Origin of the sequence: Nocardioides sp. InS609-2, assembly GCF_023208195.1 — a bacterium.
GTDB lineage: Bacteria > Actinomycetota > Actinomycetes > Propionibacteriales > Nocardioidaceae > Nocardioides.
The window spans coordinates 1,122,454-1,180,124 of record NZ_CP060034.1 but is presented as its reverse complement, the minus strand read 5'-3'; the positions used below and the strand labels follow the sequence as shown (position 1 = coordinate 1,180,124).

The 57,671-nt window shown below is 69.6% G+C and carries 50 protein-coding genes and 1 pseudogene (2 of these 51 only partly in view); 35 read left to right on the top strand and 16 right to left on the bottom strand.

Translation table 11 applies throughout. From position 1 onward, the window contains the following. From H4Q84_RS06140 to H4Q84_RS06120, 5 genes are all read left to right on the top strand, one after another. Positions 1-263 carry the end of an ATP-dependent Clp protease proteolytic subunit gene (locus H4Q84_RS06140; protein ID WP_248583620.1) on the top strand. It extends 355 nt beyond the left edge of the window, so only the last 263 of its 618 coding nucleotides appear in the window; the start codon falls outside the window, past its left edge; it ends in the stop codon at positions 261-263. Position 264: 1 nt separating this feature from the next. Further along, positions 265-873 carry an ATP-dependent Clp protease proteolytic subunit gene (locus H4Q84_RS06135; RefSeq protein WP_248582518.1) on the top strand — a complete coding sequence of 203 codons (609 nt, stop codon included), beginning with the start codon at positions 265-267 and terminating at the stop codon, positions 871-873. A 131-nt stretch (positions 874-1,004) separates the two neighbouring features. After that, positions 1,005-2,288 (top strand): ATP-dependent Clp protease ATP-binding subunit ClpX, encoded by a 1,284-nt coding sequence (clpX, locus tag H4Q84_RS06130; protein ID WP_248582517.1) that lies wholly within the window; start codon positions 1,005-1,007, stop codon positions 2,286-2,288. A gap of 409 nt (positions 2,289-2,697) precedes the next feature. Further along, positions 2,698-2,853 (top strand): hypothetical protein, encoded by a 156-nt coding sequence (locus H4Q84_RS06125; protein ID WP_248582516.1) that lies wholly within the window; start codon positions 2,698-2,700, stop codon positions 2,851-2,853. Positions 2,854-2,942: 89 nt separating this feature from the next. After that, positions 2,943-3,614 carry a hypothetical protein gene (locus H4Q84_RS06120; protein WP_248582515.1) on the top strand — a complete coding sequence of 224 codons (672 nt, stop codon included), beginning with the start codon at positions 2,943-2,945 and terminating at the stop codon, positions 3,612-3,614. A gap of 14 nt (positions 3,615-3,628) precedes the next feature. On the opposite strand, the gene valS is transcribed toward H4Q84_RS06120, so the two are convergent. Further along, positions 3,629-6,250, bottom strand: coding sequence for a valine--tRNA ligase (valS, locus tag H4Q84_RS06115; protein ID WP_248582514.1), 2,622 nt, complete (start codon positions 6,248-6,250; stop codon positions 3,629-3,631). Between the two features lie 83 nt (positions 6,251-6,333). On the opposite strand from valS, the gene H4Q84_RS06110 reads away from it, so the two are divergent. From H4Q84_RS06110 to H4Q84_RS06085, 6 genes are read left to right on the top strand one after another with little or no spacing between them, the layout of a single operon-like run. Then, a complete protein-coding gene (locus H4Q84_RS06110; RefSeq protein ID WP_248582513.1) occupies positions 6,334-7,233 on the top strand; it encodes a GNAT family N-acetyltransferase in 900 nt (299 codons plus the stop codon). A gap of 17 nt (positions 7,234-7,250) precedes the next feature. Beyond that, a complete protein-coding gene (locus tag H4Q84_RS06105; protein WP_248582512.1) occupies positions 7,251-7,619 on the top strand; it encodes a carboxymuconolactone decarboxylase family protein in 369 nt (122 codons plus the stop codon). Between the two features lie 12 nt (positions 7,620-7,631). Further along, positions 7,632-9,005, top strand: a complete 1,374-nt coding sequence (locus H4Q84_RS06100) for a folylpolyglutamate synthase/dihydrofolate synthase family protein (RefSeq protein ID WP_248582511.1) — start codon at positions 7,632-7,634, stop codon at positions 9,003-9,005. Next, complete coding sequence (locus tag H4Q84_RS06095; RefSeq protein ID WP_248582510.1) at positions 9,002-9,394, top strand: DUF4233 domain-containing protein; 393 nt, start codon at positions 9,002-9,004, stop codon at positions 9,392-9,394. The genes H4Q84_RS06100 and H4Q84_RS06095 overlap by 4 nt, the downstream gene beginning before the upstream one ends. Before the next feature lie 23 nt (positions 9,395-9,417). Next, positions 9,418-9,828: a nucleoside-diphosphate kinase gene (gene ndk / locus H4Q84_RS06090; protein ID WP_248582509.1), complete on the top strand. Its 411-nt coding sequence runs from the start codon at positions 9,418-9,420 to the stop codon at positions 9,826-9,828. Then, a complete protein-coding gene (locus tag H4Q84_RS06085; protein ID WP_248582508.1) occupies positions 9,807-10,802 on the top strand; it encodes a hypothetical protein in 996 nt (331 codons plus the stop codon). Before ndk ends, H4Q84_RS06085 begins: the two co-directional genes overlap by 22 nt. Here H4Q84_RS06085 and H4Q84_RS06080 read toward each other — a convergent pair. Then, a complete protein-coding gene (locus H4Q84_RS06080) occupies positions 10,799-11,353 on the bottom strand; it encodes a DUF937 domain-containing protein (protein WP_248582507.1) in 555 nt (184 codons plus the stop codon). The genes H4Q84_RS06085 and H4Q84_RS06080 overlap by 4 nt on opposite strands. 322 nt (positions 11,354-11,675) lie before the next feature. Here H4Q84_RS06080 and H4Q84_RS06075 point away from each other — a divergent pair, with 322 nt between their 5' ends. From H4Q84_RS06075 to rodA, 5 genes are read left to right on the top strand one after another with little or no spacing between them, the layout of a single operon-like run. After that, positions 11,676-12,704, top strand: a complete 1,029-nt coding sequence (locus tag H4Q84_RS06075) for a rod shape-determining protein (protein WP_248582506.1) — start codon at positions 11,676-11,678, stop codon at positions 12,702-12,704. Continuing rightward, positions 12,704-13,651, top strand: a complete 948-nt coding sequence (mreC, locus tag H4Q84_RS06070) for a rod shape-determining protein MreC (protein ID WP_248582505.1) — start codon at positions 12,704-12,706, stop codon at positions 13,649-13,651. Before H4Q84_RS06075 ends, mreC begins: the two co-directional genes overlap by 1 nt. After that, positions 13,648-14,160: a rod shape-determining protein MreD gene (gene mreD / locus H4Q84_RS06065; RefSeq protein ID WP_248582504.1), complete on the top strand. Its 513-nt coding sequence runs from the start codon at positions 13,648-13,650 to the stop codon at positions 14,158-14,160. The genes mreC and mreD overlap by 4 nt, the downstream gene beginning before the upstream one ends. Continuing rightward, entirely contained in the window at positions 14,160-16,292 is a 2,133-nt protein-coding gene (gene mrdA, locus H4Q84_RS06060) for a penicillin-binding protein 2 (RefSeq protein WP_248582503.1), read from the top strand. Before mreD ends, mrdA begins: the two co-directional genes overlap by 1 nt. Continuing rightward, a complete protein-coding gene (gene rodA, locus H4Q84_RS06055; protein WP_248582502.1) occupies positions 16,289-17,473 on the top strand; it encodes a rod shape-determining protein RodA in 1,185 nt (394 codons plus the stop codon). Before mrdA ends, rodA begins: the two co-directional genes overlap by 4 nt. A 22-nt stretch (positions 17,474-17,495) precedes the next feature. Here rodA and H4Q84_RS06050 read toward each other — a convergent pair whose 3' ends face one another. Further along, positions 17,496-18,614: an ionic transporter y4hA gene (locus tag H4Q84_RS06050; RefSeq protein WP_248582501.1), complete on the bottom strand. Its 1,119-nt coding sequence runs from the start codon at positions 18,612-18,614 to the stop codon at positions 17,496-17,498. Positions 18,615-18,990: 376 nt separating this feature from the next. Further along, on the bottom strand, positions 18,991-20,088 hold the full coding sequence (locus tag H4Q84_RS06045) for an IS630 family transposase (protein ID WP_248580407.1): 1,098 nt from the start codon (positions 20,086-20,088) through the stop codon (positions 18,991-18,993). 121 nt (positions 20,089-20,209) lie between these two features. Between H4Q84_RS06045 and H4Q84_RS06040 the strand changes: the two genes are divergently transcribed. Both H4Q84_RS06040 and H4Q84_RS06035 read left to right on the top strand, forming a co-directional pair. Continuing rightward, the gene (locus tag H4Q84_RS06040) at positions 20,210-20,776 is read left to right on the top strand and encodes a hypothetical protein (RefSeq protein ID WP_248582500.1); all 567 of its coding nucleotides are present in this window, start codon (positions 20,210-20,212) and stop codon (positions 20,774-20,776) included. 920 nt (positions 20,777-21,696) lie between these two features. After that, positions 21,697-21,840, top strand: a pseudogene (locus tag H4Q84_RS06035) (transposase); the annotation flags it as partial. Positions 21,841-22,008: 168 nt separating this feature from the next. On the opposite strand, the gene H4Q84_RS06030 reads toward H4Q84_RS06035, so the two are convergent. Then, the gene (locus H4Q84_RS06030) at positions 22,009-24,096 is read right to left on the bottom strand and encodes a PAS domain-containing sensor histidine kinase (protein ID WP_248582499.1); all 2,088 of its coding nucleotides are present in this window, start codon (positions 24,094-24,096) and stop codon (positions 22,009-22,011) included. 159 nt (positions 24,097-24,255) lie between these two features. Here H4Q84_RS06030 and H4Q84_RS06025 point away from each other — a divergent pair, with 159 nt between their 5' ends. Continuing rightward, positions 24,256-26,244 (top strand): TIGR03960 family B12-binding radical SAM protein, encoded by a 1,989-nt coding sequence (locus tag H4Q84_RS06025; protein ID WP_248582498.1) that lies wholly within the window; start codon positions 24,256-24,258, stop codon positions 26,242-26,244. 53 nt (positions 26,245-26,297) lie between these two features. On the opposite strand, the gene H4Q84_RS06020 is transcribed toward H4Q84_RS06025, so the two are convergent. Further along, on the bottom strand, positions 26,298-28,265 hold the full coding sequence (locus H4Q84_RS06020; RefSeq protein WP_248582497.1) for a PAS domain-containing sensor histidine kinase: 1,968 nt from the start codon (positions 28,263-28,265) through the stop codon (positions 26,298-26,300). A 108-nt stretch (positions 28,266-28,373) separates the two neighbouring features. On the opposite strand from H4Q84_RS06020, the gene H4Q84_RS06015 reads away from it, so the two are divergent. Beyond that, a complete protein-coding gene (locus H4Q84_RS06015; RefSeq protein WP_248582496.1) occupies positions 28,374-29,561 on the top strand; it encodes a winged helix DNA-binding domain-containing protein in 1,188 nt (395 codons plus the stop codon). Positions 29,562-29,565: 4 nt separating this feature from the next. Here H4Q84_RS06015 and H4Q84_RS06010 read toward each other — a convergent pair whose 3' ends face one another. Together H4Q84_RS06010 and H4Q84_RS06005 are read right to left on the bottom strand one after the other, a co-directional pair. Further along, complete coding sequence (locus H4Q84_RS06010) at positions 29,566-30,252, bottom strand: VOC family protein (RefSeq protein WP_248582495.1); 687 nt, start codon at positions 30,250-30,252, stop codon at positions 29,566-29,568. Positions 30,253-30,308: 56 nt separating this feature from the next. Further along, positions 30,309-31,598, bottom strand: a complete 1,290-nt coding sequence (locus H4Q84_RS06005; RefSeq protein ID WP_248582494.1) for a hypothetical protein — start codon at positions 31,596-31,598, stop codon at positions 30,309-30,311. A 278-nt stretch (positions 31,599-31,876) separates the two neighbouring features. Between H4Q84_RS06005 and H4Q84_RS06000 the strand changes: the two genes are divergently transcribed. The 14 genes from H4Q84_RS06000 (at position 31,877) to H4Q84_RS05935 (ending at position 47,621) form a co-directional block, all read left to right on the top strand. Next, positions 31,877-32,596, top strand: a complete 720-nt coding sequence (locus H4Q84_RS06000) for a TIGR03936 family radical SAM-associated protein (protein ID WP_248582493.1) — start codon at positions 31,877-31,879, stop codon at positions 32,594-32,596. Positions 32,597-32,978: 382 nt separating this feature from the next. Next, positions 32,979-36,149 (top strand): Rne/Rng family ribonuclease, encoded by a 3,171-nt coding sequence (locus H4Q84_RS05995; RefSeq protein WP_248582492.1) that lies wholly within the window; start codon positions 32,979-32,981, stop codon positions 36,147-36,149. Between the two features lie 210 nt (positions 36,150-36,359). Further along, a complete protein-coding gene (rplU, locus tag H4Q84_RS05990; RefSeq protein ID WP_248582491.1) occupies positions 36,360-36,662 on the top strand; it encodes a 50S ribosomal protein L21 in 303 nt (100 codons plus the stop codon). 44 nt (positions 36,663-36,706) lie between these two features. Continuing rightward, positions 36,707-36,961, top strand: coding sequence for a 50S ribosomal protein L27 (gene rpmA, locus H4Q84_RS05985; protein ID WP_248582490.1), 255 nt, complete (start codon positions 36,707-36,709; stop codon positions 36,959-36,961). 111 nt (positions 36,962-37,072) lie between these two features. Next, the gene (gene obgE, locus H4Q84_RS05980; protein WP_248582489.1) at positions 37,073-38,605 is read left to right on the top strand and encodes a GTPase ObgE; all 1,533 of its coding nucleotides are present in this window, start codon (positions 37,073-37,075) and stop codon (positions 38,603-38,605) included. Further along, positions 38,602-39,729, top strand: a complete 1,128-nt coding sequence (gene proB / locus H4Q84_RS05975; RefSeq protein ID WP_248582488.1) for a glutamate 5-kinase — start codon at positions 38,602-38,604, stop codon at positions 39,727-39,729. Before obgE ends, proB begins: the two co-directional genes overlap by 4 nt. A gap of 100 nt (positions 39,730-39,829) precedes the next feature. Beyond that, positions 39,830-40,831, top strand: a complete 1,002-nt coding sequence (locus H4Q84_RS05970; RefSeq protein WP_248582487.1) for a matrixin family metalloprotease — start codon at positions 39,830-39,832, stop codon at positions 40,829-40,831. Between the two features lie 27 nt (positions 40,832-40,858). After that, the gene (locus H4Q84_RS05965; RefSeq protein WP_248582486.1) at positions 40,859-41,836 is read left to right on the top strand and encodes an endonuclease/exonuclease/phosphatase family protein; all 978 of its coding nucleotides are present in this window, start codon (positions 40,859-40,861) and stop codon (positions 41,834-41,836) included. Continuing rightward, positions 41,833-42,459, top strand: coding sequence for a hypothetical protein (locus H4Q84_RS05960; RefSeq protein WP_248582485.1), 627 nt, complete (start codon positions 41,833-41,835; stop codon positions 42,457-42,459). Before H4Q84_RS05965 ends, H4Q84_RS05960 begins: the two co-directional genes overlap by 4 nt. 35 nt (positions 42,460-42,494) lie before the next feature. Beyond that, complete coding sequence (locus tag H4Q84_RS05955) at positions 42,495-43,667, top strand: cysteine desulfurase family protein (protein WP_248582484.1); 1,173 nt, start codon at positions 42,495-42,497, stop codon at positions 43,665-43,667. Next, positions 43,664-44,806, top strand: a complete 1,143-nt coding sequence (gene mnmA / locus H4Q84_RS05950; RefSeq protein WP_248582483.1) for a tRNA 2-thiouridine(34) synthase MnmA — start codon at positions 43,664-43,666, stop codon at positions 44,804-44,806. Before H4Q84_RS05955 ends, mnmA begins: the two co-directional genes overlap by 4 nt. After that, entirely contained in the window at positions 44,803-45,795 is a 993-nt protein-coding gene (locus H4Q84_RS05945; RefSeq protein WP_248582482.1) for a methionine synthase, read from the top strand. Before mnmA ends, H4Q84_RS05945 begins: the two co-directional genes overlap by 4 nt. A 69-nt stretch (positions 45,796-45,864) precedes the next feature. Next, complete coding sequence (locus H4Q84_RS05940; protein WP_248582481.1) at positions 45,865-46,410, top strand: SigE family RNA polymerase sigma factor; 546 nt, start codon at positions 45,865-45,867, stop codon at positions 46,408-46,410. Beyond that, positions 46,410-47,621: a hypothetical protein gene (locus tag H4Q84_RS05935; RefSeq protein ID WP_248582480.1), complete on the top strand. Its 1,212-nt coding sequence runs from the start codon at positions 46,410-46,412 to the stop codon at positions 47,619-47,621. Before H4Q84_RS05940 ends, H4Q84_RS05935 begins: the two co-directional genes overlap by 1 nt. Here the strand turns inward: H4Q84_RS05935 and H4Q84_RS05930 are convergent. From H4Q84_RS05930 to H4Q84_RS05910, 5 genes are all read right to left on the bottom strand, one after another. Beyond that, positions 47,618-48,034 carry a DUF6855 family protein gene (locus H4Q84_RS05930; protein WP_248582479.1) on the bottom strand — a complete coding sequence of 139 codons (417 nt, stop codon included), beginning with the start codon at positions 48,032-48,034 and terminating at the stop codon, positions 47,618-47,620. The two genes, H4Q84_RS05935 and H4Q84_RS05930, sit on opposite strands and share 4 nt — an antisense overlap. An 11-nt stretch (positions 48,035-48,045) precedes the next feature. Continuing rightward, entirely contained in the window at positions 48,046-49,107 is a 1,062-nt protein-coding gene (locus tag H4Q84_RS05925; RefSeq protein ID WP_248582478.1) for a M57 family metalloprotease, read from the bottom strand. A gap of 303 nt (positions 49,108-49,410) precedes the next feature. Beyond that, positions 49,411-51,069: an MFS transporter gene (locus H4Q84_RS05920; protein ID WP_248582477.1), complete on the bottom strand. Its 1,659-nt coding sequence runs from the start codon at positions 51,067-51,069 to the stop codon at positions 49,411-49,413. Further along, the gene (locus H4Q84_RS05915) at positions 51,066-51,719 is read right to left on the bottom strand and encodes a TetR/AcrR family transcriptional regulator (RefSeq protein WP_248582476.1); all 654 of its coding nucleotides are present in this window, start codon (positions 51,717-51,719) and stop codon (positions 51,066-51,068) included. The genes H4Q84_RS05920 and H4Q84_RS05915 overlap by 4 nt, the downstream gene beginning before the upstream one ends. Before the next feature lie 103 nt (positions 51,720-51,822). Continuing rightward, entirely contained in the window at positions 51,823-52,437 is a 615-nt protein-coding gene (locus tag H4Q84_RS05910; protein WP_248582475.1) for an alpha/beta fold hydrolase, read from the bottom strand. A 99-nt stretch (positions 52,438-52,536) separates the two neighbouring features. On the opposite strand from H4Q84_RS05910, the gene ligA reads away from it, so the two are divergent. Further along, on the top strand, positions 52,537-54,639 hold the full coding sequence (gene ligA / locus H4Q84_RS05905) for an NAD-dependent DNA ligase LigA (protein ID WP_248582474.1): 2,103 nt from the start codon (positions 52,537-52,539) through the stop codon (positions 54,637-54,639). Here the strand turns inward: ligA and H4Q84_RS05900 are convergent. From H4Q84_RS05900 to H4Q84_RS05890, 3 genes are all read right to left on the bottom strand, one after another. Then, the gene (locus tag H4Q84_RS05900; RefSeq protein ID WP_248582473.1) at positions 54,628-55,836 is read right to left on the bottom strand and encodes an MFS transporter; all 1,209 of its coding nucleotides are present in this window, start codon (positions 55,834-55,836) and stop codon (positions 54,628-54,630) included. The genes ligA and H4Q84_RS05900 overlap by 12 nt on opposite strands. A 328-nt stretch (positions 55,837-56,164) precedes the next feature. Beyond that, positions 56,165-56,812, bottom strand: coding sequence for a response regulator transcription factor (locus tag H4Q84_RS05895; protein ID WP_248582472.1), 648 nt, complete (start codon positions 56,810-56,812; stop codon positions 56,165-56,167). Next, a protein-coding gene (locus H4Q84_RS05890) for a histidine kinase (RefSeq protein WP_248582471.1) crosses the window boundary here: on the bottom strand, positions 56,809-57,671 show its 3' portion. Its footprint extends 424 nt past the window's final position; 863 of the gene's 1,287 nt are visible here — the last part of the coding sequence; the start codon falls outside the window, past its right edge; it ends in the stop codon at positions 56,809-56,811. Before H4Q84_RS05890 ends, H4Q84_RS05895 begins: the two co-directional genes overlap by 4 nt.

Below are 57,671 nucleotides of genomic sequence, written 5' to 3'. Positions count from 1 at the left end.
CGTCGTCCGGCATGGGTGGCTCCGCCTCCGACATCAAGATCCAGGCACAGCAGTCGCTGCACATCAAGAAGGTGCTGCTCGAGCTGATCTCCAAGCACACCGGCCAGGAGCTCGAGCAGGTCATCGCCGACGCCGACCGCGACCGGTGGTTCACCGCCGACCAGGCCCTCGAGTACGGCCTCGTCGACAAGGTGATCACCAGTGCCCGCGAGGCAGCCGACCAGGGCCGTCCGGCCCGCACCTCTGACGCTGACAAGGACTGACATGAACTACTACATCCCCCAGTGGGAGGAGCGGACGTCCTACGGCTTCCGCCGCATCGACCCCTACGCCAAGCTGTTCGAGGAGCGCATCATCTTCCTCGGCTCGCCGATCTCCGACGACGTGGCCAACGCCGTCATGGCCCAGCTGCTGTGCCTCGAGACGATGAACCCCGACCAGGACATCAGCATCTACATCAACAGCCCCGGCGGCTCGTTCACCGCGCTGACGGCGATCTACGACACGATGCGCTTCATCAAGCCCGACGTGCAGACCGTGTGCCTGGGCCAGGCTGCCTCGGCAGCGGCGATCCTGCTCGCCGCCGGCACGCCCGGTAAGCGGCTGGCGCTGCCCAACAGCCGGATCCTGATCCACCAGCCCTACACCGAGGGCACGTTCGGCCAGACCTCCGACATCGAGATCCAGGCCAACGAGATCCTGCGCATGCGCGAGCTGCTGGAGAAGATGATCTCCGACCACAGCGGCAAGGACATCGAGCAGGTCAGCCGCGACATCGAGCGCGACAAGATCCTGACGGCCGAGCAGGCCGTCGAGTACGGCCTGATCGACGCCGTCCTCGAACCGCGTTCCGGGGTCGCCTCGCTCACCTGAGCGAAGCGCCACCCATGGATTGGACGTGGCTTCGTGTCCGGCCCCGCTCCGGGGCCGGCACGGGGTACCGTCTAGGAGTTTGCAGCACGACTGCCGGGGTTGTCCCGGCCGGACCGGAGGAATGATCGCCCGTGGCTCGAATCGGTGATGGCGGCGACCTGCTGAAGTGCAATTTCTGTGGGAAGAGCCAGAAGCAGGTCAAGAAGCTCATCGCGGGCCCGAATGTCTACATCTGCGACGAGTGCATCGAGCTGTGCAACGAGATCATCGAGGAGGAGCTCGCCGAGGGCACCGAGCTCGGCCTCGACGAGCTCCCCAAGCCGCGCGAGATCTTCGAGTTCCTAAACGCCTACGTCATCGGCCAGGAGCACGCCAAGAAGACGCTCGCCGTGGCGGTCTACAACCACTACAAGCGAGTCCAGGCCGGGCTCACCCTGGCCAGCGGCAAGCACACCAAGGACGACGCGGTCGAGGTCTCCAAGTCCAACATCTTGGTGATCGGCCCCACCGGCTGTGGCAAGACCTACCTCGCGCAGACCCTGGCCCGGATGCTCAACGTGCCGTTCGCGATCGCCGACGCCACCGCGCTCACCGAGGCGGGCTACGTCGGTGAGGACGTCGAGAACATCCTGCTCAAGCTGATCCAGGCCGCTGACTACGACGTCAAGAAGGCCGAGACCGGCATCATCTACATCGACGAGATCGACAAGGTCGCGCGCAAGGCCGAGAACCCTTCCATCACCCGTGACGTCTCCGGTGAGGGTGTCCAGCAGGCGCTGCTGAAGATGCTCGAGGGCACCACCGCCTCGGTGCCGCCACAGGGCGGGCGCAAGCACCCGCACCAGGAGTTCATCCAGATCGACACCACCAACATCTTGTTCATCGTGGGCGGTGCGTTCGCCGGCCTCGAGCACATCGTCGAGCAGCGGGTCGGCAAGAAGTCGCTCGGCTTCACCGCCGAGGTGCGCGGCCAGGCAGAGCGTGAAGCAGAAGACATGATGGCGCTGGTCCGCCCCGAGGACCTCACCAAGTTCGGCCTGATCCCCGAGTTCATCGGGCGGCTGCCGCTGATCGCCAGTGTCAGCAAGCTCGACAACCAGGCGCTCGTGCAGATCCTCACCGAGCCCCGCAATGCCCTGGTCAAGCAGTACCAGCGCCTCTTCGACATGGACGGCGTCGAGCTCGAGTTCGACGAGGGCGCCATCGCCTCCATCGCCGACAAGGCGCTCGAGCGGGGCACCGGTGCCCGCGGCCTCCGCGCGATCATCGAGGAGGTCCTGCTGTCGGTGATGTACGACGTCCCGTCGCGCACCGACATCGCCAAGGTGATCGTCACCCGCGAGGTCGTCGAGGACGGCGTGTCCCCGACCATGGTGCCGCGCGAGTCCGAGGCCAAGAAGAAGAAGAGCGCCTAGAGTTCGCCCGCGGGCTCGGCGCCGGCCGTCGGAGGTCAAGTCCCCGACGCAACGCACTGGTCTCGACACGCTCCGTCGCGTCCTCGCGGGCTCGGTCGCGGTCGCTGCTCGACCACCATTGACTGCGCCCGTGAGGTGTCCGCCGAGCATGCGCAGGGTCGCCTGGAGCAACGAGCGCTGGCAGCTCACCCTCGACGCCGGCGTCAACCTGCCCGTCGGGCACAACCTCGGCCCCGCGAGCACTGCCACCTGCCACCGTCCACGATGAGCTCGCCGCCGAGATGGGCACCCTGATCGTGGCCGTGTCAGCTGCGGTCGAGGCGCTGCCGAGCGTCGGTCGCGTACAGCTCGCCAAGTACGGCGACGGCGGCGCGCACGTGCACCTGTTCTCTTCGGCCGCCCCGCGCGGATGCTGCAGTTCCGCGGCTCGCCGCTCCTCGACGGGGAGGAGAACCTGCCCGACGTACCCCTCGAGGTGCCCCGCGCCAACGCCGAGTTCGCCTCCACACAGCTGGTGGCTCGGCTCGGCGGTTCCGGCCCTGTCCGGTCGGCCAGTTCCGCATAGTCATATCGAGTCATTTCGTCTCTGGTCGCTGGAACGCGGCCGATCCACACCGGACACTGGTCTAGAAGTCTCTCGGGAGGAGAAGCCGAATGAGTGTCGAGCACAAGCGACCGCTGTATGCCTTCGCAGCCCTGGTGATCGTGTGCGGCCTGATCCTCGGCCATGCCATCCGTTCCGAGGCACTCGTCGGGGTGATGCGCTCCGTGGTGGCCGCGATGCACGCCTCCGACGCCCCACCCGCGCGCCCGGCGCCACAGGCCTCGGCCCCCGAGGCACCGGTGCCAGCCGCCACGGCGGCGCAGACCGACGTCCAGACACCGGTAGTCGTACCCGCTGTGGCGACTCCTGCGGTGCCGCGGCACCGATCGCGCGACCGGGACCGGGATCGGGTCCGCACGCCCCGACCCGCCGATCCGCCGACCGTTCCCGTCTCCCCGACCATTGAGCAGCCCACGCCCCTCGGCCGCGCCGACAAGCACGCCGAGAGGGTCGCCGAGCGGACTGCGAAGGACGCCGAGAAGGCCGCCGAACGCGCTGCGAAGAACGCCGAGAAGGCTGCCGAGCGTGCCGCGAAGGACGCCGAGAAGGCCGCCGCACGCGCTGCCAAGGACGCCGAGAAGGCGGCCAAGCACGCGAGTGTCACCACCTACGCGGCCCGCGTACCGGGTGTGTCAGTGGTCGATGCCGCCGCGGCCCGGGCCCTCGAGAAAGCGGCCAGGGACGCCGCGAAGACCGCCGCCAAGCTCGCCAGGCATCCCTAGCCGACCCGCCGCTGTCAGTCGGTGGGCGCCAGTTCGGCCGCCACCGCAAGCTCCGTGGCCTGCTCGTCGACGGTGAAGACCAGGTCCCCGACGATCTTGCCCGAACGGCGCAGGTCCGACTCCGCCTGCTCCGCAGCACGCACGAGGGCCTCGGGTCCGGAGATCTCGACACGCGACAGCTCGGCCCGCATCGACACCTTGGCCTGTGACTTCGCACCGCGGATGCCCGTCAGGGCCGTGGCGACGGCGTCGACCAGGCTGGCATCGGCGGCAGCAGCCGAGCCGAGGTCGGCAACGTTCGGCCAGGGCTGCGTGTGGATCGAGCCTTCCTGCCACCACGACCACACCTCTTCGGTGACGTAGGGCAGGAACGGCGCCAGCAGCCGGAGCTGGGTGTGCAGGGCGATCGCCAGGGTGGCCTTGGCAGAGGCCGTCGCGGGGTTCTCGTCGCCGTACGCGCGCTCCTTGACGAGCTCGAGGTAGTCGTCGCAGAACTCCCAGAAGAACTTCTCGGTGACCTCGAGGGCGGTCGTGTAGTCGTAGGCGTCGAACGCCTCGGTCGCCTTCGTCACGACCTCGGCGAGGCGGCCCAGCAGGGCGCAGTCGATGGGCTCGCTCACGGCGAACGCCTCGCGGGTGGTGGCGCCGACGTTGAGGACGTACTTGCTCGCGTTGAGCAGCTTCATGGCCAGCCGGCGGCCGACCTTCATCTGGGTCTCGTCGAACGGCGAGTCCATGCCCGGCCGGGCCAGCGCCGCGCGCCAGCGGACGGCGTCGGCGCCGAACTTGTCGAGGATCTCGGTGGGGACCACGACGTTGCCCTTGGACTTCGACATCTTCTTGCGGTCGGGGTCGAGGATGAAACCGGAGATGAGTGCGTGCGTCCACGGGGCGGCCTGGTGCTCGAGCTGCGAGCGCACCACCCTCGAGAACAACCAGGTGCGGATGATGTCGTGGGCCTGGGTGCACAGGTCCATCGGGAAGACCCGCCCGAACAGGTCATCGTCGGTCGTCCAGCCGCCGGCGATCTGCGGCGAGAGCGACGACGTCGCCCAGGTGTCCATCACGTCGGGGTCGCCGACGAAGCCGCCGGGCTTGCCGCGCTGGACCTGGTCGTAGCCGTCGGGAGCGTCGGTCGAGGGGTCGACCGGCAGCTGGTTCTCGCGCGGGAGCAACGGGTGCGCGTAGTCGGGCTCGCCCTGGTCGTCGAGGGGGTACCAGACCGGGAACGGCACCCCGAAGAAGCGCTGGCGAGAGATGAGCCAGTCGCCGTTGAGCCCACCCACCCAGTTGTCGAAGCGGTGCTTCATGTGGGTGGGCACCCAGGTGATCTCGGCGCCGCGGTCGAGCATCTCCTTGCGGACGTCGGCATCGCGGCCGCCGTTGGCGAGGTACCACTGGCGGGTCGACACGATCTCGAGGGGCTTGTCACCCTTTTCGTAGAAGTTGGCCATCCGCTGGGTGGGCGTGGGCTCACCGTCGAGGTCGCCCGACGTACGCAGCTTCTCGACCATGGCCTCGCGGGCGCTGAACGTCGTCTTGCCCGCCAGGTCGGCGTACTCGGTGGCCGCGGAGTCACCCGTCAGCCACTCCGGGGTGTCGCGGTGCAGGCGACCGTCGCGGCCGATGACCGTGCGCACGGGCAGCTGTAGCTCACGCCACCAGATGACGTCGGTCAGGTCACCGAACGTGCAGCACATGGCGATGCCGGCGCCCTTGTCGGGCTCGGCCGCGGTGTGGGCGACGACCGGGATCTCGACGCCGAAGATCGGCGACGTCACGGTGGTGCCGAACAGCGACTGGTAGCGCTCGTCGTCGGGGTGCGCGATCAGCGCGACGACGGCCGGGATCAGCTCGGGGCGGGTGGTCTCGATGTGCAGGGGCTCGCCGTCGGGGCGGTGGAACGCGACCCGGTGGTAGGCGCCGGGGTACTCGCGGGCCTCGAGCTCGGCCTGGGCAACGGCCGACTGGAACGTGACGTCCCACAGGGTCGGCGCCTCCTGCAGATAGGCCTCGCCGCGTGCGAAGTTGCGCAGGAACGCACGCTGGCTCACGGCCTGCGACTTCGGGCCGATCGTCGTGTAGTGCTCCGACCAGTCGACCGACAGGCCGACCGTGCGGAACAGCGACTCGAAGACCTGCTCGTCCTCGAGCACGAGCTGCTCGCACAGCTCGACGAAGTTGGGCCGACTGATCGGGATCTGCTTCTTGGCGTCCTTGCCCGAGGATGTGCTCTGGTCCGGCGGGGTGAAGTCGGCGTCGTACGGCAGGGTCGGGTCGCATCGCACGCCGTAGTAGTTCTGCACCCGTCGCTCGGTCGGCAGGCCGTTGTCGTCCCAGCCCATCGGGTAGAACACGCTCTTGCCGTTCATCCGCTGGTAGCGCGCGATGAGGTCGGGGTGGGTGTAGGAGAAGACGTGCCCGACGTGCAGGCTGCCGCTCACGGTGGGGGGCGGCGTGTCGATGGAGAAGACGTTCTCGCGCGGCTGGGTGCGGTCGAACTTGTAGGTGTCGTCGGCCTTCCACTGCGCCGACCACTTCTCCTCGAGTCCTTCGAGGGCCGGCTTGTCCGGTACGACGACGTCGCGCTCCGGCGGCGTCGTCGGGGACAGGTCGGGGTTCTGGGTCTGCGTCATGGCCGCAGTTTATGGCGACGGGAGCCGCGCCCCTAAACGAGTAATCGCTGGCCGCGCAGCGTGTCTCGCACTAGCGTCCCGCCATGGCGACGCTGACGTTCTTCGACGACCCCCGGGACTTCCTGGCCCGGGCCGACTGGCACCTGCGGCAGAACCCGGTCCTCAACACCGTCGTCGCGACGTACTCCGAGCGTCTCGTCGCCGAGATCGAGGATGGCGTCTACCCCGACGAGGTCGACTACGCCCGCTGGTGGGTCGTGGTCACCGATCATGCAGGTGAGGTGGTCGGAGCCGGGATGCGCACGGCGCCGTTCGCGCCGCATCCGCCGTTCCTGCTCGCGATGCCGGACGACGCGGCCGTCGAGCTGGCCCGGGTGCTGCACGAGCGGGGCGAGAAGTTGGCCGGCGTCAACGGGGCGCTGCCCGGCACCCGGCTGTGTGCCGAGGAGACGGCCCGGCTGACCGGCGGATCTGCGGACGTCGTCATCCACACGCGGCTGTTCGAGCTGGACGAGCTCGTGCCGCCGCGTCCCGCCGTCGGGTCGTTGCGGCTCGCGACGGCCGTCGACGCCGAGCTCGCCCTGCAGTGGTTCGAGGAGTTCATGATCGCCGCCGACGAACAGGCCGGCCGTGAGCCCGGCAGTGGGCACGATCAGGTCGAGACGATTGAGGGCATGCTGCGGCGAATCGAGCTCGGCCGGATCTGGTTCTGGGAGGACGAGGCGGGGGAGCGGGTGCACATGACCGGCGCCAACCCGCCGTCGTACGGCGCGGCGCGGGTGGGACCGGTCTTCACACCCGTCGAGCACCGAGGTCGCGGCTACGCCAGCGCCGCCGTGGCCGAGATCTCCCAGCTGATCCTCGACGACGGCAACACGCCGTGCCTGTTCACCGACCAGGCGAACCCCACGTCCAACGGGATCTACCAGGCGCTCGGCTACCGTCCGGTGGTGGACATGACGAACATGCTCATCCACTCCTGACGGCCGGAGGCGCCTGCATGACCGAGCACGACCACTCCCACGGACCCGACGTGCTCGACGGCCTGAAGATCCCTTCGCGTGACCTGCGCCGGCTGATCCCCGACGTCTACGCGGGGTACGTCGCGATGTCGGGCGCCGCGATGGCAGACGGCGCGCTCGACGTGAAGACCAAGGAGCTGATGGCGCTCGCGATCTCCGTCAGCAAGCAGTGCGACGGCTGCATGGCGTCGCACGCGCGGAGCGCTGCCAAGGCCGGGGCGACCGACGGCGAGGTGGCCGAGGCGATCGGCGTCGCGATCATGATGAACGGCGGTCCCGGCACGGTCTACGGCCCGCGCGCCCTGGCGGCCTTCCGCGAGTTCAAGGCGCAGGCCGACGACGCCTAGACTCGACCCAACATGAGTGAGACCCCCGTACCCCGCCTGTCCGAGTCCTACGCCGAGGTCGAGGACGCCCTGCTGTCGCGCTGGCCCGAGTCCAAGCTCGAGCCCTCGCTCGACAGGATCGAGGCGTTCACCGAGCTGCTCGGCGACCCCCAGCGCTCGTTCCGGGTCATCCACCTGACCGGCACCAACGGCAAGACCTCCACCTCGCGGATGATCGACACGCTGCTGCGCGCTCTCGACCTGCGCACCGGCCGCTTCACCAGCCCGCACCTGGAGAAGATGTCCGAACGCATCAGCATCGACGGTGAGCCCCTCAGCGATGAGGCGTTCGTTCGCGCGTTCAACGACGTCGCGCCGTTCACCCACCTCGTCGACGCCGACCAGACCCATCCCCTGTCGTTCTTCGAGGCCGTCGTCGGCATGGCCTACGCCGCCTTCGCCGACGCACCCGTCGACGTCGCGGTCGTCGAGGTGGGCATGGGCGGCAGCTGGGACGCCACCAACGTCGCCGACGCCGATGTCGCGGTGGTGCTGCCCATCTCTGTCGACCACGCCAAGTACCTCGGCGAGACTCCGGCCGTGATCGCCGTCGAGAAGGCCGGCATCATCAAGCCCGGCTCGGTCGTCGTCTCGGCCCAGCAGACGCCCGAGGTGGCCGAGGTCCTCGTCCGCCGGGCGCTCGAGGTCGGCGCCACGATCGCCCGCGAGGGAGCAGAGTTCGGCGTCACCTCCCGGGTGCCGGCCGTCGGCGGTCAGGTCGTCTCGCTGCAAGGCCTCCGCGCGACGTACGACGAGGTCTTCCTGCCGCTGCACGGCGCCCACCAGGCGCAGAATGCTGCGATCGCGCTGGCAGCAGTCGAAGCCTTCGCCGGCGACGCCGTCCTCGACGACGACATCGTGCGTGCCGCCTTCGGCGAGGTCACCTCGCCCGGCCGCCTGGAAGTGATCCGCCGCAGCCCCACGATCGTGCTCGATGCGGCCCACAACCCGCACGGTGCCGAGGCGACGGCCGCCGCACTCGAGGACTCCTTCTCCTTCGACCCGCTCATCGGCGTCATCGGCGTGATGGCCGACAAGGACTACGAGGGCCTGCTGGGTGCGTTCGAGCCGCACATCTCGCACCTCATCTGCACTCAGAACTCGAATGTCCGCACGATGCCCGCTGCCGAGCTCGGCCGGGTCGCGCGCGAGGTGTTCGGCGAGGACCGGGTGACCGTCGTGCCTTCGCTGTCCGACGCCATCGACCAGGCCGCGGCGCTCGCCGAGGCGGGCGAGGCCTTCGGTGACGCGTTCGGCGCCGGCGCGGTGCTGGTCACCGGCTCCGTGGTCACGGTCGGCGAGGCGCGCGCGATGCTGCGTCGTACGACCCGGGGGCGAGAGCTGTGAGCGCGCCCGCTCCCCAGAACACCGAGCGGTCGCCACGGCGAGGGATGTGCGCCGCGGTGCTCTGCCTCGAGGCGATCACGCTCGGGCTGACGACGCCGGTGCTGATCTCGATCGCCGACGCGTCCGTGGCCCTGGCGCTCTCGCTCGGGCTGGGTCTTGCGGTCGCGTGCCTGCTGCTGGCCGGCATGTTGCGCGCCGAGTGGGCCTACGCCCTCGGCTGGGTGATCCAGGTCGGTGCCGTCGCGCTCGGCTTCTGGGTGCCGATGATGTTCTTCCTCGGTGCCGTCTTCGCGCTGCTCTGGGGCACTGCCGACTTCCTCGGCCGCAAGATCGAGCGCGAGCGAGCCGCGGCCTACACCGCCTTCGCGGAGCGCGAGCAGCACGGCTGACGGCTCGCGCTAGGCTCCGCCGCATGACTCAGCGCACGCTCGTCCTGCTCAAGCCCGACTCCGTGAAGCGCGGGCTCGTGGGCAATGTCCTCGGCCGCTTCGAGGCCAAGGGCCTGACGATCGTGGCCATGGAGCACCGCACGATCGACGCAGCCCAGGCCGACAAGCACTACGCCGAGCACGTCGAACGCGACTTCTACCCGCCGCTGCGCGCCTTCGTCACGAGCGGACCGCTCGTCGCGCTGGTGCTCGAGGGCGACGAGGCGATCGGGGTCGTGCGCGCGCTCAACGGCGCCACCGACGGCCGCAAGGCCGCACCCGGCACGATCCGCGGCGACCTGAGCCTCTCCAACCGAGAGAACCTCGTGCACGGCTCGGACGGCCCGGAGTCGGCCGAACGCGAGATCGCCCTGTGGTTCCCCGGTCTCGGCTGAGCCTGCGTGTCCTCACCGCCCTCGCGCTGACGCTGGGGGCGGTCGTCGCCGTGACGTGGTCGCGGCCAGACGACGGCGAAGTGGTGGATCCGGTCGCCTCGCGCCGGTGCGCCCCCGTCGCGCTCGACGACGTGCAGGGCCCCCGGCCGTCCGAGGCCACCCGGCTGCGCGCGTACCGGCTCAGGAACGCCGCCTGCTCGGCGTACTGGATCGCGGAGCTGGAGCGCGACTTCGTCCCGCAGGGGCTCAACATCCGCGGCGACCGCGCGTTCGTGAGCGGCTACGTGCGGGTGCCGAAGATCTCCGAGCGGGCCTGCCAGCTCGTCGAGGTCGACCTCGCGACCGGCCGCACCGTCACGTTCGTGCCCCGGTGGGAGGCGAAGGTGTACGGCGACCGGCCGACCTACTGCCGCCACGGAGGTGGCACCGCGCTGACCCGGGACGGGTTGTGGGTCGCCGAGGCGGAACGCCTGTGGCTGCTCGACCCCGATGCCCTCGACACCGCCGACCTCGTGAAGCGCGTGTGGCGCCTGGGCGAGGGCATCAAGGGCTCGACGCTCGGCGCCCACGGTGGGCAGCTCGGCCTGGCGAGCTACCGCGTGGGCGGGCGTGGCCGGATCGCGACCTTCGACATCGCCGACCTCGTGCGCCCGGGAGTGACGGTGGTCGACCCCGCTCGTGTCGCGTCGCGGGGTCGGGTGCCGGCCCGGCTGCAAGGCCTCGACGTGACGGCTGACGGCGCCTGGCGCGTGTCGAGCCGGATCACCTGCGGGCTCGTGAAGCTGCCAGACGGCGAGGTGCGCGACTTCGTGCCCGGCGCGGAGGACCTCGTGGTCACCGATGACCTCGTGTGGACGGTCAGCGAGGCGAGCGCGACGCCGTACCGCTCCGACGACGGTGCGTTCGTGCCCGCGCTCCTGGCCTTCGAGCGCAGCGTGATCGAGGGCAGCGGACCGGCCACCTGCGGTCTCTAGCGGCGGCCGCCACCGAGCAGGCCGCCGAGGATGTCGCCGATGATCGAACCGGCACCCTGGGAGCCGCGGGGCGCGCTGCCCTGCGCCGCACCACTCAGCACCTGGCTGAGGATCGAACCGAGTACGCCGCCACCGGTGGCCGCGTCGCCCTTGCCGCGCACCTGCTTGGCCAGGTAGGCCAGCACGAGCGGAGCCAGGATCGGGATCAGCTTCTTGACCAGGCCGCTCGACGCGCTGCCGACGCCGCCGAGCTGCTGGACGACCTCGTCCTCCTGCGCCCCGAAGATGTGGCTGGCGATGCGGGACCCGTCGCGCTGGTCGATCTGCTCGACGTCGACGACCCCGGTCGCGGCCGGGTCGTCGCCATGCTGGCCCAGCGCCTCGGCCAGGGACGCCTCACCCGCAGGATCCTGCGCGTTGGCGTGCAGACCGCCGAGCAGTGCGGGCAGTGCGGCCAGCGCTGCCTGCTCGACATCGTCGGGGTCCTCGCCCAGCTGGTTGGCCAGTTGGTCGATCGGAAGGGTCTGGAGGATCTCGTCAACGGCCGACATGAGGGCAACGATACGGCGTGTCACTCGACTCCGTGGCCCGCTGCGCGACGCCCTGCGGGCACCTCGCTGCGTTGTCGTCAGTCGTCGATGCTGGCGCATCGCCTCCCTCCTCCGCCGTGCGATGCACTCCGCAGGACGACGCTCGCGACGGCCGAGAGTCGAGAGACACGCCTTCGCCCTCGATGCTGGGGCGTGTCTCCCCTGAACGGGGGGGTTCGCTACCTACGCTGAGCGCGGGTCGAGCAAACCTCATGCGACCCATCTTCCCCTCTGATCCCGAGTGGCTCCGCCCACCAGGGCCCGACCAGCGAGGCAGCAGCACATGGCGAACAGCTTCATCGGCCGCGACATGGCCGTGGACCTCGGCACCGCCAACACGCTCGTCTACGTCCGGGGCAAGGGCATCGTGCTCGACGAGCCGAGCGTCGTCGCGATCAACGAGAGCACCGGTGAGGTGCTCGCTGTCGGCCACGAAGCCAAGCGGATGATCGGCCGTACCCCCGACAACATCACCGCCATCCGCCCGCTCAAGGACGGCGTCATCGCCGACTTCGACGCGACAGAGCAGATGCTGCGCTACTTCATCCAGCAGGTGCACCGGCGCCGCTACTTCGCCAAGCCCCGGATGGTCATCTGCGTGCCCAGCGGCATCACCGCCGTCGAGCAGCGCGCGGTGAAGGAGGCTGGCTACCAGGCCGGCGCCCGCAGGGTCTACATCGTCGAGGAGCCGATGGCCGCGGCCATCGGTGCCGGGCTGCCCGTCCACGAGGCCACCGGCAACATGGTGGTCGACGTCGGCGGCGGCACCACCGAGGTCGCCGTGATCTCCCTGGGCGGCATCGTCACGAGCATGTCGATCCGCACAGCCGGCGACGACATCGACCAGGCGATCATCGCGTGGATGAAGAAGGAGTACTCCCTGATGCTGGGGGAGCGCACCGCCGAGGAGATGAAGATGACCCTCGGCTCGGCCTTCCCGCTGCCGACCGAGCCCGAGGCCGAGATCCGCGGCCGCGACATGGTCTCCGGCCTCCCGCGCACCGTCGTCGTCTCGAGTGCCGAGCTGCGGCAGGCCATCGAGGAGCCGCTGCACAGCATCGTCGACGCCGTCCGCGCCACCCTCGACCAGACCCCGCCCGAGCTGGCCGGCGACATCATGGACCGCGGCATCGTGCTCACCGGTGGGGGCGCCCTGCTCCGCGGGCTCGACGAGCGGCTCCGGCACGAGACCGGCATGCCGGTGCACGTCGCCGAGGAGCCGCTGTCGTCGGTCGCGTTCGGCGCCGGTCGCTGCGTCGAGGAGTTCGAGGCCCTCCAGCAGGTGCTCGTCTCGGACCCACGGAGGTTCTGATGCGCGGCTACGGGGGCAACAGGGGAAGTCGCGGCGAACGCCGCTGGCGCGGGCTCGACCAGCTCGACGACCGCTCGCGGCCGCCGCGGTCGCTGCTGATCGCGCTGGTGCTGGCATCGGTCACCCTGATGACGCTCGACCACCAGGTCGACGACGGTTCACCTGTGGAGTCCGCCCGGCGCGCGGTCGGCGAGGCGTTCGGTCCGGTCGAGTCGTTCACGAGCGGCGTCGTACGACCGTTCACGGCGGTGCCGAGCTGGTTCCATTCCAAGACCGCCCTGCGTTCCGACATCCGTGACCTCGAGGCAGAGAACGCCGAGCTGCGCGAGCAGGTCGCGACGTCCGGCTTCGACCGCAACCGGCTGGCCGAGTTCGAGGGCCTGACCCGCACCGCCGACGACCTGGGCCGATCGCTGGTGCCGGCGCGCGTGGTGGCCTACGGCTCCTCCCAGTCGTTCAGCAACACCGTCACCATCGACGCCGGCTCGGCCGCCGGGGTGCGGCCCGACATGACCATCGTCAACAACGACGGCCTCGTCGGCCGGGTGCTGCGCGTGACGCGCTCCACCGCGACCGTGCTGCTGATCCTGGACGCGGAGTCGGTGGTCGGTGGCCGCCTCGGCGACAGCATGGAGCTCGGCTTCCTGCACGGCCGCGGTGCCTTGGGCCGCGACGGACACCTCGACCTCGAGCTCGTCGACGAGCAGAGCGTGCCTGCGAAGGGCGAGACGGTCGTGACGTGGGGCAGCGACGGCGCCGGGCCCTACATCTCCGGGGTCCCCATCGGCACGGTCACCGACGTCTACACCAGCCTGCGCGACTCCTCGCAGCGCGCCGTGATCGACCCCTACGTCGACTTCAGCTCGCTCGATGTCGTGGGCGTCGTCGTACCCGTCGGCGCCTCCAGCGACCGCGCCGTCGTCGAGGCAGACGGGAGCATCGGATGAAGCTCCTCCGCGTGCTGACCGGTCTTGCCGCCGTCGTGGTGGCCCTCGTGCTGCAGGTCTCGCTGTTCCCGCACTTCGCCTGGCACGGCGTCGTCCCCAACCTCGTGCTGCTCGTGGTGGTCGCGGCCGCGCTGACCCGAGGCGCGTCGTTCGCGATGCTGCTCGCCTTCGCCGGCGGTGTCGCCCTCGACCTGGCTCCGCCCGCCGACCACCTTGCCGGCAGGTGGGCGCTCGCTCTCGTCGTCGTCGCGTACGTCGCGTCACGGGTGCGCACCGTCAACCGCCCCTCGACCACGGCCATCGTCGGCACCGTCGCGGCTTCGTCGTTCGTCGGCACCTCCATCTTCGCGCTCACCGGGTTGCTGCTGCGCGACCCGGTGATGTCGGTGCCCGACCTGCTGCAGGTCATCCTCGTGGCGCTCGTGTGGGACGTGCTGCTCACGCCGTTCGTGCTGCCCGTGATGATGCGGATGTTCCAGGCCGTCGCGCCCGAAGGAGCCACCGCCTGATGGCCGTGTCCGGTGCGCAGAAGAGCAGGTTGCGGTTGCTCGTCGTACAGGCGCTCGTCTTCTCGCTCTTCGCCACGCTCTTCGTCCGGCTCTACTACCTGCAGGTCGTCGGTGGTGAGGACTACCAGGCCAAGGCCGCCGACCAGTCCGTGCGCGACATCGTCGTCCAGCCGCAGCGCGGCCTGATCGTCGACGACCAGGGCCGCCCGCTCGTCGCCAACCGGATGTCGTGGGTGATCTCGGTCGACCGGACCCTGATCGGCAAGCTCGCCCCGGAGGAGCGCGAGCAGCTGCTCACCCGCGTCGGCGAGGTCGTCGGACAGAAGGCGGACGAGGTCGGCAGCCGGCTGACCGACTGCGGCGCAGCCGGCAGTGTCGACGGTGTCTGCTGGAACGGTTCGCCCTACCAGCCCGTGCCCGTCGCCGCCGACGTCGACCAGCAGGTCGCGCTGCGCGTGCTCGAGCAGCCCGAGGACTACCCCGGCGTGCTCGCCGAGCAGCAGAACGTGCGTGCCTACCCGCGCCCGTTCGGCGTCAACCTCGCGCACGTCGTCGGCTACCTCAGCCCGATCACCGAGCCGGAGTTCGACCGGGCCCGCGACGCCGACGACCAGTCCCTCAACGGTGCCTCGTCCGTCGGCCGGGCCGGCGTCGAGAAGGAGTACGACGAGTGGCTGCGCGGCATGCCGGGCTACCGCCGGGTCGCCGTCGACTCGATGGGCCGCGTGCTGGGCGACGACTCCACGATCGAGAGCGAGCCGGGCGACACCCTGGTCACCTCGATCGACGCCAAGGTGCAGGCCGTGGTCGAGAAGCAGCTCGCAGAGCGCATCGCCACCCAGCGCGCCACCGTCGACCCGGTCACCGGTCGCCACTACGCAGCCGACTCCGGGGCGGCCGTCGTCATGGAGGCACGTACCGGTCGCATCGTCGCGATGGCCAGCCAGCCGACCTACGACCCGGACGTGTGGACGGGCGGCATCTCCGAGAGGGAGCTCGAGCGGCTCTACTCCACCAAGGCCGGCACCCCGCTGCTGTCACGAGCCACCCAGGGCCAGTTCGCGCCCGGCTCGACGTGGAAGCCGTTCATGACCGCCGGCGCCCTGACCAACGGCTACACCGAGGACACCCGCCTCGACTGCTCGTCGGGCTTCCAGGTGGGCAACCGCACGTTCAAGAACTACGAGTCCGCCGCCGCCGGGTCGATCGGCTTCGCGAAGGCACTCGAGATCTCGTGCAACACGTTCTTCTACCGCGTGGGCTACGACTTCTGGCAGAGGTTCGGCACCGACGTCGCCGATGTCAACGCCAAGGACCCGCTCGTCGCGGAGGCCAAGGAGTTCGGCTTCGGCTCCGAGACCGGCATCGACATCCCGGGCGAGGCGCCCGGCCGGATCGCCGACCGGGCCTGGAAGCGCTCCTACTTCGAGTCGCAGAAGGACTACTACTGCGGCCTGGCCGGCAAGCCGCAGGACGAGAAGACGAGCGAATTCGTCTACAGGTTCGCACGCGAGTTCTGCATCGAGGGCTACGCCTACCGGGCCGGTGACGCCGTCAACTTCGCCATCGGCCAGGGCGACACCATCGTCACGCCGCTGCAGCTCGCGCGGGCCTACGGCGCGATCGCCAACGGCGGCACGCTGTGGGAGCCCCGCCTCGGCAAGGCGATCGTCAGTCCGTCCGGTGAGCTGCTGCGCCGGATCCCGACCAAGAAGACTGCCACGGTCGACGTACCCAAGAAGACCCTGGACTTCATCGATACGGCCCTCCAGGGCGTGGCCAGCCGGGGCACGATGGCATGGAAGCTCGGTGGCTTCCCCCTCGGCGAGGTGACGATGCGCGCCAAGACCGGCTCGGCCGAGGTCTACGGCAAGCAGTCGACCGGCTGGGTCGCGTCGTACACCAAGGACTACGTCGTGGTGATGATGATCAGCCAGGGGGGCACCGGGTCGGGCAGTGTCGGTGACGGCATCCGGGCGATCTACGAAGCCCTGTACGGCATCGAGGGCGAGAGCGTCGTGCCGGCCAAGGCAGCGATCCCCGGCACCGTCTCGCCCAAGCAGCTGCCGGCCTTCGGCGACGACGGCTCGATCCTGCCCCCGGCCCTGCGACGCGAGGACGGCGACTCATGACCACGCGCACCCGATCCAGCACGCTGCGAGCACCGGGTCTCGACTGGCTGCTGCTCGGCGCCGTGCTGGCGCTGATCGTGCTCGGCACCCTGCTGGTGTGGTCGGCGACCTCGGCCCGTGACGCGCTCACCGGCGGCGACCCCGCGGCGTACCTCACCAAGGAGCTCGTCAACGTCGCCATCGGTCTCGTGCTGATGGTGATGGTGATGGCGACCGACCACCGCTGGGTGCGGATCCTCGCCCCGCTGGTCTACGTCGCGTCCGTGGGCGGTCTGGTGTTCGTGCTCATTGCCGGTACGACGATCAACGGCTCGCGCTCGTGGTTGCAGCTCGGCGGCCTGTCGATCCAGCCGTCGGAGTTCGCCAAGCTGGCCGTGGCCATCGGGATGGCGTTGTTCGTCGCCGAACGGGCGGAGGGCAAGTGGCGGCGGTCGATCGGCTCGGTCGACGTGATCGGCATGCTGGTGATCGCCGCCGTACCCGCCGTACTCATCCTCGTCCAGCCCGACCTCGGCACCATGCTCGTGCTCGCCGCCACGGTGTTCGGTGTGCTGGCGATCGCCGGTGCACCGCGACGCTGGCTGGCCGGCCTGTTCGTCTCCGGCGTCGCTGCCGCTGCGGTGGCCGTGTCGGTCGGGGTGCTCAAGGACTACCAGGTGGCACGCTTCATGGCGTTCACCAACCCGGAGCTCGACCCGCGGGGTGCCGGCTACAACGTCGAGCAGGCGCGCATCGCGGTCGGCAACGGCGGCGCCTTCGGGCAGGGCCTCTTCGACGGATCACAGACCCAGTCGGGCTTCGTGCCCGAGCAGCACACCGACTTCATCTTCACCGTCGCCGGCGAGGAGCTCGGCCTGCTGGGCGCCGGCCTGGTCATCGTCCTCCTCGGCATCGTGGTGTGGCGCGCGCTGGCCATCGCCACCGCCACCGACGACCTCTTCGGCCGGGTCGCCGCGGCCGGGATCGCCTGCTGGTTCGGCTTCCAGGCATTCCAGAACATCGGCATGTGCCTGGGCATCATGCCGGTCACCGGCGTACCCCTGCCGTTCGTGTCGTACGGCGGCTCGTCGATGTTCGCGGGCATGCTGGCCATCGGCCTGCTGCAGAACATCCACCTGCGCTCGAACGCCGCCCAGCCGACCCGGTTCCTGGCCTCCAGTCAGGTGCTGGTCAGTCGCTGATCGCTCGGACTCCCACCGGTGGTCAGGGGGCGATCGTCACCGCGAGGAACGCAGCCAGCAGCACCAGGTGCACGCCGCCCTGGAGGGGCTTGGCGCGGCCCGGCGCGACAGTGAGCAGCGACACGATCACCGACAGGATCAGCAGCACGATCTGTACGTCGTCCAGGCCGAGCGCGAGCGGCCCGTCGAGCCAGATCGAGGCGACCGCGATGGTAGGGATCGTGAGGCCGATGGAGGCCATCGCCGAGCCGTAGGCGAGGTTGAGGCTGATCTGCGCCCGGCCACCGGCTGCGGCGCGCACGGCCGCGATGGACTCCGGCAGCAGCACGAGCAGCGCGATGACGACACCGACGACGGCGTGCGGGAACCCGGCCGCCTCGACTGCGTCCTCGATCGCCGGCGACTCGACCTTGGCCAGGCCGACGACGGCGACCAGCGCAACGGTCAGTAGGCCGAGGCTGAGCCGGGTCTCGGCGGCGCTGGGCGGGTCGGCGTGCCCGTCGCCGTCTCCCCCTTCGACGGAGTCGAGCAGCGCTCCATCTTTCGCCACGGGCAGGAAGAAGTCGCGGTGCCGCACGGTCTGGGTGAAGACGAACATGGCGTAGAGCGCGATCGAGGCGACCGCGGCGAACGCGAGCTGGCCCGGGGTGAACTCCGGACCCGCCTCCGACGTCGTGAAGCGGGGGAGCACCAGGGTGATGCCGGCCAGCGCGATCAGGGTGGCCAGCGCCGAGCCGGTGCCCTCGGGGTTGAAGTCCGCCAGGTGGTGGCGCAGTGCCCCGACGAGCAGCGACAACCCGACGATGCCGTTGATGCTGATCATGATCGCTGCGAAGACGGTGTCGCGGGCCAGGCCCGAGGTGTCCTTGTCGCCGGTGATCATCAGCGTCACGATCAGCGCGACCTCGATGACGGTGACCGCGACGGCCAAGAGGAGCGACCCGAACGGCTCGCCAACCTTGTGGGCCACCACCTCCGCGTGGTGTACGGCGGCCAGCACAGCGCCGATCAGGAACGCCGCGATGACCGTCACGAGTGGTCCGGCCAGGTCGCGTCCCCAGGTCGACACGAGCAGGACGATGCCGAGAATCGGTGCCCAGACGGTCCAGTAGAAGCGGCCGCGGACCGTCGATGAGCTCATGGCCGAATCCTAAGACTAAGCGCCGAAGAACCAGTTCGGTGCCGCGCAAGCGACCGGCTCAAGGACGACCAGCATCTCGCCATCAAAAGCGGGGTCGGGACGCGATCGTCAAACTTGATTTGTCAGGTCTCCGGGCGCCCCCGACCCACAACCGACTGACATCTGAACTCTGAACCAAACACCCCCTTCGCGATCCCAAGCGGTCAGCTAACGTCACCTGCACCAAAGGAATCGGGGGAGCATGAAAGTTTCGAAGCGACTTGGGGTGCTGTTCGCGGCCCTGATGATCGGATCGGCTGGCTTAGTAGGAATCGCGAGCTCCGGTGCGGCGGGAGAGACACAGGTGACCGAACAAGCACCGACGCGAGCTCGGCAGCTAGTGGTCCGGATTTGAAGTCTTCATCCGGTTGGCTTTGGTGAGGATCTCGTCGGCGGTCCTGGTCCAGACGAAGGGGTGGGAGCGTTCGTTCCAGCAGTCGATGTAGGTGCGGATCTTGGTGTTGAGGTCCTTGACCGAGGTGAACACGCCGCGGCGGATGGCTTGGCGTTCGATGAGGGAGAACCAGACCTCGACGAGGTTCATCCAGGAGGCGTGGGTCGGGGTGAAGTGGATCTTGAAGCGCGGGTTCTCGATGAGCCAGTTCTTCACGTTGGTGTGTTTGTGGGCGGCGTAGTTGTCCATCACCAGGTGCAGATCGACGGGCTGGCCGGTCTCGTCGACGACGTCGCGGTAGGCGCGTTCGACCTGCTTGAGGAACGCGAGGAACTCTTGGTTGCGGTGCCGCGGCTTGAGAGCGGCGGTGACCTTCCCGGTGGCGATCTCCAGCGCGGCGAACAAGGTGGTGGTGCCGTGGCGGACGTAGTCGTGAGAGCGGCGTTCGACGAGCCCGGGTTGCATCGGAAGGACCGGCATGGTGCGGTCCAGTGCCTGGATCTGGGACTTCTCGTCCACGCACAGCACGATCGCGTTCTCTGGCGGGTTCAGGTACAGCCCGACGATGTCGATGACCTTGGCCTCGAGTTCGGGATCGGTGGAGAACCGGAACGACTCCGAGCGCCACGGCTTGACCCCGTAGGAACGCCAAGCCTCCGCGACGGTGTAGGCGCTGACCTTCAACCGAGCCGCCAACAGCCGCGTGGACCAGTGCGTCACGCCGAGCTTCTTCGGCGGGGGCTTCAGTGTCTCGGCCACGATTTTGCGATGGTCGATCGTGCGCGGACGGCCCGGACGCTGCCGGTCGAGGAGCCCGGCCATGCCCTTGCCCTGGTAGCGGCCCCGCCACTGCAGCACCTTCTGACGGCCGCACCCGACGAGCTCGCAGATCTGGTCGTTCGGCACCCCGTCGGCTGCCAGCAACACGATCCGAGCCCGTTGAGCCGCACCAGCCGAGACCGTCGAGGAGCGAGTCAGTCGCTCGAGCTTGTCCCGGTCACCATCACGCAGCACCAGGGCCGGAGCAGGTCGATTCGCCATGCGCCCATGATTTCACTTCATCAACCCGATGACTATTTCCCACGCGGACCACTAGAAAATCAAAACCATTCGTATCGTCGGCCGCGGGCCTGCAGTGGCGCCTCAGGCCAGTTCCAAGTCTGTGGACCCATACGGCCACCTGGAACTGGCGACGCATTTCATGGATCACCTCCGGAAGACCCTTCCTGACCAGTTCGTCGCTGCCGGAGTGTCTCCGTCGAACAGGAGCGAGTACTGGGTCAAGTTGACTCAAGAACCAAGTCCCAAGCTTCTTGACGAACTGAGCAAGCAGTCGTTTACCACCACCGTAGAGTTTGGATACGTGGCAACCGCTCTTGAACTGCGTGAAACGACTCAAGACGTGGCGATTGCCCTCAACACTGCCGCTGGCATTGACGGCGTGGAGACGGGGCCCGCGGAGGATCACAAGAGCGTGATCGCCACCTACAGCGTCGAGGACGGCATAAAGGTCACGGCCGAAGATCTTCGAGACCGATTCGCCCCAGGTGCATCATTCGCTGTCGAAAGCCTGATTGACACGCCCGTACTGCTGAACGAGGTACCCGAAGCAGGCTACACAGAAACCACCGATGTGCGGGGTGGTCACAACAGGGATTCCGGCTGCACATCCGGGTTTACGGCAAACTACGGGGCCAGGCCGGAAGCCTCACGGCGGGTCACTGCTTAGGGGGACCTACCTACGATGGTCTAAGCAACGTGGTCGGAGCGGCTACGTTCAACTACCCGGATCGGGGCGGATGGTGGCTCGACTTGAAGTTCAATCCCACACTTGCAGGCAACACGACGTCCAGGCTCTTCCGTGAATCGGACAGTTCGAATCTCAGCGTCACAGGAGTGGGGACACCTCTCGAGTACTCCTCGATCTGTAAGTACGGTAGAGCGACGGGCCGCGATTGCGGCAATACGACCCCGCTGACCGTGGCACCGGGACGAGATCTCTGTGCTACAAACGTAAATGGTCGTCTGGTATGTCGGCTAGGCGCAACCAACCGCAACGTCATATTTCAGGGTGACAGCGGCGGACCGTGGTTCCAAGGGGGCGGCGCTCGGGGTGCGTCTGTCGGACAAGATTCTTCACGATCTCTCTTTATGCTGGCCGCCGCGATGAACGATTACGGAATCACGATAAGGCAGAACTAGTGCGAGAAGGTGCTTGACGTGTTGCGAGGGAAAGTCAGAATCGGGCTAGTGATAACAATGGGGCTTCTCGTTTCGGCGTGCTCGGAAGGCTCGCCCACCCCCGCGCGGACGCTGTTTGTATCCGAGGACGCTGAGAGCTTTGTACCACCCTCCACAGACCAGCTTGCGGGGAACCTGACCGTCGATCAGCGTGGCTGTCTCTCACTTGAGACTGATGAAGGCCCGCTTCTGATCCTGGCGGGGACAGGATCCGTGCTGCGCGACAAAGGCGCGAGCGTTGATCTAGCGGGATTCCAAGATCCCTTCCGCATCGGTGAAGCAGTCCAATGGGCAGGGACGATCACCACCGTGTACAGGAACCCGACCAGAGGCCAAACCGCTGGCTGGGACGAGTGCGTAGGCGATTCCACCGAAGTTGCCGTGGGCATTCCTGTCACTGAACCCTGATCCAACGGCCCGACCGAGGCCATCAACGGACGCCTCGACCACCTGCGCGGCTCCGCCCTAGGGTTCCGCAACCTCACCAACTACATCGCCAGATCAGTCCTGGAGACCGGCGGCTTCAGACCCCGGCTACACCCCGGAATGTGAAGAGCCGGCAAAGTTTGCATCTACGAGATGCCCTTCGTTCTGGTGCGAATTGGACCCTCGAGACGTCAAGTTCTTCCAGCACGTAGGGGCATTCTCGCCTCACGACCCGCTCAACACCGCGAGCCCATCGGTGGATCGAGGCAAAGGGACGGCTCCTCGCTCTCGTTCTCAGCGAGCCGGGAGCTCCTCGACGGCGACTCCGTCGTCGGCCGGACCGCCGCTCGGCAGGGTGAACGTGAAGGTCGACCCACCCTCGGCGTTGTTGTGCGCGGTGATGACGCCGCCGTGCCGCGTGACGATGCGCCGGCACAGCGCCAAGCCGAGGCCGGTGCCGGTGACGACGCCGTTGTGGTTGTCGGCCCGGTGGAACTCCTCGAAGATCCGCTGCTCCTCGCCGGCCGGGATGCCCTGACCGCGGTCGGACACGTCGACGCGCACCCAGCCCGCCACGACATCGAGCCGGGAGGTGACCCAGATCTGCGCCGGGGCGCCCGGAACGGCGTACTTGACGGCGTTGTTGATCAGGTTCGCCAACACCTGGCGGGTCATCGCGTGGTCGGCCTCGACGACGTGCGGTGCATCGATCGCGAACTCGGGCTCGGGGTTGTAGCCGCTGCCGACGAACGTCGAGACGACCTCCAGCAGGGTGTTCTGGAGGGGTACGGCGCCCGGTGCGAGCGCGCCGTCACGGCTGACCGCGTAGTCGAGCCAGTCCTGGACAACCTGGCGCATCCGCGCGGCGCCGGTGTGGGTACGGGCGAGCATCCGGCCGGCTTCGTCGGCATCGCCCTCCTCGAGAGCCTCGCGGGCCAGCTCGAGCCAGCCCTCGAGACCGGTGAGCGGAGCGCGCAGGTCGTGGGCGACGGTGCCAGCGAAGCCGGTGAGCTCGCTGAGGCGCTCCTGCTCGGCCGTCTTGTCGGAGAACAGGACGACCGACACGTTGCCGTCCGCCGTGTCGACGGCGCGGGCGCTGGCATTGAGCACTCGGGTGCTCGTCGGCGTGGTGACCACGACCGTCGCCTCGCCGGTCTCGTGCCCCGGCGAGCCCGGCACGTCGAGCATGGGTGTGCCGTCGAGTTTGCGCAGGCCGAAGTACTCGCTCCAGTTGGAGAGCCGGCTCTTGGGCACCGGTTTGCCGAGCAGCCCCTTGGCAGCGTTGTTGTAGAGACTGATGCCGCCACGGTCGTTGATGAGCAGCAGGCCGTCGCTCATCGCGTTGAACACGACGTTGAAGAGGTCGGCCTGCTTGGTCAGCGCGTCGCGCTGGGCATCGAGCTGTGCCAACGCGTCGCGCCGGGCCTGGTTGAGCAACGACAGGGCGAGCGCCACGAACGTGGACACACCGGCCAGCAGGTCGACCACGACCGCGGCCGGGAACGGCTCGTCGAAGCTGCCGTCGAAACGAGTGAGCGAGCCCAGCAGCGCGGCCGCGACGGCCATCGTCACCGAGTGCAGGGCGGTGCTCCACGGCGGGAGCACGACGCCGACGTACAGGCTGGGCAGTAGCAGCAGCCAGGCGATCGGCCACTGGCTGGCCTCCAGCACCACCCACACGCAGGCGGTCGACAGGGCCACGAAGAATGGGATCAGGGCGGTGCGTGCGTCGACCAGCCAGGTGCGCGGGGCCTGTGCGATCAGCATCAGGCAGGATCCGCCGACGAAGCATAAGACCACCGTCTGGGCGGTCCAGCGCATCAGCACCGACGTGGTGGCCTCGCCCACCCAGATGTGCGGGTAGGCGCCGATCGGCAGCACCAGCATCGTTGCGAGCAGGCCGGCGAGGAGCAGCATCACCAGGTCACGGATCTCGGTCGGCGTCCATTCGCGGTGCCAGGCCCGGGTGCGGCTGAGCCTGGTCTCGGGATCGAGCGCCGGCACGTGCGAGAGGCGCCCGCGGGCGCCGCGGTAGAGCAGGCACATCAGCGTGGCCTGCATGACCACGCCGAGGGCGGCACGCAGGGCGGCGGCGGGGGAGGAATCGGTGACCAGGTGGCCGAGTACCGCCAGGCCGACGATGGCGACCCACGTCAGCGCCAGGCCGCGGTCGACCTTCGGAGTCGCGCCCCGCCACGAGATGGTGAGCCAGACGAACGCGAACATCGAGGCGAGCCAGAGGGTGGGCTGGGCCTCGGAGGTGATGGCGCCACCGATCAGGACCGAGGCGAAGAAGCAGATCGCCAGGCCCCACCAGGCGCGCAGGAGAGTACGACGCGCAGTCGCGTCGTACTCGAACCCCACCGGCCCAGGACCAAGCAAGGGACAACCTCCCCCAGGCGCCCCCGCGCCTGTTGTCTCCTGGACACGCACCCCATGCACGACCAGGTGAACAGCATATTCACGCACATCACACGGTTGGGCGGAAGTCCAGAACCCGCGTACGCTGGATTGATCCACCAAACTCCCAGTGAGGTACGCATGCCCAGCTCCGCCGCCGAGTCGGTCTTCCCGCGCCTCGAGGGTCGTTTGCCCTCCGTGCAGAAGCCCATCCAGTACGTCGGCGGCGAGCTCAACTCCACCGTCAAGGAGTGGGACTGTGCGGCTGCGTCTGCCGAGGGTGGCCCGACGGTCCGCTGGGCGCTGATGTACCCCGACGCCTACGAGGTCGGCCTGCCCAACCAGGGCGTGCAGATCCTCTACGAGGTGCTCAACGAGCGCGACTGGATCCTGGCCGAGCGCACCTACTCGGTGTGGCCCGACATGGAGTCGGTCATGCGCACCGGCGACAGCCAGGGTGCCATTCCGCAGTTCACCGTCGACGCCCACCGCCCGGTGCGTGCCTTCGACGTGTTCGGGCTGTCGTTCTCGACCGAGCTCGGTTACACCAACATGCTCAACGCGCTCGACCTCGCCGGCATCCCGTTGCACGCGGCCGACCGCGGCGCCGAGGACCCGATCGTGCTCGCCGGCGGCCACGCGGCGTTCAACCCGGAGCCGGTCGCCGACTTCCTCGACGCGGCCGTGCTCGGTGACGGCGAGGAGATCGTGCTCGCGATCTCCGAGGTGGTACGCGAGTGGAAGGCCCAGGGCGAGCCCGCCGGCGACATGCCCAGCGGCCGCGACGAGCTGCTGCGCAGGCTGGCGGTCAGCGGCGGCGTCTACGTCCCCAAGTTCTACGACGTCACGTACGCCGACGACGGGACCATCCGTGCCGTCGTACCCAACCGTCCGGGCATCCCCGCCCGAGTACACAAGCACACGTTGATGGACCTCGACGCCTGGCCCTACCCGGCCAAGCCCCTGGTGCCGCTGGCAGAGACCGTGCACGAGCGCTTCTCGGTCGAGATCTTCCGGGGCTGCACCCGCGGCTGCCGGTTCTGCCAGGCCGGCATGATCACCCGCCCGGTGCGCGAGCGCTCGATCGAGACCATCGGCGCGATGGTCGAGAACGGCATCCGCTCGACCGGCTTCGAGGAGGTCGGCCTGTTGTCGCTCTCGAGCGCCGACCACACCGAGATCGCCGAGGTCGCCAAGGGCCTGGCCGACCGCTACGCCGACTCCAACGTGTCGCTCTCGCTGCCCTCGACCCGGGTCGACGCGTTCAACATCACCCTCGCCAACGAGTTCTCCCGCAACGGCCGCCGATCCGGGCTGACGTTCGCGCCAGAGGGCGGCAGCGAGCGGATGCGCAAGGTCATCAACAAGATGGTCAGCGAGGAAGACCTCATCCGCACCGTCGCCACGGCGTACTCCCACGGCTGGCGGCAGGTGAAGCTCTACTTCATGTGCGGCCTGCCGACCGAGACCGACGACGACGTGCTTGCCATCGCCGACCTGGCCAAGAAAGTCATCGCCAAGGGTCGCGAGGTCACCGGCCGCAACGACATCCGCTGCACCGTGTCCATCGGCGGGTTCGTGCCGAAGCCGCACACGCCGTTCCAGTGGGCCGCGCAGCTCGACCACGTGACGACCGACGACCGGCTCAAGAAGCTGCGCGACACCGTGCGCGAGGACAAGCGCTACGGCCGGGCGATCGGCTTCCGCTACCACGACGGCAAGCCCGGGATCGTCGAGGGACTGCTGTCTCGCGGTGACCGCCGGGTCGGCGCGATCATCGAGCAGGTGTGGCGCGACGGTGGCCGCTTCGACGGCTGGAGCGAGCACTTCTCCTACGACCGCTGGATGACCAGCGCCGAGACCGCGCTGACCGGCACCGGCATCGACCTCGACTGGTACACCACCCGCGAGCGCGGGTACGACGAGGTGTTCCCGTGGGACCACCTCGACTCCGGCCTCGACAAGGACTGGCTGTGGGCCGATTGGGAGGACGCCCTCGACCCCGAGTCCGTCGACATCGAGGACTGCCGTTGGACGCCCTGCTACGACTGTGGCGTGTGTCCGGAGATGAACACCGAGATCCAGATCGGCCCGACGGGCCGGCAGCTGCTGCCGCTGGCCGTCGTCTAGCTCGCTCGGCATGAGTCTGGCTTGCGGCGATTGACCGAAAGGCATTCCGACCGTCAGGCCGCCGGCAGCGTGAAGCTGAACGTCGTCCCATGGTCGGGGTCGTTGCTGGCGGCGCTGATGCGCCCCCCGTGCCGGTTCACGATCTGCTTGCACAGCGACAGCCCGAGCCCCGAGCCGCCGAAGTCCTCGGCGTGCTCCGGGGCGCGGTGGAACTCGTCGAAGATCATCTCTTCCTGACCGCGCGGGATGCCGATGCCACGATCGCGTACGTCGACGCGCACCCAGCCCTGCTCGTCGTCGGCGTGGGAGGTGATCAGTAGCTCGGGTCGGCGGTCGTCGGCGACGTACTTCATGGCGTTGCCGACCAAGTTGGCGAGCAGCTGACGCACCAGTGCCGGGTCGGCCTCGATGCGATGGCTGACGTCGACGTCGAAGCTGCCGGCCCGGGCGTCCTGGGGGTGATACCCGGCCAGGACCTCCTGCACGACCGGGGCGAGCTCGAACACCGTCGGGGTGAGCCGGCCGTCGCGGTGGATGCTGTAGGCGAGCCAGTCCTCGATGACCGTGGTCATCCGTCCGCCAGAGTGCTGGGCCTTGGTCAGGTGAGCCTCGACGTGGGACCAGCGACCCTCCATGAGGTCCTCGCGGGCCAGCTCGATCCAGCCGTTGAGGCCGGTGAGGGGTGTGCGCAGGTCGTGCGCCACCACGCGGGCGAAGGCGGCGAGCTCGTCGAAACGTGGGCGCTGCGCGGTGACGTCGGAGAACAGCACCATCGTGGCGGGCCCGTCGTCGGTCTCCAGCGTCGCGACGCCGGCCTGGATGAACCGTTTGCTGCCGGGGTTGTCGATGAGCAGGGTCCGGTCGGGTTCGGTGCCGGACAGGGGAGTGACGAGATCCTGGTCGGTGACCGGTGCGCCCTCGGCGTCGGTGATGCCGAAGTGGTCGATCCAGGAGGTCTCCCGGGCCGACGCCGGCAGCGGCTTTCCGAGCAGCTGGCGCGCGGCCGGGTTGTGGTAGGCCACCGTGCCGTCCTGGCCGACGACGATGACACCGTCGTTCATCGAGTCGAGCACCTGGGTGAGGAAGCTGGCCTGCGACCGGGTCTGCGCCCGGCTGACCCGGAGGTCGCCCATCACGGTGGCCCGCTGCTCGCGCACCAGCGAGAGCTGAAGGGCCAAGAAGGTCATCACGATGACGAGCAGATCGACCACGATCGAGGCCGGGAACAGACCTTCGTAGCCGAACCGGTTGCCCGGTAGCATGGTGAAGGCGGCCGAAAGCACGGAGATCGAGAGGACCGTCAGTGCGGCACCGAACACGTCGAAGATCAGACCCGCGGCGATGCCCGGCAGCAACAGCATCCAGCTGAGCGGCAGACCGGGCACCTCGTAGACGAGCCAGACGCACGCGATCGAGAACGGCGCCAGCACGGCGAGCTCCCACCACGCCGCGGAGCGGTCGGCGTACTGGGACTGGGGCGTGTGGAAGAGCACCATGAACGTCGATGCCCCGACGAACATGAAGACCCCGTTGCGGATCACCCACCACATGAGCAGACGGCTGTCGAGCTCGAAGGGGCCGAAGCCCGGGAAGCCACCGAGCAGGGCGGCGACCAGACCGGCACCCACCGCCGCGACCATGACCGCGTAGATCGAGCGGGGGGAGTGCAGCGCCCAGCCCCCGTTGGTGCGCTGGAACAGGTAGGCCATCACCAGTGCAGCCACCACGTTGACCACACCCATCCGCAGGGTCGTCAGCGGGGCCGAACCGAGCAGGAGGGCGAGCACCACGAACAGCGCGAACATCACCCCGGCGTGGCGCAGCACCCGGGTGCTGGGGCGGCGGTTTCCCTCGCACACGAGCGTGAACCAGACGAAGAAGACGGTCATCGGCGGCCAGAGCTCAGGGATCGCGCCGCGCGCCGGATGCTCGGTGAAGGGCAGCACGACACCCACGACCGAACACGCCAGGATGAAGGCGAGTCGACCGGGTGCCAGCTTCGGCTGGGCATCGTTGACCATGTCATTCGCTCCGTTCGCTCCGTTCGCGACTCGTCGACAGGGTAGGGCCGCGATGCCGCGCGCGCAGGCGAACGGCGAGTCGCGCCGTGGAGTTGGCAGGATGTCTGGGTGCGCCACGTGACACCTGCCGAGCGCCGGACCAGGCTGGCCCGGCGGCATGCCGTCTCGCCCGCCCACCGGGTCTCGGACGTGGTCGCGGCCACCCGGGCGATGACCGTGCTGCACGCCACGGAGGCGCACACGGTGCACCTGTCGCTGGCGGCTCGCGTCGACGGGCTGACGACGGCAGACACCGATCGGGCGTTGTACGTCGACCGTTCGCTGGTCAAGCAGCTCGCGATGCGCCGTACCTTGTTCGTCTTCCCGCGCGACCTCCTGCCGGCGACGTGGGGGAGCGCCTCGGCGCGGGTGGCGGAGTTCGAGCGCCGCAGGATCTCGAAGGACGTCGTCGCGACCGGCTGGGCGACCGACTCCGAGGCCTGGCTCGACGAGGCCGGGCACGCGGTGCTCGCGCTGGTCGGCGCTTCGGACGTGGGCCTGGGAGCCACCGAGATCCGCGCCCTCGTGCCGTCGCTGGCCGGCAAGGTCTCGATGTCGCCCGGGACGAAGTGGGGCGGCGAGCTGCCGATCGCTCCGCGGGTGCTGACCTGGCTGGGCGCTCGCGCCGAGATCGTGCGCGGGGTCAACACCGGTCACTGGCGCACCAACCGGCCTCGCTGGGTCTCGATGGCCGACTGGCTGGGTGAGCGCCCCGATCCGCTCTCGGAGGACGACGGCTATGCCGAGCTCGTACGCCGCTGGCTGGGCACGTTCGGCCCCGGCACCGAGACCGACCTGGTGTGGTGGCTCGGCTCGACGAAGGCGGCGGTACGCCGCGCGCTGGCCGCGCTGCACGCCGTCGAGGTGTCGCTCGACGAGGGGCAGACCGGCTGGCTGCTGCCCGACGACCTCGAGCCCGTGCCGGACGTCGAGCCGTGGGCTGCCCTGCTGCCGGTGCTCGACCCGACCACGATGGGCTGGAAGCAGCGCGACTTCTACCTCGACCCCGGCCACGCGCCGTACCTCGTAGACAGGGCGGGCAACGCCGGCACGACGGCCTGGGTCGACGGCCGGGTCGTCGGCTGCTGGGTGCAGGACGACGACGCGACGGTGCGCGTCGTACTCCGTGAGGATGTCGGCAGCGACGCGCTCGCACGCCTCGAGGTGGAGGCCGAGCGGCTCACCGGGTGGCTCGACGGCCAGCAGATCAACAGCGTCTACAAGTCGCAGCTGATGAGGGGCGAGCGACTGCCCTGATCGCTCAGTCGGGAGTGAACGCGCAGAACTCGTTGCCGTCCGGGTCGGCCAGGACGTGCCAGTCGATGCCGTCGTGACCGCGCGGCCGGAGCAGCGTCGCGCCATGCGCGATCAGCCCGTCGAGATCATCGGTCGTGACGTCGATGTGCACCCGGTTCTTCACCGACTTCGGCTCGGGCACCCGCCCGAAGACCATCGAGTCGAACGGCGCACCCTCGATGTCCTCGACCCAGGAGAAGCCGCGCTCGTCGTCGTGGTCCGGCCGACCACCGAGCACCTCGGCCCACCAGCCGGCGATCCGGTGGCAGGCCTCCGGGGAGTCGCCGGTGTCCCACGCCAGCTCGTAGATCCGCTGGGTGACCGGCTCGTCGCGGACGAACACGCAGAACTCCTGGCCGTCGGGGTCGCCCAGCACCGTCCAGCGGGGTTGTTCGTCGACGACCCGGGCCCCGGCGTCGAGTGCTGTGCGCAGCGTCTCGGCGTTCACGTCGAGGTGGATGCGGTTCTTGGCGGTGACCGGCTCCGGCACGGGGTTGATCCACACCTGCGGATGGCCGGCCGCGTCATCGAGGCGCCAGACACCGTTGCGGTGCGGTCCCAGGACGAGTCCGAGCTGGGTGCCCCAGAAGCGGGCGGCGGCCTCGGCGTCCCGGGCGTCGATGCAGAGGTCCTTGTACGTCGCGAGCGGCATGCTGCCAGCCTGACACGTCGCCCCATCGTGCGACGGGTCCATCGGGTACGAAGCTGTCAGAGAAACAGGCTGAGGGTGGACAAGGCGCCGATGGCCAACAGTCCCCTGGAGGCCCCCGGGGCCCTCAAGGTCCACGCCGCCAGGGCGGCGTACGCCGGTAGCAGCGCGAACCCGTAGCGCGCGGCGGGACCGAAGAAGAGGCCGTTGGCGTAGAAGTTGAGCAGCGTCAGCATCAGGGGACCGAGTAGGGCGAGGACGAGTACCCCCCAGCCGAGCCCACTGACCGTCCAGTCGCGTTTCAATGTCAGGGCGGCGGCCAGCACCCCGATCGCCAGGACCCCGACGACGAGGCTCTCGAGGCGGACGTTGGCGAAGCTCTCGAGAAAGAGCGCGTTCCAGTTGCCGGTGATGGGTGTCACGAAGGTGAAGTAGAGCGATGAGTTGATCTCCTCCCACCTGATCCGGTCGGCCATGAACATCTGGTTCATCGGGATCGTGGAGATGTCGATGACGTTGGTTGCCTTGTAGCGCAGTCCCCACAACAAGGAGGACAGGCTGAAGACCGCGAACATCCCGAGAGCGAGCAGCGCAGACCGTCCAGGGCGTGGGCCGGCCTCATCCCTCCGCCTGGCCCATCCGGCGACCAGAAGCAGGATGATGGCGGCGCCGATCGCGGTGAACGAGGTGAACTTCACGAGTGACGCCAGCAGCACCGAGCCCAGGACCAACAGGGTGCGGTGACGAGTGCCGTCGTACGACAGCGCCGCCAGGACCACCAGACCTCCCGAGACCGCTGTCGCGACATCTGGCCCGATCGTCGCGGACGAGGACACGACGTCGGTGGACGTCGAGACCATCAGAGCGGCTCCCATGGCCGCGATTCGCGGTGCGCCGACGCGCAGCGCCAGGAGATAGCAGACGCTGAGCAGACCCGCGAGCCACAGCGCGCCCAGCGCGCGCGAGATGTCCCAAGCTGACCAGGGCGTGACTGCCGCGATTGGGCGAGCGGCGACCGCGGTGACCAGGTAGTAGACCGGCGGAGTGGAGCCTGCGGTGGAAAAGCCTGTCTCGGGAAAGGTATTGGGATCGTACGGAGTGTCATGGCACGGGGGCAGAATCACCGGGGAGTCGGGGCCGTAGGTCCGGCAGGCTGCCTCTTGCATCGTGTTCTGATCCAGCTTCTCGCCGCCAACCGGCACGTGCGGGAGGTTCTCGATGTAGTCGTAGTGCATCACCTCGTCGATCGGGGAGATCTCGTTGAAGTGCGCCATGTGCCACGACACGGCGCTCACCGCTACGACGAGGAAGAGCAGGTACGGCGCGACATCGCGCCAGGCGCGTGACACGCGGAAGGTCCGAACCCGCGAAGTGGCGGTGCGTTCAGCAGCATCGAGCGATGCAGTTTCATCTTCACGCCGGACTCCTCGGCGAGTTGCTCCCGGCGGCATCAATCTCCTTGGGGTGGGATTCGAGTTTCGCCGAACCAGGTGCCGACGGGCCTGAGCGCGTGAGCGTGCGACGCGGCTTCAAGACATGACCCCGCGAATGATATCCATCGATTCCGGGCCAAAGGCACCCGGCAGATGGAATGGGCGGCCGAGCCTGCGCGGGCTACCGTGTGGGCGTGCGTGACCAGCCCGAACAGCAAGCCCCGCCGGTCCAGCGACTCCGGATCAGGTACGCCAAGCGCGGCCGCCTCCGCTTCACCAGCCACCGTGACTTCAGCCGGGCCTTCGAGCGGGCCGTCTTCCGGGCCCGCATCCCGATGGCCTACTCGTCGGGCTTCCACCCGCACCCCCGCATCTCCTATGCCGGTGCGGCCCCGACGGGCTCGGCCAGCGAGGCGGAGTACCTCGAGATCGGCCTGTCCGAGATCGTCGACACCGCCGAGGTGCACGCACTCCTCGACGAGGCCCTGCCCGCCGGACTCGACGTGCTCGACGTGGTCGTCTCGCCCGGCGGCTCGCTGGCAGACCGCCTCGAGGCGTCGCAGTGGCAGATCAGCCTGACCGACGCGCCCGAGGTGGTCGGTGCGGCCGTCGAGTCGTTCCTGGTCGCCGAGTCGGTGCTCGTGGAGCGGATGACCAAGAAGGGGCTCCGCGAGTTCGACTGCCGGGCAGCCGTGGTGTCCGCCGCGGTGGCGCCGGGGGAGTCGGGCGGAGCGGTCATCGACGTGGTGCTGTGGCACACGGTCCCTGCGGTCCGGCCGGACGACGTACTCACCGGTCTGGCGCGACACGCCGGCCTGGTTCCTGCTGAGACGGCTCTCCTGACCCGGGTCGCCCAGGGCCCTCTCGACGAGGAACACGGCACCGTCGGGGACCCGCTGACCGTCTCGCCGTAGCGGTGATCGTCGGCGGGTGTGCGATACTCGCCACGGTCGACAGAGCGGCTTGCCGCACCTTTCGACCCGACGACGTTCTCGCCGTACGTGGCCTCGACTCATGTGGCTGCGGGCGGCACGACACACGAAGTCGTCACCAGACCGCGACGCGGCCAGGGTTGAGTCGGTGACAGCGACGAAGCCATGTCGGACACGTGAGTGGGTGTCCACACTGATTCGTCGACCGCGGCAGGTGCGCGACGGCGTCGTGTCGACGCATCCGCGGAGGGTGTCGCCGCCACCCAACCAGGCTTTGCGTCACGGTTCGGGGTCGGTTGATCCGGCCCCACCCCCGCTGGCGTCCTGACGTAACCGGTGCTCGGCGCCGGACGAGGAGAGCACCATGCTCGACGAACGCGACGAATCGGCCACCACCGAGACTGGCCCCCAGAACAGCCCGGACAACAGTGAGCCTGACGCGCCGGTGAAGAGGGCCGCCAAGCGCGCTCCGGCCAAGAAGACGGCCGCTAAGCGCGCCACGAAGAGGGTCGCCGCAGAGGCGCCGGTCCCCGATCCGGCGGCCCCCGAGCTCCCGCTCGGAGCCGACGCAGAGCCGCCCGCCGCCAAGAAGGCCGCCAAGCGCGCTCCGGCCAAGAAGGTGGCCGCCAAGCGCACCGCGAAGAAGGTCGCCTCCGCCGCGCCGGTCGTCGACCCCGTAGCGCCCGAGACCCCCTCCGAGCCTCCTGCCGACGAGGTTGCCCCCGCTCCGTCAGGTGCGGCCGTGCTCTTCCAGGCGCCCGAGCCCACCAAGCCCGTACGCCGTACCCGTGCGCGGGCAGCCGCGGCTCCGGTCGAGGTGCCCGAGGAACCCGCCGAGACGGCGGCTGAGACGTCCGAGTCGGGCGACGAGACCCCCGCACCGGTGAAGAGGACCACGCGCACCCGGAAGTCGACCAAGAAGGTCGCCGCCCCGGTGGCCGAGGAGAGCGACGAGACCGAGGACGACGCCGCGGACGAGGCAGCCGACGACGCCGGCGACGACGAGTCGCAGGACGACCGGCAAGACGACGGAGACGGGACCCCCGCTCGCCGCCGCCGGCGCCGCGGTGGCCGCCGTCGCCGCAAGTCGGGCGAGGGTGGCGACACCGACGACTCCGACTCCGGTGACGACGACTCCGAGGAGTCCGGCGACGACGACTCCGGCAACGGAGACGCCGGTGAGGGCTCGACCAGCTCGCGCCGTCGCCGTCGCCGCCGTCGTGCCGGTGACGACAACGGGGACAACACCTCCGACGACCCGGAGAACACCGTCACCCGGGTCCGCAGCCGCAAGGCCGCCGAGGACCAGATCACCGCGCTTGCCGGGTCTACCCGGCTAGAGGCCAAGAAGCAGCGTCGTCGCGAGGGCCGCGAGGCCGGCCGCCGCCGGGCGCCCATCGTCAGCGAGGCCGAGTTCCTCGCGCGTCGCGAGTCGGTCGACCGGACGATGGTCATCCGCCAGCGCGAGGACCTCACCCAGATCGCCGTACTCGAGGACAAGGTGCTCGTCGAGCACTACGTCGCCCGCGAGTCGCAGACCTCGCTGATCGGCAACGTCTATCTCGGTCGCGTGCAGAACGTGCTGCCGTCGATGGAGGCCGCCTTCATCGACATCGGCAAGGGCCGCAACGCCGTGCTCTACGCCGGTGAGGTCAACTGGTCGGCGCTCGGCCACAAGGACGGCCAGCCGCGCAAGATCGAGTCGGTGCTCTCGTCCGGCCAGAGCGTCCTGGTGCAGGTCACCAAGGACCCCGTCGGCCACAAGGGTGCCCGCCTGACGAGCCAGGTCAGCCTGGCCGGCCGGTTCCTGGTCTACGTGCCCGACGGCACCACCAGCGGCATCTCTCGCAAGCTGCCCGACAACGAGCGGAACCGCCTCAAGAGCCTCCTCAAGGAGATCGTCCCCGGTGAGGCCGGCGTCATCGTCCGCACCGCCGCCGAGGGAGCGTCGGAGGAGGAGCTGACCCACGACGTCGAGCGCCTCAAGGGCCGCTGGGACGACATCGAGGCCAAGGCCAGGGGCAAGTCCCCGCAGCTGCTGTACGGCGAGCCCGACCTCACCCTCAAGGTCGTCCGTGACCTGTTCACCGAGGACTTCGCCAGGCTGGTCATCCAGGGCGACGAGGCGTGGGACACCGTCCAGGACTACGTCGTCCAGGTCGCGCCCGACCTGCAGGAGCGTCTCGAGCGCTTCGAGCCCGACGACGGCGGCTCTGCCAATGGTCGCGACATCTTCGCGTCGTACCGCATCGAGGAGCAGATCAACAAGGGCCTCGACCGCAAGGTGTGGCTGCCCTCCGGTGGCTCGCTGATCATCGACCGCACCGAGGCCATGACGGTCGTCGACGTCAACACGGGCAAGTTCACCGGCTCCGGGGGCAACCTCGAGGAGACCGTCACCAAGAACAACCTCGAGGCGGCCGAGGAGATCGTCCGCCAGCTCCGGCTGCGCGACATCGGCGGCATCATCGTGGTCGACTTCATCGACATGGTGCTCGAGTCCAACCGTGACCTGGTCGTACGACGCCTCGTCGAATGTCTTGGTCGTGACCGCACCCGCCACCAGGTCGCGGAGGTCACCTCCCTCGGCCTGGTGCAGATGACCCGCAAGCGGATCGGCACCGGCCTCCTGGAGGCCTTCGCCACCGACTGCGAGCAGTGCCACGGCCGCGGTGTGGTCGTCCACGCCGAGCCCGTCGAGCCCAAGGGCGGTGACGACGACGACCGTCGCCGCGGTGGCGGCGGTGGCCGTGGAGAGAGCGCCGGCAGTGGTGGTCGTCGCAGCCGCGGTGGTCGCGGTCGCGGTGAGGGCTCGAACTGGCCCGAGGAGCAGAAGCTGCCGTCGCCCAAGGACGTGGCCGCCATGGCGCGTGCCGAGAAGCCGGTCCCGGTCGAGGAGGAGGCGCAGGACGCCCTCTACTCGTTTCGGGACGCCCAGCCCGAGCCCCAGCCAGAGCCCCAGCGCGAGCCCGAGCCCGAGTCCCAGCGCGAGGCCCAGCCCGAGGCCCAGCCCGAGCGCGAGCCCGAGCCCGAGCGCGAGGCCCAGCGCGAGCCCCGGCGCGACCGCCGACCCGAGGCGGTGGCGGTGGCCCCGGTGGTCGAGCCTGAGCCTGTCGAGGCTCCGGCCGAGCCGGCGCCACCCAAGGTCGTGACCCGTACCCGCAGGCGCAGTGCCAGCCGCCCGGCCGGTCCGGGCGTGTCGGCCGAGGCCGTGCCGAATGTCGTACCCGCGATGGAACCCGCGGTCGAGGTTCCGGCAGCCCCGGCAGCCGCCGAGCCGGAGACCAGCCAGCCCGCCCCGCCGAAGGTGGTGACGCGGACCCTGCGTGGCCGGGCCCGTCGCTCGGCCGGGACGACGGACTCGTCCGACTGGAAGGCAACCGTGCCCTCGGCCGGCGACGTGCCGCCGATGGCCGGCATCGGAGAGCCGGCCGGCAGCGGCCTGGTCGAGCCCGGCACCTCTCACGTCGAGATCGGTGACAGCGCGCACGTCGAGCACGTTCCGGTCAAGAAGAAGGGCTCACGCAAGCTCTGAGCCCCGGTGGGCACACCGCGAATTGCTGTGTGTCCACCGGATCCGTAGTATTGAACCTCGGTGCGCTCGTGCGTGCCGTTCCTGTGTGGACACCACCCCAGATCTTCCCGGCGCACTGTCGCGGGTCGGGTCGGGGCCGTCCCCAGGCCGATGAATGTTCTGGCAATGGTTGATGGGACTTCCCGAGTCCGACGAGGAGAGTGAGTCGCGGTGTACGCGATCGTGCGCAGTGGCAGCAAGCAGCAGAAGGTTGCTGTTGGCGACGTCATCGAGATCGACAAGGTCGAGACCGCCGCTGGCGAGTCCGTGAGCCTGCCCGTGGTCATGGTCGTCGACGGTGAGAACGTCACCGTCACAGGCCTCGACAAGGCAGCTGTGACCGTCGAGGTTCTCGGTCGGACCAAGGGTCCGAAGATCGTCATCCAGAAGTACAAGAACAAGACCGGCTACAAGAAGCGCCAGGGTCACCGTCAGAAGTACACCCAGGTCAAGGTCACCGACATCTCCCTGTGAGCCTCTGGGCTCCCGGCTACTGACTCCAGAGAAGGACTGAACTCATGGCACACAAGAAGGGTGCGGCGTCCACCAAGAACGGCCGCGACTCAAACTCCCAGCGCCTCGGCGTCAAGCGCTTCGGCGGCCAGGTCGTCAGCGCCGGCGAGATCATCGTCCGCCAGCGTGGCACGCACTTCCACCCGGGCTCCGGCGTGGGTCGCGGCGGAGACGACACGCTCTTCGCGCTCACCGGCGGTGCCGTTGAGTTCGGCGTCAAGCGCGGTCGCAAGGTCGTCAACATCGTTCCTGGCGAGTGATCTGACGCTCGTCGACACAGCTTCACGCGTTGGGCGTCCCGGTCTCGGGGCGCCCTTCTGCATTTCGAGACGGTTGTCCGCCAACCTTCTCCTCCACCGAGAGTAGGCACCATGGCAGTCCCGACGTTCGTCGACGAGGTACGGCTGCACATCGCAGCGGGCCGTGGTGGCAACGGCGTCGCGTCGGTGCACCGCGAGAAGTTCAAGCCCCTCGGCGGCCCCGACGGCGGCAACGGCGGGCCGGGTGGCTCGGTGATCCTCCGCGTCGACACCGACGTGACGACGCTGATCGACTACCACCACAGCCCGATCCGGCGCGGCGAGCACGGCGGCCACGGTGCGGGTGACCACCGCAACGGCGGCCACGGCTCCGACCTGGTGCTGCCCGTGCCCGACGGCACCGTGGTCAGCGACTCCGAGGGCAACGTCCTCGGCGACATGGTTGGCCCCGGCACCGAGATGGTCATCGCCAGCGGCGGCCGCGGCGGACTCGGCAACGCCGCGCTGGCGTCGTCCAAGCGCAAGGCGCCCGGCTTCGCCCTGCTGGGGGAGCCCGGCGACGAGATCGACATCGTGCTCGAGCTCAAGGTCGTCGCCGACATCGGGCTGGTCGGCTTCCCGAGCGCCGGCAAGTCGTCGCTCATCGCCGCCATCTCCCGCGCGCGGCCCAAGATCGCCGACTACCCGTTCACCACGCTGATCCCGAACCTGGGCGTCGTCCGTGCCGGTGACACGACGTTCACCGTCGCCGACGTGCCCGGCCTGATCGAGGGCGCCGCTGACGGCCGCGGCCTGGGCCACGACTTCCTGCGCCACATCGAGCGCTGCGCGGCGCTGGTGCACGTCATCGACACCGCGTCGATCGAGCCGGGCCGCAACCCGCTCGACGACCTCGACGTGATCGAGCACGAGCTGGCCGAGTACGGCGGCCTCGAGGACCGCCCCCGCCTCGTCGCGCTCAACAAGATCGACGTACCCGACGGCAGAGACATCTCCGACATGGTCGTCGACGACCTGCGCCAGCGTGGCCTGCAGGTCTTCCCGATCTCGGCGGCATCCGGGGCGGGCCTGCGCGAGCTGACGTTCGCGATGGCCGAGATCGTCCAGCGGGCCCGGACGGCCGAGCCCACGGCGGAGACCACCCGCATCGTGATCCGGCCGCCGTCGGCCGACGGCGGTGGCGACTTCACCATCACCAAGGACGTCGAGGGTTGGCGCGTGCGCGGCCACAAGCCCGAGCGCTGGGTCCGCCAGACCGACTTCAGCAACGACGAGGCTGTCGGCTTCCTTGCCGACCGCCTCAACCGGCTCGGTGTCGAGGCGCAGCTGGTCAAGCAGGGTGCGGTCGAGGGCGACACGGTGCTCATCGGTCACCCCGACAACTCGGTCGTCTTCGACTTCAAGCCCGCCATGGAGGCCGGCGCCGAGATGCTCGGCCGGCGCGGCGAGGACCACCGGTTCGAGGAGAAGCGTCCGGCGCAGCGTCGCCGGCGCGAGATCGATGCCGCCATGGACGATCGGAGCGAGACCGAGACCCGCGCCGACGTGGCGCGACGGCTCGACCACTCGGAGCCGATCGGCCCGACGTCGTACGAGATCGGCTCCGCCGCCGACCCCGACCGGGTCGACGACTCGGAGTCATGACCGTGCGGGAGGAGGTGCGCCAGGCTGTCACGGGGGCGCGCCGCGTCGTGGTCAAGGTCGGCTCCTCCTCGCTCACGTCCGGCACCGGCGGGCTCGACCCTGCCCGGATGCGTCAGCTCGTCGACGTGCTGGCGAAGGCCCGCGCGGCCGGCATCGAGGTCGTGCTGGTGTCGTCGGGGGCGATCGCGGCCGGACTGGCACCTCTGGGCCTGCCCCGGCGGCCCCGAGCCCTCGCCGTACAACAGGCAGCGGCGTCAGTGGGGCAGGGACTCCTGGCGCACCGCTACCAGGAGGAGTTCGCCCGGCACGGCCTCGTCACCGGCCAAGTGCTGCTGACCGTCGACGACGTGACGCGGCGCGCGCACTACCGCAACGCCTACCGCACCTTCGCCAAGCTGCTCGAGCTCGGCGCCCTGCCGATCGTCAACGAGAACGACACGGTGGCGACGACCGAGATCCGCTTCGGTGACAACGACCGCCTCGCAGCGCTGGTGGCGCACCTGGTGCACGCCGACCTGCTGGTGCTGCTCTCCGACGTCGACGGCTTGTACGACGGCCCGCCGACGCGCGAAGGCAGCCGACTCGTCGCCGAAGTGCGCTCCGAGGACGACCTCGCCCACATCAAGACGGGCTCGGCCGGTGGGTCGGGAGTGGGCACCGGCGGCATGGTCACCAAGCTGGAGTCGGCCCGCATCGCGACCGGCGCCGGCATCCCGGTCGTGCTCGCCGCGGCAGACCAGGCCGCCGCTGCGCTCGCGGGCGAGCCGGTGGGCACGCTGTTCCACGCCACCGGCAAGAAGCGGCCGACCCGGTTGCTGTGGCTGGCGCACGCCACCGAGCCCCGCGGCCGTCTCGTGCTCGACACGGGTGCGGTGACCGCGGTGACCGGTCGGCGGGCCTCGTTGCTGGCTGCCGGGGTGACGGGGGTCGAGGGCAGCTTCGACGCCGGAGACCCGGTCGATCTGGTGGGCCCCGACGGTCGACCGGTGGCCCGTGGTCTAGTCAATTTCGACGCGACGGAGATTCCCCAGCTGCTGGGAAAGAGCACGTCAGAGCTGGTGTCCACGCTCGGCGCGGCGTACGAGCGCGAGGTCGTACACCGCGACGACCTGGTAATTCTCTGAAAACCCTCATGCCGCCGTTAGCCGTACCCTAAATTCGGTACGGCACCGGGAAAGCCCACGGACGGGCATCCCTCCTCCCCGGTGATACGGGAGAATAGTCATGGATGACACCAGCTCGAAGAGGCCGCGGCACATCCGCCGCTGGCTCGACCCTGTCCTGGTCGTTCTAGTGATGTGGCCGGTCGTGCAGCTGATGGGCGCCACCGCCCAGTCACCCTCGCCCCAGGTCGACGCCTGCCGCTGGCAGGGCGACATCCCGATCGAGGTCTTGCAGGCCACCACCGACCCGTCCTGCTCGCTCGTGGGCCGAGTTGTCTACGCCGGCAACGCCGCCGTGACCATCCCGCCCGCAGGCATGGGCGTGGGCGCCGCCGCTGCCCGCGACAAGACCGGCGGCGACGCCCTGGACTTCACCGTCAGCACCTCCCTCTCCGGTGTCGTCACCGCCGAGGTCGAGGAGCTCGAGCCGGTGGTCGCTGCCCGCCAGCAGCGCAACGCCGACGCCTGCAAGGACGCCCAGTTCAACTCCGGCGGCCACGCGTGGGCCGCCCCCCTTACCTGGACGTTCGACGCCAGCTCGACGCCGCGCCACCTCAACAAGTCGCGCGCCCTGCGCGACCTCGTGGCCGGCGCCAAGAACATCGCCGGTGGCCGCAACGACTGCGGGCTGGCGCGGGTCTCCACCGTCGGGTCGTCGTACGCCGGTGTCTCGAGCACCCGTCCCGACATCGACGTGATCGGCAACAACATCACCTGCGGTGACTACAACACCAGCAACGCCGTCGACTTCGGCGCCCTGCCGCGCGGCATCTACGGCTGGACCTGCTTCTGGTGGGACAGCACCGGCCAGATGGTCGCCGCCGACATGCGCGTCTCGAACTCGCCGGCCGTGGTCACCAAGGTGCCCCATCGCTGCCGCAGCCGTTTCGACCTGCAGGCCATCGCCACCCACGAGTGGGGGCACGCGTTCGGGCTCGGCCACGTGAGCGCCGCCAACCGCAACCTGACCATGCCGCCGCTCCTCATCTCGTGCTCCAGCGACCAGCGCACGCTGGGCCTGGGCGACTACAAGGGCATCGAGGCGCTGTACGCACCCCAGTGAGGCAGACGGTGACGTAGGTTGCCCGACATGCGCGCTCGCTCGGTTCTCTTCTGGCTTGTCGTCGCCGGCTTCCTCGCCCTGGCGGGGATGCTCACAGTGCTTCGACTGGTGCAGGCCGACGGAGGCTGGTGGATCCGAGGAGTGGCGTTCACGCCGCTGGCCGTCCCGCTGTACGCCGCGGCCCTGGTGCTGATCGTGGCGCGGCGCGTGGTCGGTGGACTGCGCGGCACGGTCCTGGTGGTCCTGCCGATCGCCGGCCTCGTCCTGCACTCGTTCTGGCTGGCGCCGCTGTTCACCGGGGCCAACCCGCCACCGGCAGCCGGTGCCGAGCCGGTCATCGTGATGACCGCCAACCTGTCCGTGGGGCGGGGTGACGGTTCGGTGGTGTTGCGTGAGGCGTCGCGACGCGGCGTGGACCTGCTGGCGGTGGAGGAGATCACTCCCGGCGCCCTGGCGCTGATGGAGGAGTCGGGGCTGGCCGACTTGTTCCCCTATCGAGAAGGCGAGACCGGCACGGGTATCGAGGGCACGATGCTGTTCTCGCGCACGGCGATCGACGACGTCGTACCCCTGGCGACGTCGTTCGGCGGCTTCACCGCCACCGTCGTGGTGGGGGAGGAGCCCCTGCGCATCGTGGTGGCCCACCCGCCGTCGCCGATCGGGTCGACGAGCGGCTGGCGCAGCGACCATCGGATCGTGCTGGAGGCGGCGCGCGGTGTCGAGGCGGACCTGGTGGTCGGCGACCTCAACGCCAGTCCCGACCACAAGGTGATGATGGATTTGGCCGACGCCGGCTGGCGCGATTCGGTCGAGCTCGCCAACGACGGCTGGTTGCCCACCTGGCCGGCCGACGGCGTGGAGCCGGTCTCCGACCTGCCGTCGCCGCGCCTGGTGCAGATCGACCACGTGCTGCTTGGCGACCGCTGGGCGGCGGTCGACAATGACGTGGTGGTCTTCGGGGGCAGCGACCACGCTGCGCTGGTGGCCGTGGTGGCGCCGAAGTGACGACGTACGAGGACGAGGACGAGGCCTTCCAGCGGCTCTACGGCCGGTGGGAGCCCCTGGACATCGAGGGTGCGCGGGCGTTCATGGCCGACTTCGGCCGGCCCTGGTGGCTGGTCGGCGGCTACTCCATCGAGGCCTTCACGGGCGTCGTACGCCACCACGAGGACATCGACATCACCATCTTCCGCCGAGACCTCGACCGCCTACGCGAGCTGGTCGACGGGCGGCTGCACATGTGGTCGGCAGGTGGCGGCGCGCTGCGTCCGGTCAACAACGACTGGCCGGTGCCGCACGGCGACGCCGGGCAGGTGTGGCTGCGCGAGCACGCGACGGCGCCGTGGGTGGCCGACGTGATCCTCCAGGAGGACCAGGACGGCAAGTGGCTCTCGCGGCGCAACCCCGACCACGTCGCCGACCTGGACGAGGTCACCTGGGTGGCGACCGACGGGATCCGCTACATCAACCCCGAGATCGCACTCGAGCACAAGGCGAGGCTGCTGCGGCCCAAGGACAACGCCGACCTCGATGCCGCCTGGCCGCTGCTGTCGGAGGCGCAGCGCGAGTTCGTGATGGCGGGTGCCCGGCGCGAGGACCCCGAGCACCCCTGGCTGGCGCGGAGTTAGCTCACCTCCACGCACGCCGTAGGCTGGTGGGTGCGATGAACCAGCCCCCCGTCTACCTCGACCACGCAGCCACCACGCCAATGCTGCCGGTGGCGATCGAGGCGATGACGGCGCACCTCCGCGAGGTTGGCAACCCGAGCTCGCTGCACGCGTCCGGGCGCGCTGCCCGACGGGTCGTCGAAGAGTCGCGCGAGACCGTCGCGCGTGCGATCGGCTGTCGCCCCGGCGAGGTCGTGTTCACCTCCGGCGGCACCGAGGCCGACAACCTCGCACTCAAGGGCATCTACTGGGGCCGGCAGGCTGACCGGCCGCGGTCCCGCATCCTGTCGACGGCGATCGAGCACCACGCCGTACTCGATCCGCTGCACTGGCTGGCCGGGCACGAAGATGCCGACGTCGAGCTGCTGCCAGTCTGTCAGCGTGCGTGCCTCGACCTCGACGCCCTGCGTGCCGCCGTCGAGCGCGACCCCGACGAGGTCGCCCTGATCTCGGTGATGTGGGCCAACAACGAGGTCGGCACCCTCCAGCCGATCGACGAGGTCGTCGCCCTCGCGACCGAGCACGGAATCCCCGTGCACACCGACGCCGTCCAAGCGGTCGGCGCCGTGCCGGTCGACTTCGCCGCATCCGGTGTCGATGCGCTGACCCTGACCGGACACAAGCTCGGGGGGCCCTACGGCGTCGGCGCGCTGATCGTGCGTCGCGAGGTCGTCGTCACGCCGCTGGCCCACGGCGGCGGCCAGGAGCGCGACATCCGCAGCGGCACCCTCGACGTGCCCGCGGTCGCCGCATTCGCCGCCGCGATCGAGACGGCCGCGAAAGAGCAGAGTGCCTACGGCACGCGGGTCTCCGCCCTGCGCGACGACCTGCTCGCGCGGGTCTTCGTCGAGGTGCCCGAGGCGCACCTGCACGGTGACCCCACCCACCGGCTGCCCGGCAACGCCCACATCGGATTCCCCGGCTGCGAGGGCGACTCCCTGCTGATGCTGCTCGACGCACGTGGCATCGAGTGCTCCACCGGCTCGGCCTGCTCGGCGGGCGTGCCCCAGCCCTCGCACGTCCTGCTGGCGATGGGCTGCAGCGACGAGCAGGCCCGTCACTCGCTGCGCTTCACGCTCGGCCACACGTCCACCCAGTCCGACGTTGACGCGCTCGTGGCCGCCATCGGCCCGGTCGTCGAGCGGGCCCGACAGTCGCGACTGCCATGAAGGCGGGTCCTGAGGTGGCGAGGAACGAGCCCTCTCGAAGGGTGCTCGCTGCCATGTCCGGTGGCGTCGACTCCGCCGTCGCAGCCGCGCGCGCCCACGAGGCCGGTCACGACGTCACCGGCATCCACCTCGCGCTCTCGCGCAACCCCGCGTCGTACCGTTCGGGAGCACGCGGCTGCTGCACCATCGAGGACAGCAACGATGCCCGGCGTGCGGCCGACATCATCGGCATCCCGTTCTACGTCTGGGACCTCAGCGAGCGCTTCCACGAGGACGTCGTCGAAGACTTCATGGACGAGTACGCCGCGGGCCGCACGCCCAACCCGTGCCTGCGGTGCAACGAGAAGATCAAGTTCGCCGCGGTGCTCGACCGGGCCATCGGGCTGGGCTTCGACGCGGTGGCGACCGGACACTACGCGCAGCTGCGCACCGGCGACGACGGGCTGATCGAGATGCACCGGGCCGAGGACCACGCCAAGGACCAGTCCTACGTGCTGGGCGTGCTGACCCAGGACCAGCTGGCGCACGCGATGTTCCCGCTGGGCGACACCGCGAAGCCCGACGTACGACGCGAGGCCGCTGCGCGGGGACTGCTGGTGGCCGACAAGCCCGACAGCCACGACATCTGCTTCGTGGCCGACGGCGACAACGCCGGGTGGCTCCGCGAGAAGCTCGGCGACCGGGCTCCCAACCACGGCGGCGACATCGTCGACGACGACTCCGGTGAGGTTGTCGGCAGCCACGAGGGCACCTACGCCTTCACCATCGGACAACGCCGCGGCCTGCATCTCGGCATCCCGGCCGCCGACGGCAAGCCGCGCTTCGTGCTCGACATCGAGCCCGTCTCCGGCACGGTCCGAGTCGGCCCGCGCGACCGGCTGGCCATCGACACCATCACCGGCATCAAGCCGCGCTGGTGCGGCACCGTGCCGCGCGAGCTCGACGCGACCGTGCAGCTGCGCGCCCACGGTGGCGAGCACCGCGCACGGGTGCGCGTCGACGACGAGCAGGTGCATATCGACCTGCTCGACCCTGCCGAGGGCATCGCGCCCGGTCAGGCCGCCGTGATCTACGACGGCAGCCGGGTGGTCGGGTCCGCGACGATCAGCGCGACCGCGCGCACCGGGGTGACCGCGTGACGCTTGCCACCGGCATCGGCTCGATGCCCGGCGACGACGCGCGCGACTTCGACGAAGCGGTCCGGGTCGTCCTCGGCGAGGTCTCCGGCCTGCCACACCTGCCCGAGCTGCCCGAGCGTGGTGCGGGCGGGCACATGACCGGCCGCGGGCTCGCCATCGCGGAGGGCCTCGGCGCCGACGTGCAGCCGGCCGGCTGGCGACTCACGGACGCCGCGGGTGCGGACCTGCGTCGCGCCCGGTCGCTGCTTGCCCAGGACCTCGACGTCTTCGAGGAGCAGACCCAGGGCTACGCCGGCCCGCTGAAGATCCAGGTCGTCGGTCCGTGGACACTCGCCGCCACGGTCGAGAAGCCGCGTGGTGACAAGGTGCTCTCCGACCACGGCGCCCGTCGCGACCTCGCCCAGTCGCTGGCCGAAGGGGTCCGCTCCCACGTCGCTGACGTACGACGTCGCGTCGGGGGTGCCGACCGTCTGATCGTGCAGGTCGACGAACCCGCACTGGGCGCCGTACTCACCGGAGGCGTGCCGACGGCGAGTGGCTTCGGCCGGCACCGCACGGTGCACCCGCCCGAGGCGTCGGCTGCGCTGGAGTGGGTGCTCGATGCGATCACCGAGAGCGGGGGAGAGCCGTGGGTGCACGCGTGCGCACCCGGCACGCCACTCGACCTGCTTCGCGGCGCCGGTGCCCGCGGCCTCGCCGTCGACCTCGACACGATCACCGCGGCCGGCCACGACCAGCTGGGCGAGGCAATCGAGGCCGGCGAGATCGTCGCCCTCGGCGTCGTACCCACCCTGGAGCCCGACTCGCCGCCGACCGACTCGGCCGTCGTCGACCGGGTGCTGCGCTGGCTCGACATGCTCGGCATCGACCCGGCCGGCGTCGGCGACCAGCTCGTCATCACGCCCGCCTGCGGGCTGGCCGGCGCGTCTCCCTCCTGGGCGCGGCAAGCGCTGCAGACCTGCCAGCTCTCGGCGACTCACCTCACCTGACAACCTCATCGCGCTCCCGTCTCGTTGGACCGTGGACAGCAACAACCGCGAACGTGAGGGAGGTGGCCGATGCAACTCGGCAGGCACAAGCGAGACGTCGACGAGTTCGAGGCGTTCGTCGTGGCCAGCCAGACCTCCCTGCGCCGCACGGCGTACCTCATGTGCGGCGACTGGTCGGTGGCCTCCGACCACGGGCAGGAAGCGCTGATCAAGGTCTACCGGCACTGGCCGCGGCTGCGGCACCTCGACGCCGTCCAGGCCTATGCCCGCCGCACGGTCGTCAACACGGTGATCGACGCGCAGCGGCGTCGGTCGAGCACCGAGCTGCCCGTGGCCGAGGTGCTCGACATCGGCGGCCGTGCGGTGCGCGACCACTCTGGCGCCACCGCGGATCGCGACCTGCTGAACCAGTGCCTCGCCGAGCTGCCCGCCCGGCAGCGGGCGTGCGTCGTGCTCCGCTACTACGAGGACCTGCCGATCGCCGAGGTGGCCGACATCCTCGGCATCGGCGAAGGCACCGTGAAGTCCTCCACCTCGCGCGGCATCGCCGCGCTGCGGACCATCTGGGCCGACGCCTCCGGCGACGCGCTGAGCCTCTCGGGAAGGAGCGAGTGATGCCCGACCTCAAGGAGCTCTTCGACGACGCGGTCGCCCACGCCCCGGCCGAGACGCACTCGCCGGCCGACATCGTGCGCGCCGCCCGACGCGACCACACCCGGCGTACGACGGCAGTGATCGGCGGCCTGGTCGCAGCCGTGGTCGCGATCGCCGGCCTCGGCTACGGACTCTCCCGGGAGGTCAGCACCGCGCCGCCGACCCCCGGCCCGGCGTACCAGCCGCCGGCGGGCGCCTTGCCGCTTGCCGACGCACTGCCCGCCGAGCCGCGGGTCGACTACAACGACCAGCTCATGGTCACGTCCGACGACACGACGGTGCAGCGGTTCACCAGCCACACCAACGACGGTGGCGTCGTACTGATGAAGATCACCGACGGCAGCTACTCCTTCTCCGTGGTGGGCGGCAATGCTGACGTCGCCGAGCTGACGCCACCGCCGGGCCGGACCCCGGGAGCGACGATGATGCCGCTGACCGTCGACAGCAGCTGGGAAGTCTGGGGCGACCCGGCGGCGCGCGAGCTCGACCTGTCGGTGCGCGACGTCGCGAGTGGCGAGTGGTTCGACGTGACGGGCACCCTCGATGGCCTGCCGGCCGGGGCCACCGTCGACGACATCTACCTCATCCGCGCCAAGCTCTACGTGATCGCCTCCGACCTGTCGGCCCGGCGCGCGATGATCTATGCCGCCCGGCTGCGGCCGGGTGCCACCCTCGAGACGGACCTGCCCGGCGCGGCGATCGCGGTCGGCTCGGGCGGTGGCAAGGTCGCGTGGGTGCCGGTGGCGCGGCCCGACGCCGTCGAGGTGATCGACCACGACTTCGACGAGCCGGCGACGCTGCCGCTCGAGCTCGATCCGGGCTGCGAGGTGGCACCGCGCAACTCGCTGGCGACCAACAGCTATCTGATCGCCGCATGGGTGCAGTGCGACGGCGGCCGGGCCGCCGTGGTGCGGACCTTCCTCGGAGATGGCAAGTCACAGGCCACGGTCGCCGGGTGGGGAGTCGCGGGCATCGACCTGATGGAGGGCGCACTCGTGATCGATGCCAGCGACGGGGTCTACCTGCTGCGCCGCGGCGACCAGGCCCAGGACCGGCTGGTACGCCGCGACGGCATCACCGCCGTCGACGGGATCGACGCCTGGGCCGGTGCGTTCATCTGGAACGAGGCCCCTGACGGCACCGGACCGTCGAGGGTCGTCGCAGTTCCTTAGGGCGCCGGGACTGCCCGGACGCTGTTGTTGCGCGCATCGTGCGTCATCACGACCAGTCCGAGTGCTTCGAGCAACGGCGGGAGGTACATGCCGAAGCGGCCGCGGTAACCCTTGCGCAGGCCGTACCAGCCACCGATCGGGTTGTCGGCGGACCGCCCGAACGCCTCGACGGTGCCCTCGGCCGCCGGCTTTTTCTCGTCGGCCGCACCCAGCGGCACCCAGTCGTCCTGCTCGAGGAGCCAGCGGTGCAGGTCGTCGACGGCCCTCAGGTCGTACCGGAGCGTGGTCGACCCGACCTGGCAGATGAGCACCGGCGGCTCGGCCGCCTCGTCCTTGTACATCGAGTACTCGGAGCTACCGGGAGCCGTCTTCAGCAGCCAAGGCTCTGCTTCTGTGCCACTGCCTGCGTTCATGGCTGTCTCCTTCAGTCGAAGCGGATGACCTTCGGCGTCTCGGGCGCCCGGTGCGCGGTGTCGACCCAGGGCTCGGCGGCCCGGGTGGCCGGCCGTGCGGCCACGGTGACCAGGGCGGTAGCGGGGGCCAGGGCATAGTTGCTGCCTTGGTCGAACGACCAGGCGCTCACACAGTTGACCCCGGGCGTGAGTGGCTTGTAGCTGCTGGTGGTCTGCGCTGCCCCGACCGGCACGTCCCACAGGTCGGAGGTGAACAGCGTGGCGTCATTGCCCGGCACTGCCGTGCAGGCCCCCGGAGTCACGTGCACCTCGAATCCGGGAGCGCCGTAGTAGTAGGTGCCGAGCCAACCCGGCACCGGTGGCTCGGCGGCGCGGGTGATTGTGATGTTGAGGTTGCCGGACGGGTCGAACGCGGCGGTCATCGGGCCGCTGGCGGGGATCCGGTCGATCGCGTCGCACCACGGGTTGGCGGGCACGGCCTTTGGCTTGCCGCCGTACAGCTTCTGGAGGACCTTGAGGTCCTTCTGCTCCGGACCCCGGCACCACCAACGGCCGGGCTTCGCGAGCGTCGCCGGGTCACTCGCGATGCACTGGGTCGGCGCGACACCGTTGGTGTGCGAGGTGTTCATCACCGAGCAGCGCTTGTCGGTGTGAGTGAGACCGAGCACGTGGCCGAGCTCGTGGGTCACCACGAGGGTCTGGCCGGGCTGGGCGCAGCTCTGCCCGCCGGAGTCGTCACCGTGCAGGATGTTGACGAAGCCCTGGCGACCACCGAGGTAACCCAGCGTCGCGAGGCCGGTGCCGCAGCCGGCGGGGACGTGCTTGCTGTTGCGGATGACGATGTCGGCCTTCTTGCGGCCCTTGATCTTCTTGAAGTGCACGTTGACGCCCGACTTGTTCCACGCGGAGACGGCGGCCTTGACCGCGGCCTTGTCCTTGGTGGCGTCGAAGTAGCTGACGTTGCCGCGTGGCCACTTCCGCACCGCGGCCTCGGCGGGCATGGCGACGGCGATCATCGTGAGCATGACGGCGAGCGAGCCGATCAGCGCGGCGAGCCTGTGGAACCTGGACATCATTTCCCCTGGTGGTCGACGCGGCCCACCCTAGGAGAGAACGACCGGCGGTCGCCACCACAACTGGGCGTGTGACGGCGCCGAGGAGGGCGACGTACCTGTGCAGCCGGGTCATGTCGCCCCCGCTCCTCCTCGGCGCCCTGCCGGTCCTTTCGGCCCGGTCAACCTAGGACGGGGTGCTGCGTGTTGGCATCCCCGAAGTCGGTCAGGCTGCGGCGCATGAGTAGGAGTCCAGATGTCCGAGAAGCACCCGATCCGGTGCGGATCGGGTGCTTCTCAGTGCTCTGACCGACCGAGGTGCGATCAGCCGACGTGCACGCCCTCCGGCCCGTCGGTGGCGAGCTCCTCGTGCTTCACGTTGAGGAACAGCCACACGACGACCGAGCCGGCGAGCATCATGAACGTGCCCACGAAGAACGCGCTGGTGGCGCCGTCGGGGAACGCGCCGAGCCCGGCGACCTGCTGGACTACCTGGTCGACCGAGTCGACGCGGAACATGCCCGCCAGCCGGTCCATCAGACCCGGGTCCTGCTGAGCGGCCTGGTTGAGGCCCTCACCGATCGCCGGGGCGATGTCCTGTGCCCGGGTGGTCATGCTGCTGGTCGCGACAGTGCTGAGCGTCGCGAGACCGAGGGCGCCACCGACCTGCTGCATCGTGTTGAGGACACCCGAGCCGATGCCGGAGTCCTCGGAGCGCAGGTGGTGTACGGCGGTCAGAGTGAGCGGCACGAACACCGCGCCCATGCCGAAGGACATCAGGAGCACGAACGGCAGGATCTCGGTCCAGTAGTTGACCCCGGAGCCCAGCGCCTCACCGGAGCTCAGCGAGTTGAGCACGTCGGATGCGCCGTCGGGCACCGACAGCCGCGAGAAGCCGTACAGGGCGGCCGACGCCAGCAGGGTGCCGACACCGGCGATGTAGCGCGCGTCGATCCGGTTGATCAGGCTCGACACGATCGTCGCGCTGATCACGATGCCGAACGAGAACGGCAGGAACGAGACACCGGTCTTGAGCGGGCTGTAGCCCATGACGTTCTGCACGAACAGGCTCAGGAAGAAGAACATCGAGAACATGGCGGCCGGCATCAGCGCCATCGCCAGGAAGCTCGCGGCGCGGGTCTGGCTGGCGAAGATGCGGAACGGCAGCAGCGGGTGCTCGACGCGCGACTCGATGATGGCGAAGACCGCCAGGAGGGCGACGCCGACGGCAAGGCTGGCGACGGTCCAGGTGTCGCCCCAGCCGTACTGGGCGTCACCGGCCCGCGAGAGGCCGTAGACGATGCCGAGCAGGCCCAGGGTGCCGGTGATGGCGCCCGGGACGTCAAGCTCGCCGGGGTGCTTCTCAGACTCATTGAAGAAGCGCGGGGCGAGGAAGGCCGCGACCAGACCGATGGGTACGACGATCAGGAAGGTCAGCCGCCAACCGCTCATGCCGAGGGGCTGGTCGAGCCCGGTGAGCCAGCCACCGAGGATCAGGCCGACCGCCGCGCCGGCACCCGACATCGCGGCGTACACGGCGAAGGCGCGGTTGCGCTCCGGTCCGGCCGGGAAGGTCGTGGTGATCAGCGCCAGGGCAGCGGGGGAGGCGAGCGCAGCGCCGAGGCCCTGGAAGCCACGGGCGCCGAGCAGCATGAACTCGGACTGCGCCAGGCCACCCAGGAGCGAGGCGCTGACGAAGATCACGATGCCGACGGTGAAGACGAGTCGGCGGCCGTAGAGGTCACCGAGCCGGCCACCGAGCAGCAGCAGGCCACCGAAGGCGAGCGCGTAGCCGGTGACGATCCACTGCAGGTTGGCGGCACTGATGTCGAGATCGCGGCCGATGAAGGGCAGCGCGATGTTGGCGATGGTGCTGTCGAGCACCACCATCAGCTGGACCATCGAGATGATGACGAGCGCCCAACGGAGGCGGCGACGCTCGGTTGCGTCCACCTCGGGCGGCGACGCGGTGATGTCGGTCATGACAAGTCCTTCGGTGTTGAGGGATGTGCGGTCGGGTCAGCCGGTCGCGTTGCGGCCGGGAGGATCACGTGGTCGATGACGCGGGCGATGGCTTCCTCGTCGGGAGACTCCCCGAGCACGAAGAAGCGGTGCAGCAGGATGCCCGCGAGGGCGGGGGCGACGACCTCGAGGTCGACGTCGGGACACAGCTCGCCGCGCTCGGCGGCGCGGCGGTAGATCGCAGCGGTGGTGGCGATCTTCGGCCCGAGCACGTCGCGGCGGTAGGCCGCGGCGAACTCCGGGTCACGGACCATGGCGGTCAGCACGCTGGAGAAGGTGGCCATCTGCTGGGGGTCGGTCATGCCGCCCAGGCCGCAGAAGGACGCGATGAGGTCGCCGCGCAGGGTGCCCGTGTCGGGCGCCTCTGGCTGGGCCTTCTGTGCGGCCAGCGCCTCGGTGACGAGGTGCACCTTGCTGTTCCAGCGGCGGTAGAGCGTGGCCTTGGACGCCTTCGATGCGGTGGCGACGGCGTCCATGGTGAGGCGGTCGTAGCCGACGTCGGCGAGCACGGACAGGGTGGCGTCGAAGATCTCCTGCTCGCGGTCGCCCTCGACGCGCGGCCGGGCCGCTGCGCCGTCGGCGGCGGCGTGCGGCGGAGTCTGCGGGGTCATCCGGTCCTGCCTGCCTGTCGATTGGGTTGAAACGAAACCGTTTCGTTTCATCAACAGCGTAGGGATCGGGATTCATTCCCTCAAATCAATTTAATCGAAAGTTCTAGACCAGTAGCTCCAGGGAGCGCTCGCGGGCCAGGTCGTTCCACCGCGAGATGCGGCGCAGCATGTAGTGGCCGACCGGACCCATGTCCACGAACTCCGCGTCGGCCACCCGGGCTGCCCGAGCGACGAAGGCCCGCGTTGCCCGAGCGCTGGTGATGCGGTCCTGGCTGCCGTGAGCTGCCACGAGGCCGCGACCGGCCAGCGCCTCCACGGGTTCGCCGGGGTTGAACCACGGCGCCAGCGCGACCACGCCGCGCACCGCCGGGTCGTCGGCGACGTGGATCGAGGTGCGAGCGCCCATCGAGTGGCCCAGAAGCGTGATCGGCAGGTCGGCGTACTCCCGGCGCAGCTCGGCCAGGGCCCAGCGGGCGTCGGCGATCGGGCCGGCTCCACCGTTCCAGCCGCGGTGCCGGTAGCGGAGCAGGTGCAGGGCGACGCCGGCCTCCTCTACGGCCGGCGAGATGGCCCTGGCCATCGCGGCCGAGCGGCGCCACGAGGCACTGCGGTTGTCGACGATCTCGTCGCCGCGGTCCTTGCCCCCGTGCAGCATCAGGATCGCGCCGCGGGTCCGGGCAGGCCGCGCGTACGTCGTCAGCGAGGGAGCAGCACTCATGTGCGGGGTTGTCGTCTCCACGTGTGGTGTTCGGAGCGGTCAGCGTGCCAGATGGGCCGCCGGCGAAATGATGTCGGTGGGACCGGGCAGAATGCCGCCATGAGCGACGCCGTACCCGTTGCCGCGCCTCCCGAGGCCCGTGACCGCCACCAGCAGCTCTCCGAGGAGGTCGAGGACGCCCGCTGGCGCTACTACGTGCTCGACGACCCGACCCTCGACGACGCCGACTTCGATGTACGGCTCCGTGAGCTGGAGGCGCTCGAGGACGACTACCCCGAGCTGCGCACCCCCGACTCGCCGACTCAGAAAGTAGGCGGCGCGGTCTCGACCGACTTCACCGCCGTCGACCACCTCCAGCGCATGGAGTCGCTCGACAACGCGTTCTCGTACGACGAGCTGGCGTTGTGGCATGCCCGGCTGGTGCGCGACGGGGTGAGCGACCCGGCGCTGCTGTGCGAGCTCAAGGTCGACGGCCTGGCCATCAACCTGCTCTACGAACAGGGCCGCCTGGTGCGCGCGCTGACCCGCGGAGACGGCCGCACCGGCGAGGATGTCACCCCCAACGTGAAGACCATCGCGTCGGTGCCGCACCGGCTCACCGGGTCCGACGAGTTCCCGGTGCCGGCGCTGGTCGAGGTGCGCGGGGAGGTGTTCCTGCCCAGCGACGCCTTCGAGCGCCTCAATGCCTCGATGGCCGACACCGGCAAGCCGCTGTTCGCCAACCCGCGCAACGCCGCGGCCGGCTCGCTGCGCCAGAAGAACCCGAAGGTCACCGCCACCCGCGACCTCGGCATGGTCTGCCACGGCATCGGCGCCCGCGAGGGCTTCGAGCCGACCTCGCAGTCCACGGCGTACGACGCGCTGCGCACCTGGGGGCTGCCGGTCTCCGACCAAGTGCGGGTGGTGCCCACGCTCGACGACGTCCAGAAGTTCATCGAGAACGCCGGCGACAACCGGCACACCATCGTCGGTTACGAGATCGACGGCGTCGTCGTCAAGGTCGACCAGGTCTCCCTGCAGCGCCAGCTCGGGTCGACCAGTCGGGCGCCGCGGTGGGCGATCGCGTTCAAGTACCCGCCCGAGGAGGTCAACACCCTCCTGATCTCGATCGAGGTCAACACCGGCCGCACCGGTCGGGTGACGCCGTTCGGGGTGATGCAGCCGACCAAGGTGGCCGGCTCGACCGTCGAGCGGGCGACGCTCCACAACGCCCACGAGGTCAAGCGCAAGGACGTCCGGCCCGGCGACACCGTGGTGCTGCGCAAGGCGGGCGACGTGATCCCCGAGATCGTCGGGCCGGTGCTCGGCCTGCGGCCCAAGGGCCTCAAGCCCTGGCGGATGCCGACGAAGTGCCCGTCGTGCAAGACCGCGCTGGTGCAGCAGAAGGAGGGCGACAAGGACCTCCGCTGCCCCAACCACCGCGAGTGCCCGGCCCAGCTCCTCGACCGGGTCTTCCACGTGGCCGGCCGCGGCGCCTTCGACATCGAGGGCCTCGGGTCCGAGGCAGCACACGCGCTGCTCACGGCGGGAGTGATGACCGACGAGGGCGACATCTTCGACCTCACCGCGGACAAGCTGCTGACCACCGACCTGTTCACCCGGGCCGCCAAGAAGACCGAGGAAGGTGACCGGGTCCTCTCGGCCAACGGCCAGCGCCTCCTGGACAACCTCGACAAGGCCAAGACGGTGGCGCTGTGGCGGGTCGTCGTGGCCCTCTCTATCCGGCACGTCGGCCCGACGGCGGCACGGGCGCTCGCCGCCCGGTTCGGCTCGATGCAGGCCGTCGTCGACGCCTCCGAGCAAGAGCTCGCCGATGCCGAGGGCGTCGGGCCGACCATCGCGTCGGCGGTGCGCGAGTGGTTCGACGGCGAGCAGTCCGACTGGCACCGCGCCATCGTCGAGAAGTGGCGAGCGGCCGGCGTCACGATGGAGGACGAGCGCGACGAGTCGGTGACCCGCACGCTCGAAGGCCTCACCATCGTCGCCACCGGCTCGCTGCAGGACTTCACCCGCGACTCGGTGAAGGAGGCGATCATCAGCCGCGGTGGCAAGGCCTCGGGCTCGGTGTCGAGGAAGACCGACTACGTCGTGGTCGGCGAGAACGCCGGGTCCAAGGCCGAGAAGGCCGAGAAGCTCGGCGTACTCGTCCTCGACGAGGCCGGCTTCAAGGTGCTGCTGGAGCACGGGCCGTCAGGGCTGTGAGGGCTGGCGCGGGCGCAGCTGGTCCTCGAGGTAGACCGTGCGTGAGATGGCCAGGCCGGAGACCAGGAGCGGCACCGTCAACGCTGCCAGCGCGAGCAGTGGCACGGTCCAGCCGTCGCTGAGGTCGTGGAGCACCCCCACCAGGAACGGTCCGACTGCGGCGATCAGGTAGCCGACCGACTGGGTGAAGCCCGAGAGCGCCGCCGTGCCCGGCGCCGTACGGGCTCGCAGGCCGATCAGGGTCAGGACGAGCGGGAAGGTCGCCGTGCCCAGACCGACCAGCACGGCCCACACCAGGGCGCCCTCGGCCGGCGCGACGGCGAGACCGAGGTAGCCGACCACGTAGCAGCCGAAGAAGCCGACCACGAGCCATGTCACGTGGCGGAGCCGGCCGGCGAGGGCAGGGACGACGAACGACGTCGGGATGCTGACCGCGGTCGTCACGCCGAGCAGCAGGCCGGCCGTGCCGCTTGAGAAACCGGCATCGTGGTAGATGTCGGCGAACCAGCCGAAGATCGAGTACGCCTGCACCGACTGGAGCCCGAAGAAGAGCGCCATCATCCAGCCGAGTCGGGTGCGGGCCACATCTGCCAACCGGATCGGCGTCGCCGGTTCTTCCTCCTCCTCGGGGGCGCGGTCCTCGCGCACCAGCGCCACCCACGGCAGCACGGCGACCGCTGCGGTCAGCGACCACACCATCAGGCCGCTGCGCCATCCGTCGAGGGCTGCGCCGACCGGGACGGTCAGCACAGATGCCGAGGTCAGGCCGACCGCCAGTGAGGTCGTGTAGGCGGCGGTCATCGTGCCGACGCGGCCCGGGAAGTGCTGCTTGATCAGGGAGGGGATCAGCACGTTGGCCGTCGCCATCCCCGCCAGCGCCAGCAGCGACAGGGCCAGGAACGCGACGACGCCGTCGACCCGGCTGCGGCTGAAGAGCCCGACCACGACGCACAGCAGCGCCACGAGGGTGAGCCGGTGCGGCCCGAGCCAGCGGGCGAGCCGGGGGGCGAGTCCTCCGAACACCGCGAAGGCGATGATGGGGAGCGAGGTGAGCACCCCGGCCTCCGAGCCCGACATCCCCAGGCCGTGACGGATGTCGTCGAGCACCGGACCGATGCTGACGGCGGCCGGCCGGAGGTTGAAGGCCAGGGCCACGATCCCGAGCGTCAGCAGGGCGTTCCGGGTGCGGGGACTCACTGGCCGAAGGCTGCCACAGCGCGTTCGAGCCAGTGCATCGGGGCAGGGGGGCGTCAGCACCTGTCGCACGTCCAGCTGACACGGACCGTTCAACGGCATGAGTGGGGGTCGCAGACGCGCGAATCGCGGCATGTCAGGACGTTCGATCGCTCTTCGTTGCAGCTGAGATCACTGCTTGTACTGCGTGGGATGGGGGCACGCAGCCTCTGCTCTTGTGTCAGGCCTCACCGTTCTGCAGGATCCGGCTGGGCTGCATCTCATGCCGTGGCTATCGCGGTCATTGGGCCCGCGCAGGGACTCGGATCATCGGGATTGGTGGCTGGATCCATCAAGGCCCCGGCTGCGCCAGACCGTTCTCGTAGCACCACACCACCACTTGGACTCGGTCACGCAAAGCGAGCTTGCGCAAGACTTCCGCCACGTGGCTCTTTACTGTCTCGACTGCGAGCACGAGGGACTCCGCGATCTCCGCGTTGGACCACCCTCGGCCCAGCAGGTAGAGGATCTCGCGTTCGCGCGCTGTCAGGCCTCGACTCATCAAGGGGTCCACGGTGGGCTCTCGGCGCACGCCGAAGTCCTCGACCAGTCGCCGGGTCACTCCGGGACCCAGCAGCATTGAGCCCTCCCCAACCATTCGTACCGCTTCCACGAGGCGTGGTCCGGTCACGTCCTTGAGGAGGAACCCGCTGGCGCCGGCGCGAAGGGCATCGAAGACGTACTCGTCGAGATCGAAGGTCGTCAGGATCAGGACTCGAGTGGGGTGTCTGGCTGCGATCAATCTGGTCGCCTCGATGCCGTCCATCACCGGCATCCGGACGTCGACGAGTGCCACGTCGGGCTGTTCGGCCGCGACCAACGCCAGCAGCTCCGCACCGTCTCCGGCGGTGCCGACGACATCGAGACCGGGCTGCGCGTCGAGCAGGGCGGCGAACCCCGCGCAGATGATCGGCTGGTCATCGGCGACCACGACCCTCATTGAGGGTCCTCCTGCTCGTGATGCCTTGGACGGGATACCGCCGGGAGACGGGCCTCGACCACGAAGTCACCGTCGCGGAGTTCGATCTCGAGGTGCCCTCCGGCGGCGTCCACCCGCTCGGCCATGCCAGCCAGTCCTCGGCCGCGCTCGAGTCCGGCGTCGCGAGGGGCACGGTTGCTCACCAACACTCTGATGCCGCCGGCGCCGTCACCGTGCGCTGTCACGTCCACGGCTGCCCCGGGAGCGTGCCGACGCGCATTGGTGAGCGCCTCCTGAACGACCCGGTAGGCCACATATCCCGGTGTTGGCTGAACGGCTTCCAGCCCCTGCAGCGAACCCGAGACGACGTCCGTGGCCGCCTGCGCATCAAGCACCAGGCGCCCAATGCTCACGGCGGTCGGTTGGGGCGCGAGCTGGGAATCCCCGTCGGAGCGCCGCAGGATTCCGAGCACGCCACGCAGCTCATCGAGTGCCTTACGCGCCTCGTCGGCGATCTCGGCAAGCACGTCACGGGCCTCAGCTGACAGGTCGGGATAGGTGTAGGGCGCAGTCTCAGCCCGAACCGCGATCAACGAGACATGGTGGGCGACCACGTCGTGCAGGTCACGGGCCAGCCTTGCGCGCTCACCCAACACAGCGGCATTGCTGGCCACCTCACGGCGGCCACGGACCAGCTCAAAGAGATCGCGTTCTCGCGCGGCTTCTCGCCGCAGGAGGATCGTGAGCAGCATGACCAGGACCGTCGCGACCACATAAAAGACGCCGGTGAGGATCAGCCCCGATGTGCCTGCCCCCTGAAGCCCAAGCTCGACCGACCCACCAGGAGTCATCATCCGGCCCCGATTCGCGATCACCGCGA

Coding starts and splice junctions, on each gene's coding strand:
- H4Q84_RS06135 (WP_248582518.1), top strand. CDS start 265: ATGAACTACTACATCCCCCAGTGGGAGGAGCGGACGTCCTACGGCTTC.
- H4Q84_RS06125 (WP_248582516.1), top strand. CDS start 2,698: ATGCTGCAGTTCCGCGGCTCGCCGCTCCTCGACGGGGAGGAGAACCTG.
- H4Q84_RS06120 (WP_248582515.1), top strand. CDS start 2,943: ATGAGTGTCGAGCACAAGCGACCGCTGTATGCCTTCGCAGCCCTGGTG.
- valS (WP_248582514.1), bottom strand. CDS start 6,250: ATGACGCAGACCCAGAACCCCGACCTGTCCCCGACGACGCCGCCGGAG.
- H4Q84_RS06110 (WP_248582513.1), top strand. CDS start 6,334: ATGGCGACGCTGACGTTCTTCGACGACCCCCGGGACTTCCTGGCCCGG.
- H4Q84_RS06105 (WP_248582512.1), top strand. CDS start 7,251: ATGACCGAGCACGACCACTCCCACGGACCCGACGTGCTCGACGGCCTG.
- H4Q84_RS06100 (WP_248582511.1), top strand. CDS start 7,632: ATGAGTGAGACCCCCGTACCCCGCCTGTCCGAGTCCTACGCCGAGGTC.
- ndk (WP_248582509.1), top strand. CDS start 9,418: ATGACTCAGCGCACGCTCGTCCTGCTCAAGCCCGACTCCGTGAAGCGC.
- H4Q84_RS06080 (WP_248582507.1), bottom strand. CDS start 11,353: ATGTCGGCCGTTGACGAGATCCTCCAGACCCTTCCGATCGACCAACTG.
- H4Q84_RS06075 (WP_248582506.1), top strand. CDS start 11,676: ATGGCGAACAGCTTCATCGGCCGCGACATGGCCGTGGACCTCGGCACC.
- mreC (WP_248582505.1), top strand. CDS start 12,704: ATGCGCGGCTACGGGGGCAACAGGGGAAGTCGCGGCGAACGCCGCTGG.
- mreD (WP_248582504.1), top strand. CDS start 13,648: ATGAAGCTCCTCCGCGTGCTGACCGGTCTTGCCGCCGTCGTGGTGGCC.
- mrdA (WP_248582503.1), top strand. CDS start 14,160: ATGGCCGTGTCCGGTGCGCAGAAGAGCAGGTTGCGGTTGCTCGTCGTA.
- rodA (WP_248582502.1), top strand. CDS start 16,289: ATGACCACGCGCACCCGATCCAGCACGCTGCGAGCACCGGGTCTCGAC.
- H4Q84_RS06050 (WP_248582501.1), bottom strand. CDS start 18,614: ATGAGCTCATCGACGGTCCGCGGCCGCTTCTACTGGACCGTCTGGGCA.
- H4Q84_RS06045 (WP_248580407.1), bottom strand. CDS start 20,088: ATGGCGAATCGACCTGCTCCGGCCCTGGTGCTGCGTGATGGTGACCGG.
- H4Q84_RS06025 (WP_248582498.1), top strand. CDS start 24,256: ATGCCCAGCTCCGCCGCCGAGTCGGTCTTCCCGCGCCTCGAGGGTCGT.
- H4Q84_RS06020 (WP_248582497.1), bottom strand. CDS start 28,265: ATGGTCAACGATGCCCAGCCGAAGCTGGCACCCGGTCGACTCGCCTTC.
- H4Q84_RS06010 (WP_248582495.1), bottom strand. CDS start 30,252: ATGCCGCTCGCGACGTACAAGGACCTCTGCATCGACGCCCGGGACGCC.
- H4Q84_RS05995 (WP_248582492.1), top strand. CDS start 32,979: ATGCTCGACGAACGCGACGAATCGGCCACCACCGAGACTGGCCCCCAG.
- rpmA (WP_248582490.1), top strand. CDS start 36,707: ATGGCACACAAGAAGGGTGCGGCGTCCACCAAGAACGGCCGCGACTCA.
- obgE (WP_248582489.1), top strand. CDS start 37,073: ATGGCAGTCCCGACGTTCGTCGACGAGGTACGGCTGCACATCGCAGCG.
- proB (WP_248582488.1), top strand. CDS start 38,602: ATGACCGTGCGGGAGGAGGTGCGCCAGGCTGTCACGGGGGCGCGCCGC.
- H4Q84_RS05970 (WP_248582487.1), top strand. CDS start 39,830: ATGGATGACACCAGCTCGAAGAGGCCGCGGCACATCCGCCGCTGGCTC.
- H4Q84_RS05965 (WP_248582486.1), top strand. CDS start 40,859: ATGCGCGCTCGCTCGGTTCTCTTCTGGCTTGTCGTCGCCGGCTTCCTC.
- H4Q84_RS05955 (WP_248582484.1), top strand. CDS start 42,495: ATGAACCAGCCCCCCGTCTACCTCGACCACGCAGCCACCACGCCAATG.
- mnmA (WP_248582483.1), top strand. CDS start 43,664: ATGAAGGCGGGTCCTGAGGTGGCGAGGAACGAGCCCTCTCGAAGGGTG.
- H4Q84_RS05940 (WP_248582481.1), top strand. CDS start 45,865: ATGCAACTCGGCAGGCACAAGCGAGACGTCGACGAGTTCGAGGCGTTC.
- H4Q84_RS05935 (WP_248582480.1), top strand. CDS start 46,410: ATGCCCGACCTCAAGGAGCTCTTCGACGACGCGGTCGCCCACGCCCCG.
- H4Q84_RS05930 (WP_248582479.1), bottom strand. CDS start 48,034: ATGAACGCAGGCAGTGGCACAGAAGCAGAGCCTTGGCTGCTGAAGACG.
- H4Q84_RS05925 (WP_248582478.1), bottom strand. CDS start 49,107: ATGTCCAGGTTCCACAGGCTCGCCGCGCTGATCGGCTCGCTCGCCGTC.
- H4Q84_RS05920 (WP_248582477.1), bottom strand. CDS start 51,069: ATGACCGACATCACCGCGTCGCCGCCCGAGGTGGACGCAACCGAGCGT.
- H4Q84_RS05915 (WP_248582476.1), bottom strand. CDS start 51,719: ATGACCCCGCAGACTCCGCCGCACGCCGCCGCCGACGGCGCAGCGGCC.
- H4Q84_RS05910 (WP_248582475.1), bottom strand. CDS start 52,437: ATGAGTGCTGCTCCCTCGCTGACGACGTACGCGCGGCCTGCCCGGACC.
- ligA (WP_248582474.1), top strand. CDS start 52,537: ATGAGCGACGCCGTACCCGTTGCCGCGCCTCCCGAGGCCCGTGACCGC.
- H4Q84_RS05895 (WP_248582472.1), bottom strand. CDS start 56,812: ATGAGGGTCGTGGTCGCCGATGACCAGCCGATCATCTGCGCGGGGTTC.